40 protein-coding genes and 1 pseudogene are annotated in these 52,405 nt (G+C 34.5%); 6 read left to right on the top strand and 35 right to left on the bottom strand.

Annotated elements, in window-relative coordinates; translation table 11 throughout:
* Nucleotides 1–55: 55 nt before the first annotated feature.
* The 3 genes from RTR43_RS20725 to murB all read left to right on the top strand — a co-directional run bounded on the left by RTR43_RS20725 (nucleotide 56) and on the right by murB (nucleotide 3,086).
* Nucleotides 56–682 carry an FMN-dependent NADH-azoreductase gene (locus RTR43_RS20725; protein WP_312474664.1) on the top strand — a complete coding sequence of 209 codons (627 nt, stop codon included), beginning with the start codon at nucleotides 56–58 and terminating at the stop codon, nucleotides 680–682.
* A 161-nt stretch (nucleotides 683–843) separates the two neighbouring features.
* The gene (locus RTR43_RS20730) at nucleotides 844–1,974 is read left to right on the top strand and encodes an MFS transporter (RefSeq protein ID WP_312474668.1); all 1,131 of its coding nucleotides are present in this window, start codon (nucleotides 844–846) and stop codon (nucleotides 1,972–1,974) included.
* A gap of 206 nt (nucleotides 1,975–2,180) precedes the next feature.
* Nucleotides 2,181–3,086, top strand: a complete 906-nt coding sequence (gene murB / locus RTR43_RS20735) for a UDP-N-acetylmuramate dehydrogenase (protein WP_312474671.1) — start codon at nucleotides 2,181–2,183, stop codon at nucleotides 3,084–3,086.
* A gap of 380 nt (nucleotides 3,087–3,466) precedes the next feature.
* Here murB and RTR43_RS20740 read toward each other — a convergent pair whose 3' ends face one another.
* From RTR43_RS20740 to RTR43_RS20910, 35 genes and pseudogenes are all read right to left on the bottom strand, one after another.
* On the bottom strand, nucleotides 3,467–3,997 hold the full coding sequence (locus tag RTR43_RS20740) for a TetR/AcrR family transcriptional regulator (RefSeq protein WP_312474673.1): 531 nt from the start codon (nucleotides 3,995–3,997) through the stop codon (nucleotides 3,467–3,469).
* Between the two features lie 229 nt (nucleotides 3,998–4,226).
* The gene (locus RTR43_RS20745; protein ID WP_312474771.1) at nucleotides 4,227–4,625 is read right to left on the bottom strand and encodes a DoxX family membrane protein; all 399 of its coding nucleotides are present in this window, start codon (nucleotides 4,623–4,625) and stop codon (nucleotides 4,227–4,229) included.
* 580 nt (nucleotides 4,626–5,205) lie between these two features.
* Nucleotides 5,206–8,850 (bottom strand): discoidin domain-containing protein, encoded by a 3,645-nt coding sequence (locus RTR43_RS20750; protein ID WP_312474676.1) that lies wholly within the window; start codon nucleotides 8,848–8,850, stop codon nucleotides 5,206–5,208.
* 507 nt (nucleotides 8,851–9,357) lie between these two features.
* A complete protein-coding gene (locus RTR43_RS20755; RefSeq protein ID WP_312474679.1) occupies nucleotides 9,358–10,353 on the bottom strand; it encodes an HNH endonuclease in 996 nt (331 codons plus the stop codon).
* Nucleotides 10,354–10,392: 39 nt separating this feature from the next.
* A complete protein-coding gene (locus RTR43_RS20760) occupies nucleotides 10,393–10,716 on the bottom strand; it encodes a nucleoside triphosphate pyrophosphohydrolase (protein ID WP_312474682.1) in 324 nt (107 codons plus the stop codon).
* 460 nt (nucleotides 10,717–11,176) lie between these two features.
* Complete coding sequence (locus RTR43_RS20765; protein WP_312474684.1) at nucleotides 11,177–11,716, bottom strand: VUT family protein; 540 nt, start codon at nucleotides 11,714–11,716, stop codon at nucleotides 11,177–11,179.
* A 33-nt stretch (nucleotides 11,717–11,749) separates the two neighbouring features.
* The gene (queE, locus tag RTR43_RS20770; RefSeq protein WP_312474687.1) at nucleotides 11,750–12,478 is read right to left on the bottom strand and encodes a 7-carboxy-7-deazaguanine synthase QueE; all 729 of its coding nucleotides are present in this window, start codon (nucleotides 12,476–12,478) and stop codon (nucleotides 11,750–11,752) included.
* Nucleotides 12,475–12,951: a 6-carboxytetrahydropterin synthase QueD gene (queD, locus tag RTR43_RS20775; RefSeq protein WP_312474689.1), complete on the bottom strand. Its 477-nt coding sequence runs from the start codon at nucleotides 12,949–12,951 to the stop codon at nucleotides 12,475–12,477. The genes queE and queD overlap by 4 nt, the downstream gene beginning before the upstream one ends.
* Nucleotides 12,952–12,954: 3 nt before the next feature.
* A complete protein-coding gene (gene queC, locus RTR43_RS20780) occupies nucleotides 12,955–13,608 on the bottom strand; it encodes a 7-cyano-7-deazaguanine synthase QueC (RefSeq protein ID WP_312474774.1) in 654 nt (217 codons plus the stop codon).
* A 338-nt stretch (nucleotides 13,609–13,946) separates the two neighbouring features.
* Nucleotides 13,947–16,229, bottom strand: a complete 2,283-nt coding sequence (dpdD, locus tag RTR43_RS20785; RefSeq protein ID WP_312474692.1) for a protein DpdD — start codon at nucleotides 16,227–16,229, stop codon at nucleotides 13,947–13,949.
* Nucleotides 16,226–16,729, bottom strand: a complete 504-nt coding sequence (gene dpdK, locus RTR43_RS20790) for a phospholipase D-like domain-containing protein DpdK (protein WP_312474695.1) — start codon at nucleotides 16,727–16,729, stop codon at nucleotides 16,226–16,228. The genes dpdD and dpdK overlap by 4 nt, the downstream gene beginning before the upstream one ends.
* Nucleotides 16,722–21,227, bottom strand: a complete 4,506-nt coding sequence (dpdJ, locus tag RTR43_RS20795) for a protein DpdJ (protein ID WP_312474698.1) — start codon at nucleotides 21,225–21,227, stop codon at nucleotides 16,722–16,724. Before dpdJ ends, dpdK begins: the two co-directional genes overlap by 8 nt.
* A 27-nt stretch (nucleotides 21,228–21,254) precedes the next feature.
* Nucleotides 21,255–21,911, bottom strand: coding sequence for a hypothetical protein (locus RTR43_RS20800; protein WP_312474702.1), 657 nt, complete (start codon nucleotides 21,909–21,911; stop codon nucleotides 21,255–21,257).
* Nucleotides 21,898–25,056: a hypothetical protein gene (locus RTR43_RS20805; RefSeq protein WP_312474705.1), complete on the bottom strand. Its 3,159-nt coding sequence runs from the start codon at nucleotides 25,054–25,056 to the stop codon at nucleotides 21,898–21,900. Before RTR43_RS20805 ends, RTR43_RS20800 begins: the two co-directional genes overlap by 14 nt.
* Nucleotides 25,057–25,061: 5 nt before the next feature.
* Entirely contained in the window at nucleotides 25,062–25,901 is an 840-nt protein-coding gene (locus RTR43_RS20810; RefSeq protein ID WP_312474707.1) for a hypothetical protein, read from the bottom strand.
* 20 nt (nucleotides 25,902–25,921) lie between these two features.
* Complete coding sequence (gene dpdF / locus RTR43_RS20815; protein ID WP_312474711.1) at nucleotides 25,922–28,486, bottom strand: protein DpdF; 2,565 nt, start codon at nucleotides 28,484–28,486, stop codon at nucleotides 25,922–25,924.
* 2 nt (nucleotides 28,487–28,488) lie between these two features.
* A complete protein-coding gene (locus RTR43_RS20820) occupies nucleotides 28,489–31,803 on the bottom strand; it encodes an SNF2-related protein (RefSeq protein ID WP_312474714.1) in 3,315 nt (1,104 codons plus the stop codon).
* A gap of 863 nt (nucleotides 31,804–32,666) precedes the next feature.
* Nucleotides 32,667–35,402, bottom strand: coding sequence for a hypothetical protein (locus RTR43_RS20825; RefSeq protein ID WP_312474716.1), 2,736 nt, complete (start codon nucleotides 35,400–35,402; stop codon nucleotides 32,667–32,669).
* Entirely contained in the window at nucleotides 35,399–36,142 is a 744-nt protein-coding gene (locus tag RTR43_RS20830) for a hypothetical protein (RefSeq protein WP_312474719.1), read from the bottom strand. The genes RTR43_RS20825 and RTR43_RS20830 overlap by 4 nt, the downstream gene beginning before the upstream one ends.
* Nucleotides 36,142–37,035 carry a queuine tRNA-ribosyltransferase gene (locus RTR43_RS20835; RefSeq protein ID WP_312474722.1) on the bottom strand — a complete coding sequence of 298 codons (894 nt, stop codon included), beginning with the start codon at nucleotides 37,033–37,035 and terminating at the stop codon, nucleotides 36,142–36,144. The genes RTR43_RS20830 and RTR43_RS20835 overlap by 1 nt, the downstream gene beginning before the upstream one ends.
* 115 nt (nucleotides 37,036–37,150) lie before the next feature.
* Nucleotides 37,151–37,948 carry a ParB N-terminal domain-containing protein gene (locus tag RTR43_RS20840; protein ID WP_312474727.1) on the bottom strand — a complete coding sequence of 266 codons (798 nt, stop codon included), beginning with the start codon at nucleotides 37,946–37,948 and terminating at the stop codon, nucleotides 37,151–37,153.
* A gap of 62 nt (nucleotides 37,949–38,010) precedes the next feature.
* Nucleotides 38,011–40,080: a tRNA-guanine transglycosylase DpdA gene (gene dpdA / locus RTR43_RS20845; protein WP_312474729.1), complete on the bottom strand. Its 2,070-nt coding sequence runs from the start codon at nucleotides 40,078–40,080 to the stop codon at nucleotides 38,011–38,013.
* 355 nt (nucleotides 40,081–40,435) lie between these two features.
* Nucleotides 40,436–41,005 carry a competence protein ComK gene (locus RTR43_RS20850; RefSeq protein WP_312474733.1) on the bottom strand — a complete coding sequence of 190 codons (570 nt, stop codon included), beginning with the start codon at nucleotides 41,003–41,005 and terminating at the stop codon, nucleotides 40,436–40,438.
* Nucleotides 41,006–41,175: 170 nt separating this feature from the next.
* Complete coding sequence (locus tag RTR43_RS20855; protein ID WP_312474736.1) at nucleotides 41,176–42,168, bottom strand: DNA sulfur modification protein DndB; 993 nt, start codon at nucleotides 42,166–42,168, stop codon at nucleotides 41,176–41,178.
* 32 nt (nucleotides 42,169–42,200) lie between these two features.
* Nucleotides 42,201–43,298, bottom strand: a complete 1,098-nt coding sequence (locus tag RTR43_RS20860; protein WP_312474739.1) for a DNA sulfur modification protein DndB — start codon at nucleotides 43,296–43,298, stop codon at nucleotides 42,201–42,203.
* 442 nt (nucleotides 43,299–43,740) lie between these two features.
* Nucleotides 43,741–43,926, bottom strand: coding sequence for a hypothetical protein (locus tag RTR43_RS20865; protein WP_312474742.1), 186 nt, complete (start codon nucleotides 43,924–43,926; stop codon nucleotides 43,741–43,743).
* Between the two features lie 183 nt (nucleotides 43,927–44,109).
* On the bottom strand, nucleotides 44,110–44,526 hold the full coding sequence (locus RTR43_RS20870) for a hypothetical protein (RefSeq protein WP_312474744.1): 417 nt from the start codon (nucleotides 44,524–44,526) through the stop codon (nucleotides 44,110–44,112).
* A gap of 69 nt (nucleotides 44,527–44,595) precedes the next feature.
* Nucleotides 44,596–45,576, bottom strand: a complete 981-nt coding sequence (locus tag RTR43_RS20875) for a winged helix-turn-helix domain-containing protein (RefSeq protein WP_312474747.1) — start codon at nucleotides 45,574–45,576, stop codon at nucleotides 44,596–44,598.
* Nucleotides 45,576–45,866: a metal-binding protein gene (locus RTR43_RS20880; RefSeq protein WP_312474749.1), complete on the bottom strand. Its 291-nt coding sequence runs from the start codon at nucleotides 45,864–45,866 to the stop codon at nucleotides 45,576–45,578. Before RTR43_RS20880 ends, RTR43_RS20875 begins: the two co-directional genes overlap by 1 nt.
* A gap of 115 nt (nucleotides 45,867–45,981) precedes the next feature.
* Complete coding sequence (locus tag RTR43_RS20885; RefSeq protein WP_312474752.1) at nucleotides 45,982–46,203, bottom strand: hypothetical protein; 222 nt, start codon at nucleotides 46,201–46,203, stop codon at nucleotides 45,982–45,984.
* Between the two features lie 80 nt (nucleotides 46,204–46,283).
* Complete coding sequence (locus tag RTR43_RS20890) at nucleotides 46,284–46,796, bottom strand: hypothetical protein (RefSeq protein ID WP_312474755.1); 513 nt, start codon at nucleotides 46,794–46,796, stop codon at nucleotides 46,284–46,286.
* Nucleotides 46,797–47,044: 248 nt separating this feature from the next.
* Nucleotides 47,045–47,236, bottom strand: a pseudogene (locus RTR43_RS20895) (thermonuclease family protein); the annotation flags it as partial.
* 324 nt (nucleotides 47,237–47,560) lie between these two features.
* Nucleotides 47,561–48,862: a replicative DNA helicase gene (gene dnaB / locus RTR43_RS20900; RefSeq protein WP_312474758.1), complete on the bottom strand. Its 1,302-nt coding sequence runs from the start codon at nucleotides 48,860–48,862 to the stop codon at nucleotides 47,561–47,563.
* Nucleotides 48,849–49,196 (bottom strand): replicative helicase loader/inhibitor, encoded by a 348-nt coding sequence (locus RTR43_RS20905; RefSeq protein ID WP_312474760.1) that lies wholly within the window; start codon nucleotides 49,194–49,196, stop codon nucleotides 48,849–48,851. The genes dnaB and RTR43_RS20905 overlap by 14 nt, the downstream gene beginning before the upstream one ends.
* Nucleotides 49,189–49,947 carry a conserved phage C-terminal domain-containing protein gene (locus RTR43_RS20910; RefSeq protein ID WP_312474764.1) on the bottom strand — a complete coding sequence of 253 codons (759 nt, stop codon included), beginning with the start codon at nucleotides 49,945–49,947 and terminating at the stop codon, nucleotides 49,189–49,191. The genes RTR43_RS20905 and RTR43_RS20910 overlap by 8 nt, the downstream gene beginning before the upstream one ends.
* 620 nt (nucleotides 49,948–50,567) lie before the next feature.
* On the opposite strand from RTR43_RS20910, the gene RTR43_RS20915 reads away from it, so the two are divergent.
* The 3 genes from RTR43_RS20915 to RTR43_RS20920 all read left to right on the top strand — a co-directional run bounded on the left by RTR43_RS20915 (nucleotide 50,568) and on the right by RTR43_RS20920 (nucleotide 52,138).
* Nucleotides 50,568–51,728 carry a type II asparaginase gene (locus RTR43_RS20915; protein ID WP_312474767.1) on the top strand — a complete coding sequence of 387 codons (1,161 nt, stop codon included), beginning with the start codon at nucleotides 50,568–50,570 and terminating at the stop codon, nucleotides 51,726–51,728.
* A 141-nt stretch (nucleotides 51,729–51,869) separates the two neighbouring features.
* Entirely contained in the window at nucleotides 51,870–51,956 is an 87-nt protein-coding gene (locus RTR43_RS25675) for an aromatic acid exporter family protein (protein WP_396954606.1), read from the top strand.
* A 5-nt stretch (nucleotides 51,957–51,961) separates the two neighbouring features.
* Nucleotides 51,962–52,138, top strand: a complete 177-nt coding sequence (locus RTR43_RS20920; RefSeq protein ID WP_312474779.1) for a hypothetical protein — start codon at nucleotides 51,962–51,964, stop codon at nucleotides 52,136–52,138.
* The last annotated feature ends 267 nt before the right edge of the window (nucleotides 52,139–52,405 follow it).

Consider the following 52,405-nt stretch of genomic DNA (forward strand, 5'->3'; position numbering starts at 1 on the left):
TTTTTAGTGAGTAAATAGATAACAACGTAAGAGTGAGTAACAGGAGGAAACGAGAATGACAACAGTTTTATTCGTAAAAGCAAACAATCGTCCAGCAAATCAAGCGGTTAGTGTGAAATTATATGAGGCTTTTTTAGCGAGCTACGAAGAATCACATCCAAATGATACAGTAGTAGAGCTTGATTTATACAATGAAGAATTGCCATATGTAGGAGTAGATATGATTAACGGTACATTTAAGGCTAGCAGAGGACTTGATTTAACAGCAGTAGAAGCAAAAACAGTAGCTGTTGCTGATAAATATTTAGATCAATTCCTTGCAGCTGATAAAGTTGTATTTGCTTTCCCGTTATGGAATTTAACAATCCCAGCTGTACTACACACATATATTGATTACTTAAACCGCGCGGGCAAAACATTTAAATATACGCCAGAAGGTCCAGTAGGTCTTATTGGAAATAAGAAAATTGCATTATTAAACGCAAGTGGCGGTGTATATTCTAAAGGACCAGCAGCTGAAATAGAAATGGCTGTTAAATATGTAGCAAGTATGTTGAGCTTCTTCGGGGTAAAAGATTTAGAGAAAGTAGTGATTGAAGGTCACAACCAATTCCCTGATAAAGCAGAAGAAATTATTGCCGTCGGGCTTGAAAAAGCTGTTAAAGTAGCAAGTACGTTCTAATTAACAAAACACTTGTCACTCAAAATGGTAGTACCCCACTTTTATAGCGGTGGTACTGCTTTTTTATTCGCTTATTTTGTTACATTTGGACAGTTAGCACCAATTGATTTGAGCTTTACACTCTCTACTTATAAACGATAGAAAGAAGGATTTACATTATAATGGAACGTTTATGGACAAAAAACTATATAATGCTGACAATTACAGCATTATTACTATTTAGTGGTTTTTATTTACTAATGCCGACACTTCCTATGTTTATTAAACAATTAGGTGGAAGTGAATCTCAAGTTGGATTTATTATTGGAGTGTTTACAATATCATCAGTAATTTTTCGTCCTATTATTGGAGGATTAATGGATCGATATGGTCGAAGTATATTTATAATAAGCGGACTACTATTTTTTGCAATAACAATGTACTTTTATGATTGGGTAACAGGAGTTATATTTTTAGTGATATTACGGATCCTCCATGGAATCAGCTGGGCATCTGCTACAACTTCGATTGGAACGGCTGTGACTGATGTTATTCCACCATCTCGTCGTGGAGAAGGAATGGGATGGTATGGACTTGCAATGACTTTAGGCATGGCTTTAGGACCAATATTAGGTCTTTGGGTAGCAAAATCATTTTCATTTCATTATTTATTTCTTCTATGCACAACATTAGCAATTATTGCATTAATACTTTCACTTGGTACAAAAATTCGAACGGTTCAAAATACATCAAAAAAACCAATATCATTTTTTGAAAAAACAGTCTTACCACTAGCTATTGTTACATTTTTTCTAACTATTACTTTTGGTGGCATTACAACATATTTACCCCTCTTCGCAGCAAAAATCCAAGTTAATGTTGGTACTTTTTTCTTAGTTTATGCTGTCACACTTACAGTTATTAGACCGCTTGCAGGGAAGATTTCTGATAAATATGGAGAAGGGGTCATTATTACCCCTGCCCTTATTACACTGATAGTCGCGCTATTAGTCCTAACAATGACAAAAGGGCTTGTAGGACTAGTTATTACAGCAATTTTGTACGGAATTGGATTCGGATCGGCACAACCTGCTCTTCAAGTAGCAATTATACGATTAGCTCCACCAGAAAAAATAGGGGTAGCGAATGCTACATTTTTTACTGCTTTTGATTTAGGGATTGGTTTAGGAGCTATTATTCTTGGATTTGTTTCACAGCTCATGGGATATCAAATGCTATTTGTTGTTTGTGCAATATCTGGATTTATTAGTTTGTTAATTTTTATTTTGTTTGTAAAAAAGACACTAAAATAACCATTTAATTTACGAAAAAAGCTCTTTATTTTGTGTTCCAAAAGTAAAAATCTTCACGAAATAATCGGATTCTTAAAATAAAGTGTTTTATCCATTTTTCGCCTTGAATTTTTACACCATAAGAGGATAAACTGTAAGCTTTTATTTTTAAATTAAACGAAATATATCGGTACTTTTTTATAAAAACATTTTTATAGGAGTTCGTAATGAAAACAATATATAATGATTTAACATCTATATTAAATGCGGAAAACATAAAAACAAATGAGCCATTAAGCAACTATACTTTTACAAAAACTGGTGGAAAAGGTGATTTAATCATAACACCAAAAACGTATCAAGAAGTACAAAATGTATATAAATATTCTTTAAAACATAATATCCCTACAACAATTTTAGGTAATGGTTCAAATCTAATTATTAAAGATGGTGGAATCCGCGGAATCGTATTAATTTTAACTACGATGAATAATATTCATTTATCCAATAATAAAATTAAAGCTCAAAGCGGCGCAGGTATTATTGAAGTTTCCCGCTTTGCACTTAAAAATAGTTTATCCGGATTAGAATTTGCTTGCGGAATACCTGGTTCAATAGGTGGTGCTCTTCATATGAACGCAGGAGCCTATGGAGGAGTAGTATCCGATGTGCTGCAAGAAGCTCTTGTTCTGGATACAAATGGCGACTTTTTAACTTTGTCAAAAAATGAAATGGAATTAGATTATAGAAAAAGCAGCATTGCACAAAACGGTTACTTAGTTCTAGAGGCTACTTTTGGCTTAACTCCGGGAAAATTTAATGAAATAAAAACAAAAATGGACGATCTTACTTTCCTGAGAGAATCAAAACAACCCCTAGAATATCCATCTTGCGGAAGTGTTTTCAAACGTCCTCCAGGATATTTCGCGGGTAAATTGATTCAAGATAGTGGACTACAAGGAAAACAAATAGGAGGAGCACAAGTTTCAAAAAAACATGCCGGTTTTATAGTTAATGTCGGATCAGCTACTTCTACTGATTATCTTAAATTGATATCTTACATTCAAAATACAGTTAACGCAAAATTCGGTGTGGTTCTCGAACCAGAAGTTAAAATATTAGGAGAAGATTAAAGAGTAAGCTGTTTCAATCTAAAGTTGTTTTATTGCCAAAAAGGAAATTTTTACAATTAAATTGAAAATAAAAAAGAGAATTCGGGAGAAGAAATGGAATTTGTTTGTACAGATAACCCGCGACTTTGATTACTATCTAAATCTTGATTCACATTAATATCACAACAAAAAAGAGCTAGAAGACCTAGCTCTTTTTTGTTGTGATTAATAATAAGAAGCTTTTTTGTTTTCTCAGTGACTTTCTTATAATAACATGTGTCTTTAGCTCACAAAGAAAAAAAGCTATTGCCTTTGTTCCATAATCGCCCTTTTAAGTTCAGTTCTTCACAAGTTCACAAATCATTAAGTTGAGGAAAATCTTTCATATAAATTCCTCTCAATTATTTATGATTTTTTTGTCTTACACCATTTATATATATATCCGATATTTGTTCAGCAAGAAATATAGAGCTTTCCTTTCCATTTAATACGTATCGTAAAGTTAAGCTCTCAATCGTTGCTAAAGTAGACTCGGCTAAAATACCAATACTTACTTCCTTCCTGAGATATTCATTTTCCTGCTCCCAAGTCATAATTTGGATTAAAGAATTCAGTATTTCTTTTCTTATTTCTTCAATATAAGGATTCAGAAAATAAACAGCTCGTGTATAATCGGGATTATATGCCATAAATTTGAATATTTCTTCCCATCTTTTACGGGTATTAGTTTGATTATTCGGGTCATTTTTTCCAATTATAAATTGTTGGATTAACTTATTCTTCCAGTTCTCTAAAATCTCCATATAAAGAGCTTCCTTATTCTCAAAGTAAATATAGAAAGTTCTTTGTGAAAAGCCAGCGTTGGCTACAATATCTGATATTTTTGCTTGATGAAAACCAACTCGCGCAAATTCACTAATCGCTGAATTCATAATGCTTTCTCTGCTTTTCACAGCCTTGTTAGGGTCCCGAGCCACTTAATAATCACCTATCTCATGTGTAGAGTATTATTGGATTTATACTTTAGTAACTATCGAGTTACTTGTAATGCACTTTATAACTATGCTTTTCAATACTCTTCAATATTATCCTTAGGTTTTCGGCAATGTCAAGAAAAAAAAGGGGATGTCAACCCATCCCCTAGTATGAACACGTATTTAATTAAGCGACAATCTTTTGAGAACGTTTAGATGAATCCATTTTTTTGAAAAGCAACATATATCTTTCCCGGTAATTTAATACTAAAACCAAATGAACCAAGAACATACTTACTCCTAAAACGGTTAATGAAGGATTCAGCACCAAAATAAAGAAAAGAATATTTATGGTAATTGGTGCTAATAAAGCTAACGCCAAAGGTGCTAAAAGATCAGATAATAACAAAATACTTCCAACTAACTCCGTAATTTTCACAAAGGTCATAAGACCTGAAGACACCTCTGCGTCTATTAAATGCTGTGCCATGCCTGTCATCTTAGGCAAAGGCATAAAACCAAAAAGAAACCCGAGCGCGGAATAAATATAGAAAACAGCGAATAAATAACGAAGAACCAAAGACACCTTTTTCAAAAGTAAAAACTCCTTTTTTAATATAACTTCTTTTCTAAGTAAAAATACAATAAACATTTCCAGAAGACGACACTTTAAAGTGGTTATACTAACTCGTTAGTTAGTAACTCATGAGTTACTAATATTGTACTAAATAAAAAAAATTTTTCAATAGGAGGTCACATGAAAATCATGTCCATTACGTGAACAATTCTTGCAATTGTATGGAGTTGAGATTTAGGGGATTTAAGGAGCTACATTTTAAGTGAAAACCCTCACAATTTCTTCAGCCTTACCAATTTTTTTAATCGTGTTATTCCACAAACTGGCCCTTTAATGGAATAACATACTGGATTTTATTTACAACATCTTCAAGAACATAAAAAGAAAAATTTAGTACAGGAATTTAATCAAACTTTATTATAAATTATTGAACTTTTTTACAAATTATCAATCTTTATTTTAAATCTACAATTACAAGGAAAATGAAAGAATTGTATGAAAAACACAAAATACATAACTAAGCAAATCAAAATCCCCGTTTCCACTAATGGATCCGGGGATTGAACGTAATGAAAGACTGACACTTCAACTATAGTCTATTCCTGTAACTATCCATTCTCGTTTCAAGTGTTCTAATCAAAACATGGAACGTGAATCCGTCAAACTCTTTATCGCTTCCTAAATACGACTCCAGTTCATTCTTTGCAGCAATCAGCTCCATTCTTTCTTTATTTGCTTTTGCACCTTTTGTTGGCTCATTAACCAGTTTTTCTGCCTCTTCCAATAATTTCTCCGCTCCAGCAATGTCCGTTTTACCGTATGCTTCCAACTCATATAAACTATAGCCGTACTTAGTACCATTTACCGTTTTTCTTTCCGTCATGATTACTTTTAAATACTTAGCATCTACATCTTTTAAATGGATTGTATCAATATCACCGGCGCTAACTCCATTTGTAGCTGGATATGAATAAACTTCCTCGAAAGTATTTCCATCCTTTGAAGCAAGCAATGTATATTTCTCTGCCCTGGCTCGTTCCCAAAAAAGCTTCACTGTATCTATGCTGCGAGAATCATCTAGTTCTACCATAATCCATTGATTATCAGCCTCAGCAGCTGAAATATTGTACTGGGAGCCCCATCTAGTTAATAAATCCCCATCCGTTATATTTGCTGCACGTTGAGACTGATTGTATTCCGAAGAGGTGGTTACTTTTTGTTGGTAAGCAACATTTCTTTGACCAGGATCGTAAGATAAAATATTTTTAATGTTATTGCTTGATAGAGCTTTATTCATTACCGTAATGTTGTCGATTTTTCCTTTGATTCCTTGCCCGATTTTTTCCAAAGGCAGGACAAAGGTCGAGGAGTCATTGACCCGGCCGCCCAGCTTATTCGTTTGCTGAGAAGTAGAAACTTGTTTTCCATTAATAAATAAAGTCGTTTTCTTTTTATCGCCAACAAGAACAACATTCTGCCATTCGTTTTCTTTTAGTGAGTAATTGTGGCTAAACGTATAGTTTTCAAATTTTGATAAGCTTCCATCAGACGTTTTCTCATTTCTTTGATAACCCAGCTTACCTGTTTGGTTTAAGTTCAAATAAAAATCTCCATCTTTCCCAGAAAACAAGGTAGCATCGTTAAGAGACCCTTCATCTAGTTTAATATCGAACGAAACCGAATATGGATATCCTATCCCTGACAAAGGAAGTTCAATGAAATTATCCCCATCCAACTGTAGGGATTTCCCATCATAACCATCGACAAGGTTCGGTCGGCCTTTGATTTTTGAATCATATTCATTTCCTGATAAGTCTTTAACTTTGTTATTCTTCATCGATTCAAAATCATATTTAAGGACTACATCTGTTTTGGACTCAACGAATCTCGAAGGGTTAGATGGTGGGATTTTATTTTGAACCGCATTCACCCGTTCCATAAACTGCTCAGAGGTCTGACCAGCTGTTTTTTCTCCGTACCAAGTTTTTTCGGAAACTAACACAACTGCATCTTTCATTCGATTAAAAATATCATAACTTGATAAACCGCCCGAGAATGAAGTCATATCATTCCATACCGCAAATTCTGCACCTTTTGTTTGTGGATGGGCAAATGGCATGGTTGCTCCGCCATTTCCTCTACCGTTGTTATTCAAATCATTTACTTCCCATGAATCATATCTATTTTTTATATCCAAATAATCCGGATACCCTGCATTTCCAACAGGAACAATATACAGATCTCCTCCGCACGTATTGATAATGTCATAGCCTAAACCGTACATTTCCTTTACATCAGACCAGTACGGAGCCCAAATATTCATCGTTGCCTTATTGCTTACCGGGGTATTTCCATTGAAGCCATTTTTTCCAATTGATCCCCAAAGTCTTGTTTCATACCCTTTATTATTAATATAATTAATAAAATGGTCCGTATAGGCTCTCATTTGCTCTGAATATTTCTTATCATACTCATCCGTACCCATATGGAATTTACTACTTTGAATGACCCTATTTTCATCAGTTGGACTATCCCCAAGAAACTCATCAAAAAGGGACTCAATAAATGGATAAACCAATTTTTGTTTTTCCGAGGTGGTAATGTCTAAAGCCCCTTTGGAAAGCATCATGTCCGGATTCACAGCTCTAAAGCTTTCCGCATGGTATGGTGTATCAATTTCTGTGACAACATCTATTCCAACCTTTTTCATATTCTTTTGAAAAGCAATGTACTCTTCCTGTGTATAGTACCCATCCTTTGCATTAATTTCTGGATATTTTTTACTTTCTACCCGAAAAGCTTGATAATTTGCTGCGCCCCAATAATCATTAATGTGCAATTGAATTTCATTTAACTTAAACCATGCCATATATTCTGTCATTTCTTGAACATAGTCTAACGGAATATACATCCTGCCAACATCCAGCATTCCTGAGCGTACTTCATATTTTGGATAGTCTCTTGCTATTCCTTTAGGAATGCTATTTTTATTGTCTGATTGATATAAGATTTGCGTAAGGGAAATCCCTCCATAAAGGATCCCTTTTGTTTTTGGAGCACTCACTATAATTTTATCGGTGATCTCAAGAGTGTACCCTTCCTCACCTAAATGATGTTTCGTATTGTCGATTGTTAAAAAAATATCCCCAACTCTTGCCTTCGAGCCTTTATGAACATTAATCTCTTTTCCTACCATATTTTTAAAATAGGATTGAATACCTCGAGCAGTTTCCATTAAAGTATCCGGGGCAGACGAATCTACCACTAAACTAGCTCCTTTTTCAAGTTCAAAATTACCAGTATAACCCTTCCATTCTCTCAGACCAGGTATAACGTTCGGAACCGGGTTATCACCTTCTTCATGTTGATATTTTCCTTCGACATTAATTGGAATATCATTGGAAGAAATAGCAAAATTCTTACTGTCACTTTTATTGGTTACTTTGTACAAAATGTTTACCTTACTATCACTAATTGGTTGATAGTAATTCAGATTCATATCGATAATCTGTTTATTATCCGATCCAAATAAAGAAACTTCATATCTTGGGTCTGGAGAATCAGGTAAAAAAATTTTTTTACCATCATTAGAAAGTGCAGGCTTCATGTCACTCATATAGTTAACAACGTCTTGTGAATTGTTAAACTGAATATGTTCATAAACTTCCAGCTCCCAGATGGAGACATTTAGTAATTGAGTGACACCAGGAGCAGGTGTGTTTCGCGATTTGTTCGCTTTCACTCGTACATATCTTGCCGTTTCAGATTGAGGTAAATTAATGATTTTTTCTAAGTTTGCTTCTGAAGCATCCGTGTAATGACCGATTGTTTTCCAATCTTCTTCATTTGCTGTATTACTAACTTGAACCTCATAGTCTGGAGAATACGCTTTTTCCCACAATACTTTTATTTGTCTAATTGTCTGTTCTGCTCCTATATCTACATAAATCCATTGAGGTGCATTAGGATTAGTGGTACTTCTTTTATTAGAAGACCATCTCGCATCCGATATTCCATTCTTTGATTTTCCTGAGCGGAGTCCATCTACAGCAAAATCTGCTGCTAATCTCCCGTCATTCACTTCCAATCCAGAAACTTTAACAGGTTTATCTAGTGCTAAATTAGGGTTTTGAACTTCTGCTGATGCATTAGCTGCGGGCTGAAAATATGCCATTAACATACATAAAATGCATAGTAAACTGACATAAAAATTCTTCTTTTTTCCTAACCTCAATTTCATCCCACCTCGAATAATAGTTTTAAAGAGTGACCATTCTTCTGCGATATTGAATAGGAAGACGATAGAAAAAGGACCTTTTTCCTCGGCATACCTCCTTTCTATGGAATGCAAAGCTAAACGGTGATTGATTTTGATTGGTCTAAAGTAGTTAAGAAAACCCATTAAATTATTCAATAAAAAATAACGCAAAAAGGCAGAGTGGTATCAAACTAAAAGAATCGAAATTCTTTCAATTGAACCACTCTGCCTGATCAAATCAGTAACATGTGATAAATATGCAATAACATGTATAGTATAGCACCTATTGTAAACGCATTCAATATGTTCCTTTTATGTTTATAAATAATACATAGGTTCGATATTTTTTGATACTACCCATTCGCTTAATTGTTTCTAGAACTTTTTAGCAGTTTTCCAACCAATTACTCAACATTACTTGATTGAGTTTTACTTTTCTAAAATTCCCATACCAATAGGAACCCCAATTTAGTTTTTTCTTAATCACACTATCATTTTCTTTGGTACCCAAAAATCTGTAAATCCATTTTCAACAGAATAATGATATAGTTCTTTAAGCTTTTTACTTGAATAGACTTGTATATCTTCCCTTTTTCTAAGCTCTGGTAAAGAAATTAAGGTTTCATTTCTGGTAATTAATGTATCTAAAAATATTTCCTTTGCTAATTTATCACTTTTGGATAAATTGCAAGTGCTGCAAGCGATAACTAAATTCCACAGTTGATCAGCCTGGACAAAACTCCATGGAATAAAGTGATCCACATGAGCGGTATCTTTCTTTATGGCTTTACCACAATAAAAGCATTTCCCGCTATAAAATGATGACAGTATTAAGTAAAACTGATCAAGTGAAGATCGCTTAGAGACATTTTCGACTTTCAATAGCAGGTTAGTCGTATCTCCCTTTTCATTAAATTTTTCTAAAAATAACGCAAGGTGATAATTCGTCAAATAATTTAAAACCCGTTGGAATCGCTGCATGAAAGAGTAAAAAGTACTATTAAGTCTTAGCTGTTCCTTCCCATTATCAAAATCATAAATAGTGCAGCCGGTGTCACCGTAAATGGCACCCATGACATTGATCTTGCATCTCTTCTTTACTTTGGTAATGATCTCAACCTGCAATTCATGAGATAGCTTATCAAAAACAAGGGTCTTTGGGATTTGATACTTTGCTTGGACATCAAGAAGTATTTTTTGTACCTCGGCCTTCTTATCTGTCATATTAATTTGGTTTAGGTTATGATGGATAACCAGGTTCCAGTATATTTTGGCAAAGCTCGAAAATAAGGTTGAGTATGGTAATTCCAGCTTATCATTCACATTGTACAAGTTTTCTAGAATCGATTTAATCAAGACAAACTTGTATGTAGTCGAATTTTTTGATTTTGAAGAGAAGATGAAATTAAAATGTGCCCATATTTCTTTATCCATTAAATAGGCTGTTTTCATTTCTCCCACTTGTAATTTATGGCTCATTGGCCCTTCCCCCACTATGTTTAGATGCTAGAATTCTTTTTAATCTTCAACCTCAATTAAATAAATTCTTTCTTTAAAACCGCCACGCGTCTCCAGCTTTCTTTTCCGAACTTCATCAACTTCTGTATACGAAACCCCATGGTACTCTGCTAAAGAATGAATGATTTCTAACAAATCCGCAAGTTCCTCAATTGCCTCATCATTATTCCTGCTATTTATGTACTCATCGAGTTCCTCAAAACTTTTCTTCTGTAGTGATTTGATATATTCATCATGATTTAATATTTTTGTGGAGCATTCCTTACCGGTACTTTCAATGATTTTTGGGATTTTATCACGGACTAGTTTATTATATATAGGCATTATGCATACTCCTTTATTTAATGTTGAGGATTGGTATCTAGATTTTTATTAACCCTGTAATGTTGGCTTCCAACTTTAATAGCTTCACTAAATTTTGGCGAACTCTTTTTTCTTCTCCGCTCTACAAATAGATTGTAAAATATATATAAATGGAACTTCTCCCTCTTTTAACATTGCGTTAATAATGGTGTCACCTTTGCATAGCAGTATACGGTAATCTAATACCTTATTATTGCAATATTGTAACATTTAAAATCAATCTATTACTAAATAATACCATATCCATTTCATACAATGTGTACCCTTTTCCCTGAATAAATTATAATTGATACAAAAAGAAATACCGAGCACTATCCATTTGCTCGGGTGGTGCCTGGCACAGTTTATTTATGGATTAATAATAAAACGGGATTGAAAAAAAATAGCACTTACCATGGCTGGTAAGTACTTAAAAAATGACCTAATTTGATATTGCATCCTTGTTTGATATGTTGTTTACCTGGTTAATTATCAGTGCTGCGATACCTTGGATGATTGTCTTAAAGATTACTTGCCCTATAATTGCCGCTGGGACCGCTTCCCATGGTAAGAAATTTGCTCCCAAAGGACTAAGTCCTATAATAACAAAAATGACTGAATCCAATAATCCACCAACTAATCCACTATAAAAAACTCTCCAACTCATAGGTAAGTTTAATCTTGTGTAAATTTCTGTATCTGTGCTTTCAGCTATTACAAAAGAAAGAGCGGAGGCTAAAACAATGATTAACGTATCACCTAGAAAGTATGAAATTACTGCCGATAATAATAAAGCAATTCCTATAAAATAATAAGTTTTCTTCCTTCCATACCTATTTTGGACCAAGTCTCTAAAAATAAAAGTTGCTCCAATTAAAAATGTTCCCATTGGAACAATAAAAATTCCAATATTCAATGGAGCGAAGGCTGCAGTAACCACATTTGCGGTTACAATTGAAATTAAATATAATAGTATTCTCATTTGTTACATACTCCTTTTCAAAAATGTTCATATTTATACCCCGCGCTTATTCCCCCAAATAAGCGCATGTAATTGAGGTAAAACCTTTACTTTATTCAATTGATGGTCCGCAACCGCACAATTGACTAACCACTCATATTTCAAAAGCAGTTTCTGAATCATTTCATTATTATTGAAATTAGTAATATCATCGTTACCTACCTGGAGATAAAAAGGAATATCCACATAGCGGTTATGGACCAATTTCGCATACTCTAGATCGGCTTCATCGAAGATCACTACTTTTAGACTCACTTGATTTTTAAAATTTTGATCGTTTAGATTTTTAAAAATAGAATCTAATATTTCAAAATTGGTCACCATGTTTGAACTTGGCGGCTTTGGTGAAATGGTCAATTCATCTATGTTTAAGAACCAGTCTTGCCATCTGCTGCCTTGTGTTTCGATGCCAATTTTTATTTCATTTTCTTTTAATAGGTCAATAAACACGTCTAAATTTTTCAGCAGTGCTGGGTTTCCCCCTGAAATCGTCACAAAGGAGAAATTATCACCGCCGATTGTCTTTAATTCTTCCCAAATTTCTTCGGCAGTCATTAACTGAATATCATCTTTTGCACTGCCATCCCAAGTAAAGGCAGAGTCACACCAACTGCAGGAATAATCACAACCGGCTGTTCTGACAAACATTGTTTTTTGACCAATTACCATTCCTTCTCCCTGTATGGTTGGGCCAAAAATCTCTAAAACGGGGATCCGACTCATTCCTCCATCCACTCCCTTCTGGCCTCTGCATAGCTTGTAGGAGTTTCAAAAAGGCGGACAAATTCCACTCTGGCTACATCATATTTATTGATTCGTTCTTCTGTTGCTAATGCATCTTTCATTTTCTCATATATCCACACAACGATGTTTTCCGCTGTTGTATTCATCAATGGAAGGGTTTCATTTAGGTACTGATGATCAAGAACTATTTCTATTTCATTTTTCCAAATGTCTTTAATATCGCCAAAGTCGATCATTAAGCCGCGTTTATCAACAAAACCGCTTAAACCAAAAATAACTTTGTACGTATGACCGTGCAAATTCTTGCACTTCCCTTCATAGCAATGTAAGTGGTGAGATGCATCAAAGGTAAATTCTTTGCTCACTAATACACGTTTAGAATGGTATTTTAAATCATTACGATGAATGTCCTCATCTATTTTCTGAAGTTTATCGACGATTCTAAAACCCATCGCTTAAAACCCCCCATTTAGAAAGTCATCAAGCCCTCTTTTTCTTAAAACACAAGCTGGGCACTCCCCACAGCCATCTGCAATGACACCATTGTAGCAGGTTAATGTTTTTTTTCGTACAAATTCAAACGCTCCTAATTCATCCGCTAGAGCCCATGTTTCTGCTTTATTTAACCACATTAATGGTGTATGAATAACAAAATTATCGTCCATTGATAGATTCAAGGTGACATTAAGTGATTTCACAAAAATATCACGGCAATCTGGGTACCCGCTGAAATCTGTTTCACAAACACCTGTTATTAAATGCTTGGCTCCAACCTGACGCGCTAATACTCCTGCAAAAGTTAGGAATAAAAGGTTACGACCAGGAACAAAAGTCGACGGAAGTTCCCCTTCACCACCATCAGTAACCTCGATATCTGAACGTGTTAACGCATTAGGTGCTAGTTGATTTAATAATGACATATCTAAAATATGATGTTTCACACCAAGTTCATTGGCTATATTTTTGGCACATTCAATTTCTAAACTATGCCTTTGGTTGTAATCGAACGTTACTGCTTCAACCTCTTTAAATTGTTTTAATGCCCAAAATAAACAAGTGGTGCTGTCTTGTCCACCACTAAACACAACAATTGCCTTTTCGTTTTTCAACATTTATAAAGAAACTCCCTTCAAAATAGAAAAAACAGCACCCCAAGATAGAAGTACCGCTTCATCTTAGTTTTTTTAACGAGGGGGGCTAGAACCTCTACCATATTCATGTATTTAACAATTAATATTATTTAATTATATCATTATAACATAAATCAATCATGTGTTCTAAATATTTTTAAAAGAAATGATCATTTGTTTATGAGAAGATTTTTCCATTCCATTGTTTAATTTAATATTCGGCATAAGTAGTACTACCAAACAAGGTTAGGTATTTTATTAACTTTGATAAAACATATTTTAAGAACGGATTGATGAGTATTTATAAACTTCCTTAATCAAGATGTTTCATGGTTTTTATACTGCTCTTGAGAATACTGTTCCAAAGCCTCAATAATCCCTGTTTCCCCGGAACTTCTAGCATATATAAGATTATCTTCTATAAATGGTGCAATCCCAAATGTTAAAGCATGAGACATACAAGCTGTAACTAGTATAATTAAATCAGAGTTACGAGCATAGGACTTTGCTTCAATTGTTAATTTACTATCAGTGCACACCCTAACTTTAACATTAATATTCCTCATTGCAATTCGCTCCGCAGCGCGTTTTGCTGGCTTCTCACGCAATGAGTAAATAGTGATTGACATAGAAGGTAGTAGGTTCAACGGATCACTTACTATTTTTGAGGGTATCTTTGCAGTTAATTCACCAAGCATACTAGAATCTGCAGATATAAATCTACCTAGTTCTATCCATGATTGTATAACAGTTGGTTTAGACATTCGATCAATCAGGGAACCAACCCAATTTGTCCAAACAGGCTGTAATATATCGTCTGCAAGACCATATTCTTTAAAAAGTTCTAATGTTTCTAATACATACGTTGATAATCGCTCAGTTGGTATTATATTAAACCATGTTTCGATTTGATTCCAGTATTGATTTACTTTGGTCATATCTAACAACAATAAACCTTCTGTTAGTCTTAATAAGAAGCCTGTGTTATTTTCGTTTCGATTACCATGAATAAAGAGTATTTCACGCGTATACTCATATAATTCTACAGCTTTTGCTTTAGGGAAATTTTCATCTTGTAAAAGTTCTGATATAAACATTGGCATTGCTGTTTGTAACAAAGTTTTTTGCAAAGGTGAAAGAGATTCTATTCCTATCATTGCTATTATATCTGATAAATTACTAAGAGAAGTTATAGACCAGTTAATATTACCTTGCTGAACGTCCATCGTTGCTAATCCTTCTTCTAGGGAATCGAAATCAGGATCTTTTAAAACCGCTAAAAACCAACTTTTCCAATCTAATTTCTCTTTAATCTCATCATTATCTTTAACAGAAACTCTTTTCCCCTCTCGGCGGTTAAGTAAGTATATCATCCAACCTTTCGTTTGAGGGTCCTTAACTAACTGTTGTTGTTCATGTTCTGGAAGGTTTTTAAATTGTTCTAAAGCAATAGAACAAGTTTCTTCTGTCTCTTCCATAATAGCAATTCCTGAAAGTAAACGAACCTTATCAATTGAAAGTTCACATCCAATAACAAGAATAAAAGCATCCTCATATTCACGATTAATAAAACATTGTTTAGCAAGTTCTAGTTTATCTATAATAGGTACAGGCGGGTTATCTGTATTTGTTTTTACATAAAGTAACAGGAATTCAATAATGTTTCGAGTTATTTCATCGTCTGTTTTTTCTAGATAGCGCATTAACTTATCTACTTGACCTTTATTAGCTGCCTCATAAGCAAATACACGAATTACATTTTCTTCATCCAAGGTCAACTGTGAACGTAATAAAGTTCCAAGTCTATAACGAAATTCTTTAAATGATTCAATTGATAGGTCATACCTACCCAGTATATCTGATTTAGATAATATACGTTGATAAAATGCCCGGATTAAGGTGATATGAACTTGATTTGGGACTCTACCTAATCCAGATAAGATCTCATAATCATCTGAATTCCATATTCTTTCCCATTTACCCTGAGCGCTTAAAAATTGAATAGTCAGAAACTTGTAATTTTCATCATTTAAGTATTTTCCTTGGCGGAGTTCATTTAGAAAATTTTTCGCTTCTTCCCAATTTTGCAATACAATCGCTTGATGAAACCCATTACGTAACGTAAATGCGTTTACTTCTAACTCGTCATAAGAAATACTTGGTCGGCGTTCATCTAGCTTTCTCCATGTCCGGATGTTTTTCCAAATAATCTTTTCATTTTCAATCGTGGAAAAATAACCAAAATAACCTTCCGGAAACAATTCATACCCTATTTCTGATAATTTTTTTTCTGAAGTGAAATATTGTCTTTTTCCATATTCTAGTGAATCACAATGATATGGTAACAAGAAATTATTTAATTCCTGAACATATTTTCTCAATAATGACTCATTATTGGAAAACAAGAACCAAAATGTACCTTTTTTTCTATTTCTAAATGGAAGAACAAATGGTTTATCATTATAAAATCTCTTAATCATTTCCAATAGTTCGTCATTCGGTCCCGCCCACTCTGTTTCTCTAAATGATAATTGAAAAGGATTCGAACCATCTATTTGTAATAGGAGGCGAAGAAATTTAGTTTTTAATGATTCTATCATTGTCTTTCTGCCTCCTCCCATCTGGCACGTGCTGCCATCAAGGCTTGGCTTACTTCAGATCCATCACTCGTAATTCGAACATTTTCCCCATTAATATTAATTCCACGGAACGTAAAATTCATGGAACCATGCAAATATATACGGTTAGTCATTAGACCTTTTTCATGATTGTTGTTTAACTTCTTTATTTCAACATTTTTTAGTAGGCTAATGAATCTTTCGGTCTCCACACGATCAGGATCACATATTACTCGAATTTTAGATCCTTTCCAAGATAATGTATTTAGTATATCTGAAAGATAAATGATTTTTCCCTCAGCGAGTGGAAATAAATCGGTATATTGTCCTAATGCATTATGGATAATTGGCGAATTACTCAAAAATGGCGATATCAAATAAACCTCTTTGCTTGGTAATGCGGCCTCAAGAGAAAAAATAGAAACCAGGCAATCTCTTAATGTTACTGCACTGTTGTGAGAACGAATTGTTCGATTAAGCATGTGTAACCTCCCTTATCTGAATATCAAATAACCAATTGCTTCCACTGCTATGAACACCGGAAATATAAGGGTAATAAAATTCGTACTCAAAATCAATCGGGTTTTGGATAACGTCAATTAACCTCCGTTGACATTCTTCCATTTTCTCGAATGAAGTTATGACACAAACTTGGTTTCCTTCTTTTAATACATTAATTAACCTGTCAGTCCAATTATCATCCTGTGAATTAACCATTACCTTTGTTGGCGTGAGAACTGATTTTAGAAGAAGACGTGAAGGCTTTGCAAAAGACTGATATGGACTATATAAGTTTAAGCATTCAGGACAAGAATCGTTACAGTCACTCCACAACAGGGTTTCCACTATTAATAAACGTTGTTTTTCACCATATTTGCCGCCAGGATATAGATTTTCAAGAATATCATCAATACGTTCTTGAAAGTTATCCAACCGTAAACATGCAACCGTAAATACGCGTATATCAATTTTACACCCTAATCTTTTTTCTTCATTCTTCCACAATTCTTGTAAATCCTTCATCAATACGTCAGTTATTTTATTGCTATTATTATTGAGTAATTTGGTTGTAAGGCTTACAATTAATTCGCGTTTCGGAGTAATTCCGTGCTCGCTTAATTGCTTTCGAAGTAATTCAAGTTGTTGTTTTTGTTCATCTAGATTTGTGATCCTACGAATAAGAGTAATTGTTTCATAGAACGCGGAATCATCAAAATGATTTACAATAGCAGTCAATGCTTTTGAAATGTTGCTCCTAGGACATGCATTAATTGCATTAATAAATAAATCCTCAAACAACCTAGGTTCATTCTTGATTGCTGATGAAATACTAGAGATAATTCCCATACCACCAGAGTCTGCTTCTGAAATCCATATTTGATTATCCAAAATATCAAAATTAAGGTCTTCTGTATTGGTGTCAGGTAACAGTTGTTCAATTGAACGTCCAATGCATGATGCAATTGTTGTTTGAAGTCGTTTTTTTATCCATGGATAGTATTCTTTTTCTTCAGTTATATCAGTATAAAGCAATTCGAGACATGAAATAAAGCGTTCCATTATCACATCATTGTCTAGATGGGATAATAGTCTTTTATATAGTTTTGCTTCTTCACCATTATCGCTCTCCTCTATTTTTACTGCTGTTGAATGAAAAATTACATTAAGAGCCCGTAAAGAAATTTCCTTAACGTGTTCCTTGTATCTGTCAACGGCCTCTTCTAAACTACACCGTTTACTTATTGAAGTAGCAACTGTAGAAGATAAACATATTTGGCAGAGCCATTCAACTTCAAAAATAGATAATTGACTCAATAATACTGTATCGTTCTGAAGTGTATCAAGATAGAAAATGGGTCTTAACTCTGACAAAAGCGTATCCCATTCTGGACGAAATTTAATTTGTTCTAAATCAATTTGCTTCAATTTAAATACAATAGCATCTGCATCAACTTGGAAGCCTATTGCAGCCTGTGTTTGCGGCAAGCTATGATTAAATCTATATATTTTTCGTTCAGAATTACCATTTTTATATTTTAGTTCGACATTGACATTAGTGGCATAACGAGTGAATGTTACCGATTGAAATTCATTGGATGAAAATAAGTCTATCCTGGAAAATATCGATGTTAAAGCAGAGTTGGGCAATAACGAAATTTTAGAACCTACTTCTTTATCTGCTACATTATTTGGTAATATTTCAACATTCCATTCCAATGTTCCTGTTGTCCTGTCACTTAACTCATAAGGTATTTGTGATAAGTTATATTTTAGAGGCAAATAAACTGAAACCCTTTCATCAACTTGACCTACATGTTTAATCAAAGTTCCAATGATAATGTCATCATTTATATTAATTGTATCTTTATCTAGAAATACTGGTAACCATTGTGCCTCTTTTATTCGTTCCGCCTTTGCATATCTCTTTGATACATTCCCGGGAGCAAACTCCTTTATTCCTTGTTGTAAAGCTTGATAATGAACTCGTTTTCGATCATTGTTAATTAATAATTCTAGCTCATTTACTTCTAATGATGAAAATAAGTTTCTTGGAACATACCCTTGTAATGGTGATGTAGAAAGTTCATTAATTCCCTCAGTCCTTGCCCAATCCATCGATAAATGATTTAACAAAGTAGGAAGTAAATCTAACATAATAGAACGAGGAGGGGTCCATAACAATCGATTAATAGCGTTCCTATCTAACTGTAAAGCAGATTCCATAAAATTAATAAACTCCTGATCATTACCACTTAAAAGATGTATGATTAAATTCGTAATAAATTGTCGTTCAGTCTGATAATTTTTGTAATGTGGTGACAGTACATTCCAAATAGGTGTTGTTTGTCCATTCAATTTCAATTGAAAACTGAACCAATCCATAAGTGCAAACCCAACTTGAATCCTCTGAATATATACATTTCTTACAGGTAATGCTAAGTCAGGTAATATGGGACTAAATAGTTGTTCAGGGAAATCATACACATACCGATCCCTACCATATGAGGATGTAACTACTATTGTCCATGGGCGCATACCTCTTTTGCGACCAGCACGACCTTTTCGCTGTAAGAAGGAAGCTAAATTCCTTGGAGCCTTGTGTTGAATTACAGCACCAACACTGGAGTCATTATAACCCACTTCCAAAGTACTAGTTGCCACTACAAATTTTGCTTTTGAATCAACGCCTTTATATTGTGAGGAGGTAATATCAATTTTCATTGGATTTTGTAGAGCTAATGGGTCAATTTTTTTTGCTAGTTCCCAAATTTGACCAGCATTAAATTGGTGATTTTTTGTTTTTTCAAGGTTTGGAGCTTCCTCTCTAATAACTTCCCAATCACGATATTGACTTAAAACATGATTTTCTTCCGCATCCTTTTCGATATGGTACCACCGATTAATTACGTCAAGTTTATCCGTGAAACCGAAAATCTTGGAACCATATGCCCCCCTTGACACTGAATTATTAACGGGGTCCAACATCCTACCTAGTAACATAGCTGTTTGTACAGACGTTGATAGTAAAGCAGTACTAGAAAACGGGTCCCCACGTAATACAAGATTATATTCGATACCCTCATCTGTCATATCTTCAGAAATTGGAGTTATATATCTACAGTTACTTTCTGGAATTCCTACCAATTGTGAAAAGAAATGCTGTGGATTAGGTAATGTTGCTGACAATCCAACGAACTTGATTCCTGTAAAAGAGATCGCATATTTTTTTACTAGCGCTTTCCACCTTTTTAAGACATAAGAGACATGAGCACCATTTATACCATTGTAAATATGTACTTCATCTAGCAAAACAAATAATGGTGGTTTTTTATCTGTTCTAATTCCAAAAATATGTTGATCAAATCCACTCGATAATTTTCGATTCAACATTTCGGTAGTAGTAAAAAGGATGTCCGGTTGGTTTCTTACCATCCGTCTTCTTGTCAAGATTATATTTCGATAGTCAATAATGACATCACAATCATATTTGGTACAATAGAGTTTTTCATATTTATCAGCATTTGTTGCTATAGCTTTTTCCAAGTCTGAATTTTTCCAGATTAAATCTGACCCACAATTTGGACAAACTATTGATGGACAAATGTACCCATCTTGTTTCTTTTCCCATTTTCGACTTTCGTGGGAACGTACTTCTTCTGCTTTGTTTGGAGTATCTCCGTAATAACAGCCAATAGTAATAGGACGAATTGAATTTGATTCAAATAAATTGTTTAACTTTAACACTTCACCCATCGCTTCACTATACTGATCTTTCAGCAATTCAGTCCGAGGATAAATGGCTAGCATCCGTGTCCATGTACGTGGGTCATCTTTAATTGACTGGGATATTTCGCCAAATGCAGGCAAATAAAAAGACTTCGTTTTACCTGATCCAGTTCCAGCGCCAATAATCGTACCAACATCAGTTGTCATTTTCTTATCTTTTAACAGATGTAATAAGGATTCAACCTGAAAACCTGAGAGTTGTAATTTACCGTGTTCTAATAAAACATCAAGAGCTGAAATAATAAAGGGTGCTAACCGTTCACTTTTTATTATTTCCCTAATTTGGATCCAATTTTGATCACGCTTTGGGTAATTACGATATTGCAAATTTGTTTTTACATTACTTACTAAATTAGGCGCGCTTAACCAATCCGTAAATTTAAAACGTTGTTTAAGCAAATATAAAAGTCGAACTGTCTCAGCATATCTAGAGCGATATCCCGCTTTCCCTTTAAATAACAACTTTCTATCAACTAGATTTTGGATTATATCAATTGATGTAAAACATTGTTCTTTTAATTTAAACCATAGTTCGTTTATCAATTGGGTTGGTGGTGAATCAACAATCTGTTCTATTTTGAGTACTGCATCAAAAGATCCCCCTGTGATCCCCCAAGACAACAAGCTGTTTTCTTCCAATTCTAATTGAGACAGTATTTCTTCTGCCAAAATATCTAAATCTGTACGTTCCATTACTGAAGCCTCACTTAAATTATAAGTTTATTTATATGAGATCTTTAAATTGCTTGAAAAGTTGTTCTCATTTAACCATTGGATTACTTCTGGTGTAACATCCATTATGGTTGCCTTATTATTTGCAACTAAATCTAGAAATTTTTGGACGTCAGTTGTTGTGTTTAGATTAGTTAACTTCTCTTTTGCATTAATAAGGTACTTAGTAAACTGCCTTAGGTTACTTTCAGAGATGGGCCATTTTTCACTTAGGCTTTCTAAACCACGAATAATATAATTTATATTATCATCAGAGCCTGCAACTTTTTTAATAGAGTTCAATCCTCGGATTACATCTTGGCTTTTTGAAGATGCAAATTTAGTCCATTTTTCCTGCCATTCAAGATTAAATTTATTTATCTCTCTGGTTAGATAATTTACTTTAACTTGTTTAGGGTTGTTCTCAAATGTTTCAAGTAAATCATTGATTTTTTCGATTACTGAGGACATATCAGGTTTTATAAAATAATCAGGATGAGTTGCCACAAGACTATTTATGGAATTAATAAACTCAATATAGACACTTGTTTGTTCCGCTAGTTTTTGGTAAAAGTCTTGATAATCGAGAAGTCTATTTACTCTCTCATCAACTAATTTTACTTGAACTATTAGCTCACGAGTCGATCTAACCTTATCCAATAACATTTGGTGACACCTCCTTATGGATGTCTACAATACTACTTTGTAAATTCTTCAAGTAGTTTAGTGTGTCCTCAATAACTTGTTCAGTTTGACTTTCTTTTAACTTTTGAACTAACTTTTTGTGTTTTTCTTCAAATCTGACATACTTATTAGCTAATAATCGCTCCATATTTTCAAACAGTTTGATATAATCCACGACTCGTTCAGAAGGTATTGTGATTAAGCCTAAAAACAACTGCTCATTCTCCCATTCATTCACCTGTCTTAATGTATTTAAGTAGAAAAGAAGTTGTTCGTGATTTAACTCGCGTTTTTGTAAACTTATGAAATCTTCACTAATGAAACCTTCATTAATACTTTTAAAATAAACCAACAAGTCACGCACTTCACTAAATAACGTACCAACTGAATCATCATTACCAATATATTTCGTAATAAGGTCTATTCTTTGTTGAATTAAATTGCATTCACCTTTGATAGCAAGTGGTAGAAAATTTATTAAAAACTCTAGCAGCTGTAAAGAGGTATATCGAGTTGATTCTCTATATAATGTATTATCAGGTAATGTCATCTTCCCAATATCCCAATTTTGCCTTTTAAGAAGCTTGATTTCTTTTAAAACTTTCACAACATCAATAAAATGAACCTCTGTTTTATCTGTGATTTTCCCTTGAACTCGATTATAATGGCTTTTTAACAAATCATAATTTGTTTGAACCAATAGCTTAGTTTTTGAATTGTTAAGTCGCTTTTGCATTGAAACCCAGTCAGAAGACCTATGTTCCTCAACAGGAATGTTTGGTTGGTTGAATAATGCTTCATAGATTTTTAATGAGGACGTGTCACTTCTGTTAAGGTTTCCAGACAATACCGATAAATGATAACTCGCGGTAAGTATCCATTTTGAATACTCCCATTTCTCATGATTACTAACTTCTTTTGGAAATTTTATAAAATTGATTACATTGTCTTTTTTTTCATGAAGCCAATTATAAAAACTAGGTAAATAATCAATGGCACCTTCAAAATTCCATGATTTATTACCCAGGTGTCTCCAAGCAGCCATCGACAAAAAGGCATAGTAGGTAGTAGAAGATTTTTCTATGGTAAAGATTTCATTTCCTTGTGTTGTAACCGTTTGATCTTCTATATGAATCTTCCTACTTTGAAAGTTGTCGCTCACTAAACGAGACGACACATCCTCTGCTTCCCAGTCAATAAATTCGATAAAGGCATTGTAAATGTCATCCCTGAAATGTGAATAACTTTTTAACTTTCTAGTTTCGTTTATCCACTGATCCAATTCTAAAACAACCCTGTCGAATGCATCTTGGCCAGGATTTGTAGTTATTTGTGGGATTGGCGGCACTATTGGATCAGGATTTATTGGTCGATTACCACCATTAGAGTTTCCGTCATTAGTGATATTAGTATTAGGTCCTTTTGACTCTATGACTCGATTTAGATCTGGAATAAACGGTAAACCAAAGACATCAAATGCATTTTTTGGTAAGCCTCCAACTATAATTTCATTATTATTTTGAATTGTATCGACATTCCCATTTCCCCATACCCTAAGGAATGAAGTTAGTCGTTCGCTATGAAGTGGGGCTTTATTTTCAATTGTGCGTTTAGCCAGCACATCTTTGAAATTAGGTAAATTTGCAAACTCACTAGTTAGTTCTGTAATCTTAGGTGGGAACTCGTCATTTACAAAGTACAACTGCAATAAATGTGTTAAAACGTATTTCAAAAACCTCCTTGGTGTTTTAATTTCCATTGCATTATAAAAATTCCCTAAAGCTGTTTCGTTAAAAGGAAAAAGTGTCACCGTTCTATTATCTTGCAAACGAAAGTTAGACCATTCAAAGTCTTTGTAGTCTGAAGAAATCGGAAGTATTCCATCTTCTGCTCCGTTTTCTACCCATTTAGCAAGTTCACCTTGTTTTACATAAATAGCGTTAATATATCTTGCAGCCATTTCAGAAATTTGGTTACCGTCAAATAGGGCGGCTTTGTCAATTAAGACGCGACTTGTTACCCGCTCTTTTAAATTGTCAGGAATCGTAGTCTTATAATAATCATTTGTAATACCCACAAAAGACAGAAGTCGACAAAATTCCTCATTATAATCGGTACCTTTATGCTCTGTTACAAGGACTTCAACGAGTGCACGATCAATCCCTGTAAATGAAGTAATATCCTCAATAAATAACGTTAAGTTTTTATTGTTTGCTCTTAGTTCTTTTCGAAGTTGTTGAAAAACATCTTTTAAGTCTGAACCTCTTAGGTTGGCACAACGTTGGACAACAGTTTCTAAAAAAAGATTTAAATAATTAGCAAGATCCATTCTAAGTTGTGCTGCATTTTCATTATCAAAAAGCATTTCTGCCAATCGCATAGAACGTCTCGATGCATCTGATTGTCTAAAAGTTTGAAGTACATCCACAGTCACGATAAAATCATCTCCCTCAAAGCGTGGGGAAATATCGTCAAGTCGTTGATTAGAACTTTCAGCTGCTAATCTCATTTTTATTCTGTCAATTGGTCCCATTTTTCTGAACATGAATTCTTGTATAGATGGTTCAACAAGGAATGCATATAAATTTTTCTTCACCTTACTTGGTATAGTTTCTGATTCTTCATCGCCAAGGACAGCAATCGCAAATTGGTGTATAATATTTTGTTTTAAATCATTTTCTTTTAAGTGCTCATTCGCTAATATTAGCTTTTTAATTTTATCAACTGAATCACTTTCTTCAAATACCCCAGAATTAATAATTTGCTCCAAAGCACCTCTTAAAGTACTCTGAGAACGAGAGATAAATAGAACTGCTTCTTCATCTGGGTTCACTTCATTTTCATAACGTTCCTTTACCCAGCGGATAAAGTGGGATTTTCCTGTACCATTATCCCCTTGAACAATAATAAATTGATGATCGTTCCGACGTTTTAATACCTGTTTGTGGAAGAATGTCTCTTCATCCATTTCGGATTTCCCAGTCTCCTTAATTCCACTTGTAACATGTATTAATTTTTTAAATGGTGTATGTGTAGCAAGAAAATTAACCCTATCAATATTCGTGGCATCAGTACGAATTACTTCTGCAAGTCTATTTAAATATAGTTCTTTATTAGGATTACTCAATATTATCACCGCCTAATATTTATTTCCGATACTTCCATAATAATTTCATGGGTTTTGCATTTCGTCAGGAACCACGTATCTAAAGCATCTGATTGGTAATGTAATTCAATAATTTTATGATCGTGTAGAGCCCTCAGACCTGAAGACAAACCAAGTGATAATTGATGATATGGTAATTCTCCAGCACCCTTACTACGATTAAATAATTCTCCACCATCTAATTCGATCGATGTAGTAGAAAGCCAATTCATAAAATCAGCAAATGGAATAAACTTTCCCCTTGGCAGGTCTTTACTTTCTGAGAGTAGATCTTCTAATCGTACCTTTGTGTTTGGAATGACGATACCTCCATGTTGAAAACCATAACCAAGAAAGCAAGCCCATGTCTTCCATGCATTAACGTTGGTATCATTAAATTTATTCGGTGAATCGCTTTCAAATAGCATTTCATTATTAAACTCATCTGTAAGCTTTTTACTGGATTCTCCAAAAACCTTTTCCCCACGCATTAAATACCAACTTGTAAATCTATAAAACATTAACTCCGTTTTTGATAAGGCTAACCTTGAAACTAGTCGTCGAAATGAGTCTGGTGTTTCAACATCCTTTTTATTAACTAATAGATTTACTTTGTCTGTTACCGGATCCTCTTCAATTAGACGACCCTCTTTAGCTAAACTAAATACATTTGAAAATTGAGATTTACTATTATTTAAGTGATTGGGTTGAAGCAAATCAGATAACTGTTGTTTAGATAAGGACTTATATGCTACAAGTTGACATAGTGCTAAAACCCTGTTAGGCATCATCGTGTTAGCAAGACGTGGAATAAATGGCATGCACATTACCATCCTTTACTGATATATTAAAACCAATCCTCTTCCTCTTCGGAAGTAACGAGTAACTGCTCTATGTTACATAGGGATCCATCAATTAGTTCTTGTAATTGTTTTTGCTCGGAGACTATAAAAAAATTTTTCTTTGCAATGTGAATTACCCTATTATTATCACTCTGTTGTTGATAATTTGTAGACCACCGATATACCCAATCTCCTAGTATTTCATTATCTGGATAAATAATGGCAACTAGTCCAGATAAACTATACATCTTTGGCTCTTGTTCAATTTCCTCAATCTCTAATATTGAATAACTAATTGGAGTTTCGGTTGGCATATTCTTAATAAATTTTTCTCTTGGAACACCCATTAAATTAGGAATTATCACGGTTTGTACTCTCGAATTAATAACCCCATTAATAATTTCAATAATGAACTCTGAGGATAACACCTTATTGGTGTAAACAAATAAATCTTTATAACCACCTAAATATTGCTTTAAAGCCCCTTCTATTGGGAGCAATGAGCCTCTTGTATTTAATGTAACTTCTGTTATTGTTGGGTATTGGAATGGCTCAGTATGATTTTCATGACACGCTGGACATCCGCCACAAGTGTCGTTGGAATAAGGATACGTCTCTTGGAAATAATTGCTAAAGCATTCATGGTCTGCCTCTGTAACCATAATCTTCATTTTGTAAAATTCATAGGTAAAACGATCTCGCTCATTCTTTCTTAGTGGCTCTATCTTTTGGTTTAGTAAATCTCTATCACTAAGTGTATCTACATCAATCATCTTTACAAGTAATTGACGCCTCTGATCCACTTCAAGCTTCCTAATATCCAAGATATCAAGTAATCCATAACGATATAAAAATAGTATCGTTGTTTCATTCCAACTCGCGTTATTCCCACCGGTCTCTTGGTTTCGCAAATGATGAGGTCGGGTGTTGGTATCTACCCAGAATGAATCTCCCGTAAATTCTTTAGCGGAACGGCGAATTCTTTCCCATCGTTCCACCATATTATCAACAGTTAAAACTGCACTGTTATTCATTTGAACAAGCTCGTCTTCTTTTGTTGCGCTTAATAAACTAATAGACGCATATCCATCTCGTCCCCCACGACCAACTTCCTGATAGAATCGGTTAATACTCTCAGGAATACAACAATGAATGACTGTCCTGACATCACTTTTATCTACACCCATACCAAATGCAGAGGTAGCAACAATCATATCAAGAGAGTTAGAATTCCATTTTTCAAGGATGCGTTCTCGTTCATCACTATTTGTTTCACCTGTAAAGCAAATAACGGAAGAATATCCTGATTCCCGAATAGCTTTTTCCCAGTCTCTAGCACTTTCTTTACTAGAAACATATAAAATAAGAGGCTTTGGCAATAAAGGTATGACCTCAAGAATACGATTTTTTCTTTCAACTTGATTTGTGGGTCGATCTAAAAAAAATATAGGTTCGTAACGTAAGGCATCGCTCCGGAACTCTATTAATTTATTGTCTTCAGAAAATAATTTTTTTAGAGTTTGTGTTGCCGCATCAGTAATTGTAGCAGAGAGTAAAATTGTTTTAAGTTGTCCATTACTAGCCTCCAAAATCTTTTTTCGGAAGACGGACAATAATTGAAAGTCAGTTCTAAATGCACTTCCCCAATCTACTACAATATGTGCTTCATCAATAACTAGCCGCTTAATACGATTTTCCTTTGCAGCATTAAGAATAATCGGAAAAAGAGCACCATTAATTATTGCCTCAGGAGAGGTATATAGAAGAGGAATTGTCCCATTTCTAACTCCCTCAAAGATAATATTTTTCTTTTCTTCAGAAATACCTCCGAAATAAGCCTGCGGTCGGTGTTCCTCTCCACGAGCATCTCTAAAGTATTCTCTAGATGCGCGATTTTGGTCAATTGCAAGTGCTACTGTAGGTACAACAACAATGGTTGTACCTGCACTAAGTACAGCACCATGAATACGTCCTCCTTTTGTCTCAAAAAAGGAAGGAAGTTGTCCTATTAGGCTTTTTCCACCGCCAGTAGGTAGGCATGCAAGGAGAGTTTCACCAGGTTGCATAGTCATACTGACTCGTACCAAAGATTTTTGTTCTTTAGATGCATACTCAGCATATCCTGTTGTCTGAAGAAGTAATCCATCACCCAATCGTCGTTCTGTTTTACGTCTTTTCACCAGATCGTATACATTCGAAATTTGATTTGCATGTTTTAACCAAACGGGAAATGAATATTTGCAGTTTATTTCACCAGCATAATCTATACTAAATCCAAAATCTTCTTTTAAATCCAAAAACTTTTCCAGATAATCTTCATGCAAAAGAAAACCCTCATGATACATCAAAATAATTTGACGTAAATGTCCTGCTGCATCACGCCATGTACCCAACAAATCTTTATTTTCAAAAGATAATAAGCAACGAGATAACCTTAGATTACTAAAAGTCCTTGAAGTTTCTTTTGGGTCCATCTTATTTTTCAGCAATTCCAGAATTGAATTGTATCCCTCTAAGGGAGTTATTTTTTTCAATAACATTTCACTAGTTATTTGAAAAGCATTTTTCATGGTTAATCCACCAACCATCCGAAAGCTACAGACTCTAAAGTTATTTTGGGACTCACTAGACCTTTAAATAAAGAGTCGTAGATATTTGATAGTATTGTAATTTCTTCCACGTCATTAATATCTGTTTTATTAAAAAAGATATTCGCGGCTCTTCTACCATCTAATCGTCGTTGAAAATCAATTTCAGCTTGTTTTACATTAATCATTTTTGATAGCCTTTGTTGTACATCTTGGTAACTTTTTTCATATGCACGCTTTACATTTGAAATCCATTCATCCTGAGGAAATTGTTCCTTAAATTGCATAATTCTTTGGTTGCTTCTTTTTCCTAAGTGCTCGCCTCTATTACTACTACTATTGTAAGAAAAAAGAATATTTCTAATTTTTTCTTCATCCATCGACTGATCCAATTCATCGTAACCTTGTATTGATTGATACTGTTCAAGTGGAACATAACCTTGTGCCAATACAAGATTTTCTATTTCATGGTTGTTCGATAATAATTCACTAGGGTCTATTGTAACGGACCAAGTTAATATGAATCCTTTCCAATTTACACCTGTATTTTTTCGATAATATGCACAACATCTACCTAGGTCTGATGTACTAGCATTGTTAACAATTGAATCGAAAAAAGGCTCTCCTGGGGAAAAAAAGATAAGATCTTCGCGCTCTACCGCTTTTCTACGATTAAAGGATCCTCGAATCTCACCTGTTCGTTTAGATCGTTTATGTGCTTCCTGCATATTGAAAGGTGGAATCAGTAATGTATTTCTCATGGATTTTAAACTCACACCTTCTGGCCTAAATATTGTTACCTGTCCTTGTTCTCCGCTTTTTCCATTTAACCCAGCAAGATGAGCCCACGACATCATTGTATTGGCAAGTATTTCGCCATTATTTCCATCAAATTTGTTAATTAAATTAGTTAGTTGATCTTGAACATTTTCATCAAGTTGGCGTGCCATATCATAATAACGTTCAACATCAACTCTTTTACGCATAGCTTCCAAAGAAGTTTGCATGGTTTCTAGAACATTAGATAACCCATGACGAATATCTGTTGTTAATGCCTGATCTATCTGTTCATTAATATCTCCGAGTGCAATTTCTAGTCCGCTCAATGATTCAGTAAAAATGTTGAGTCCCTCATTCCAAAGGCGATACAAATCAGTTTCTACTGTTTCTTCAGATACAAATACAATTGATACTACTTCTTTTTCCCTACCAATTCTGTCTAGACGACCAATTCGTTGTTCCAACATCGAAGGTGACCACGGTAAATCAATATGAATTACCTCATCAGCCATTTGGAAATTCCGCCCTTCTCCTCCGAGTTCATCACATATCATAAACTTACAAGTAGGGTCTTTTTGAAAATCGTCAACGGACTGCTGAAGTTCCTTATCACGCATTCCAATATGGAAAGCACGTACTGCATTTGCACCAAATTTTTTAGATAATACCGTTTTCACTTCAGTTAAGGTTTCTTTCCAGGAAGTAAAAATTACAGTTTTATTACTCAATGACTCAGAAACATAATCAATTACTTTCATTAACCGTCCTTTTATTTTATCAGGTTCATCATAAAGTTCCTCAAATCTGGTTAATTCAAGTGAATTAGCACTTTTCCATTGTGAAACAGTATTAGCTAATTCATTTAGTAACTTCTCTTCATTCTTGATTACTTTTGTAGTCTCAATTATTGTAATACCGTTTCGGGTTTTTACAGGTGTGGCTGTTTCACTCACATATCCCGTTATAATTTGTTTTCTATTATTAAGAACAGACATTAAAGCAAAGGGGGAACTAAAAATTGCTGAAAGCAGCAATTTTTTATAGTTCACATTATCAGCACTAAATTTACTTAAATAATCTAATAGCATCTCATAAGTTTCATATTCATGGAACAATTCATCTGAACCTTTCATTTCGTAACTTACTAATTCTGATTTACGTTTTGCTATTTTTTCACCTAACTCTTTACGTCTATGTCTAATAATCTTGCGTTCTATTTGATAGTGCTCTGCTATATATGCTAACACCAGACGCACATCAGCTAATCCCTCATCATCATTGGTAGAGTCAATATTTTTTATTAGATCATCTAAAATTGGGTCATTTAAATGGTTAGCAACATCTTCTAATTCTTCAACAAAAAATTCTTTATCATCATGATAGTCCGCCAAGTCACGAACTAATCCATGAATCTTCCCACTTAAATATGCTTGCTTTTCTATTAAGGCACTAAACTCTATTTCGTCTATTTTTGAATACTTTTCAGGTTCCAACAACCTTAATAGGTTTAAATACTCGGTTCTACGCGATTGTATTGGTGTAGCACTTAACAATAACAAATGTTGCACGCGTTTGCTCAACTTTTGAATGATGTTATATTCAAAGGTTAAGTTCAACAACCGATGTGTTTCGTCTATGATACACATATCCCAATTTGAACGAAGAATACGTATCCCTTCAGGTGTATTAACCTTTTCTAATGGAAATATTATTTGATCTGGAGGGTTCAAATCTCCTTCATCCCATACAGGAATTTCCTCCCAAAATTTATAATAAAGTTCATTCTTCCATTGATAAACTAGAGATTCTGGTGCGATTATTATTACTTTCATGTTTCCAAGTCGGTGCTCTAAGCCTTTTTTAATTACAAATGCTTGTATGGTTTTCCCAAGGCCTACTTCATCAGCTAACATAAACCGACAAGGGTTCTCTGCAATGGCTCTAACAATTGTATCAACCTGGTGTGGCAACAAAAACACACGTGAACCCACCAATGTTTCAAAACCAAAAGTAGCATTAGTTAACGTATGCAATGCTCCTGTGACGACCTGACGATTATGGTGCCAAATCGGATTATGAAACTCATAATTTTCTATTTGGTGTATTGGATTACTATCACTTGCAGAAAACGGCGCTAAAAGTTGTTGCTCTCCAAACATTTCAATATAGCTCACTCCATTTTCCATAAATTTCACATAATATTGGTAATATTCATTTTCATTTGAGTTTGCTTTACTAATAATTGTTCCCTTTTTTTTTGAATTAATTTTAACTTCAGTATTTTGGTAAACTTCGCAATGTTCCACTCTATTAGTTTGGAATACTTGTATGTCACTTATATCATATAGAGTTGTTATCTTTAGTTGTGGATTTATTTCGTGAAATTTAACCTTTACCTCATCAAGTAACTGGTTAATTTCAATTACTTGCCCTAATGCAAATCTACGCGGTAATTCTGGATACTCATTATCAATAGGGCAACGAACGTACATACCTTTTTTTAAATTAAAATTATTCATTTACTTCCCACCTAATTAGAAGAATAGTTTTGAATATTAATTCTGAAATCATATTAATAAAGCATTAATATAATGAAATTTGGAAAGCTAAAATAAAATTTTAATAAATATCTAATCATACTTTCTATTATACTTCGACTTCCTATTATTATATAATTATTTTGTTAAAAAATTGTAAGTTCATAGCAACATTTGTTATAATTTGTATGGTAAGTACCTTTTCAAATATTGAATAACCTCTATGTCAATAATTCTGGATAGGAGTTTTATAGTTGACATTTCAGTGTAAACGCTATTTTTATTATTGGTACTTCATTTCTCAGAGGTTCCTTTATATTAATCTATGGCCAAAACTCGAGGAAAACCCTTATTGAATATTGCTATGACTTAGTGCCACTTATGCCAAAGTTGAGAGCCACTAGTCTAGCGGGACAGCCACCAATAAAAATGGTTCTGCAATTATACAGTGGTACCAGATTGTTACTTTACATGGAGCCTCTGCGGGCATGGATTCCCATCCAGGAAGCCAGCATTCATGGGGCTAGCTTAGTGCTTAGTCAACAAGGCTATCATGCCCTCCTCTCCATGTAAAGAACAGGTATAGTCCGTTAACATATCATAGGGGGGCTCTCATCATGGCAGACATGTCACTATTTTTTGTCCGAAGTGTCACTGAAATATGGCAGAGTTGTCACTTTCGCATGGCTGTATGTACCTTATTGTCCTATATATAGTATACTTAGTGCTTCTTAAAAGGCTCAAAGATTGAAGAGTGCCTCAATCCCGTCTACTCGACTTACACGTTTAATCAAAGAATTTTATGAAAAAAAATAAGAAAGCCAGTCCTTAACTAGCTTTCTTTACTATTTCCTTATATAAACATTCAAATGAATATGATCAAAAAATTCTGGATTCACCGCTTCTATATCCCGCAGAATGCCTTTCCATTGTTTCCTTGGAAGCTGTGTTTCGCCATTTTCCAAAAGCTTTATAATATATTTTCTTACTTGGCCTCGTAATTTCAATTTATCTCTCAAGTATTCATCCATCTTCGTTAGATTAACAATATCCATTCTAACAACTTCATCATCTTCGATTAATGGAAAGAACTTATTGATATTATTTAAATAGCTTTGCTCGTTCTGAAATTGTGTGATCACATTTCGATTTTCTTCCTTAGAAAGGAAATTAACAATATCATCTATATACTTGATATCATCAAGTATAAGGTTTTCTTTTTGTAAGATATTGTTTATTGGTTCTATTTTTTGAACAAGGTCCCCAGGGATTAATCGAGTAAATCTTTTTAGGGATATAATTTCGTTTGCCTTATCAATAACTAAGGGTTTTATAGAATCCAAGTAATTTTTAACAGCTTTTTGCAGGTCAACAATAAAGTTCCCCAGTGGGTAGTTCTTAATTTGGAATTTATTCAATGCCTTCGAAGGGGTAAACGATAGAAATTTCTGGTCAAAATTCTTGTCTTCAATCATGTTATCTATTTTGTTATAATCCACGATATTGTCCCTTAAGGCAAACCAATCAAGAAAAAATTCCTCAGCAATTTCCAGCCACTCTTTTTGTATCGGATTAACAATCGAAGATGTCCAATCACTTTGTCCGATTCTGTGTATTTTTGACATTAGGTTTTTAAAATAATATGCAAAATCTTCAATCGGATAGCCTAAATATTTTTCTAGTTCTGACACCCATTGCCTTTTTAGTCTCTCTGTTTGGAATATCCATTCCGATACATTTATGTCATTAGAAATTTTTGCAAACATATCTCCTCTATCTTGCATTTTCAATTGTTGGAAATTCGAAATTTGTAGAAGATTTATATTTTTATCAATCACAATCTGCATTTTGTTATTTTCTTTAAATGATATAGGGTATTTATATCTATTTACTATTTCACATCTTTGAATCACAGCGCTTGACTTAATAGCTCTTGAAGTATTTTCTCTTACGATAGATGATCCTTTAACAATTTCGTGAATAATGGTTGCTACACCAGACCTAAGGGGTTCCAAGAGCTGGTCTTTTACTTTATGTCCTTCAATCCAGTCCCGTATGTGAGGATTAACCACATTTCTCGCTTCAGAAATATCTTCGTTTATTTCTTCCTTATTATACGATCCAAGCTTTCTCACACTAACGGTAATATCAGGACAATCAAATTTAAAGTGTTTTAAAAAGGAATATGCAATAGTATACTCTTTGTCATTTGGGGATGAGTACATTTCAGATAAAAGTTTAATCGTTTTATCTTCATGTTCAACAAAAACCTCTCTATTTAATAAGTTTATGATTTTTTTTGCAGCTTTTGACTCACCCTTAATCAAAAATTGTAATATTTCCCTTGAGTGAAGAATCAAATATCTGAGTGTGCCCTTACCATTTGGAATTCCATCAAATATTCTGTTAATGAGAGGGATATTAAAAGGTAAGATGTTTAAATCAGTATCTGAATCAATAAATAACCTTTTACATGAATTTGCATGTGGGCATTTCCCAGTACATGTATAACCATTTGCTTCTTTTAAGGCTAATATATAGTTCAACAAGTATTGTTGGGCTTGCTTTTTTTCCAACGTAAAGAAATTGGATCCAGACTCGTCCGAAAGCCAAAGTTTTTTTACCCGATCATCAATTGTATCTAAATTCTTTATTCTATTCTTTAATTCTAAAGTAAAATCTTCCCCCTGTTCTACACCAGGAGTCAAACCAATTACCACATCCCAGTTTCCTTCTTCTAATGTAAGAAAATAATCAAGTAGATCTGCAGCATATAAATTTATTGATTGTACTAAATCATCTATAAGCAGTACAGGCCGTATTTTTAGCTCTAATAATAATTTGGTTAATTGTTTAAAGATAGTTTTCATATCCGTACCTTGAAAAAGATATTGATCTAACTTCTTAAGTAGCGAATCCCGAAACTTATTATAATGGATGTCAATTTTAATTGTTGTGCTATTGAGAAGTAATTCAAATTCTTCCTTTGTGATTATCTCCAGTGGCTTACTAATTTTCCCTTTTAGAATTTGCTTTGTAAATTCTAAAATATTTTTTTCTATTACAGGCCTAAGTAACAATGTGGCTGGTACAATATCATCGTCACTTTCAAATAGTTCCGACATTGTTGACCATACCATTTGATTGATAATTGTAATAGGCTTACTAAGTAATAAATCCCATTTATACTCATCAATAATTAAATCTCCTAATTCAAGTCCTATCGATTCATAACATTTTTTAACTAAAACTTGTGGATTTAGTTCATTTCTTGAAATCCTTATAATTGGCCTAGGATTATTTGAAAGACTCCATTGATCTCTTATCCAGCAGAGCAGTTCCGATTTCCCAGATCCAGTTGACCCAAAAATAACGAAAATACGATTTCCAAAGGTATGGTGCTCTTCTATTTCTTCAAGTAAATCATTTTCTGAAACACTTTCGGTGAGCTTATTCCTATAATACCGATTCAGTGTCTGAGGAAAATGAGTCTTTCTAAAGAAGTCTTTTGAATAACTGTATCTTTCATCAGCAGTGCCATATAAATAGTTTACGCTTTTTGTTGAAATACAAGGAATCAAGTAGATTCACCTCCTAATTTTACCCAGTTCCATTGTTTCTTTTCTCCATAGGATAAGTACGGTAAATCTTGTTTTTTTGTTAATTCAGCAATATTTACTCCGTTAAGATTGAAGATTGAATATAAGATTCCATGAAATACCGTTCCATTATATATACAAGGTATAAAAGAATTTATCTTCTTTTCAAAGAAGATTTGTAACGGACCTTCCCAAGTTCCACTTTCTTGAACGATACTCTTCATTAATTTTGAATGCGGTAGAGCATAAAAACCCCCATATACCCGATAACCTAATCCAAAGTACTCCATCATTCTTTTCCAAGCATTCACTTTTTCTTGACTAATTGCTAAATTCTCAAATATGAGATTAGCCTCATAGTATAAATCTTTAATATAAAGTTGATTTGGTACTACAAACAATTGGTAATACATTGTTGAAAAAATATAATTTGGATCTGTTGGATTATTTGTTTCATCAGCAATTTCTTTGATTCGCGAAAGGTAATGTATCTCCTTAATCCTATCTTTGTGCATCGGCCAAATATTCTTCAAGTTATCTATTTGAATATATTTTAGATTCAGTAGAAAATTCAAGGCAGCATCCACTAAAGAAGAAATATCCCCTTGAGGTTGATACTGATATTTAGTTACTAACTCTACCTTGGAAATACCAGGATACTTTTGAATGGATTGAAGGATTGCACCAATTTCAGGACCATAACAAATTTGAAATAAAGACACTATACCACTCCTTCATTACATTTGATTTCATCAATCGTCTTTGATAAATGGTAATAATTATGAATAGATCTTAACTTCATAAAATGACGATGTGATATGTTTATGATATCTTCGGGTTTTATTTTGCAAATAGGACAAGAACATTCTAAAGGTTTAATAATTCGTTCTTGTACCTTCTTTACATTTGAATCAGAAATAAGATATGTCCGGAAGGGATTACTATAAAATATTTGGTGAAATGCTGCTACCATTGTTGGTCTACTTGAATCGAAAGAGGCAATTTTAAGCTTTGCCATTTCTTTAATTTGTTGAATTCCAGTTACACCAAAAATATGTAATTTATGAGAACCCACTATTTCAGTAACTGACTTCATATAATGAATTTGCTCTAATGGACTACGTGCTAACATAGAACCTAATCCAAAACTATTGAATCCCAATTTTCTTAATTCATGAATACAATAGATTGTACTCGGAATATCAAATCCTTGAATTACCCCCATTAATTCTACATTTTCAGGGAGATTACTTTTACTAATTAAATCTACATATTCATATGCATTGAATAATGTCTTTTCAACGGAACAAAACTTTTCTGAAAGTGTATTTTTGTTGAGGAGTGGCTCATCTAGGTGGACAAGTTTTATAGGAATATCTCGTGGAGCGGAATCAATGATGAATTTCTGTATGTCTAATATATCCCTCAGCTTAAATTTTTCAGGATTTTTAGAGTAGAAAAGCGCACCTGAATCAATAATTAATTTCTTTGGTTTTCTTTGGAATTTTTTTACTCCATACTTATTGTCTGGTATTGCCGATATTAACATGCAACACTCTTCATAATAGTCGCAAAATATTGCATCACTATGTGACCAACTTATATAAAAATCCATTATAGCCTCCCTTTTAAATTATACGTGATTATACGTGATATTTATTTAAATTATAGCATTTTTCTTCACTTTAAGTAAAGTTATAAAAATAAAAAGCCTCTTGATATTAGAGACTTTATAAATATAATTGCCATTTTTCATATACTTTCTCTAAATTCTCCTTCGTTGGATAAAACCTCCTGCTAGTTTTGAACACTTCGTCCCAAATTGGATTTTTTTTATCAAAAAAGTCACCTCTCCAATTATTCACACAAACATCCAGTTCTAGTTTAGGAATATCTTGATATTTATAAACATTCTTTTGGTGATTTTCTACAAAAAATTTAAAAATTAAATACCAAGATATGGAAGAATTACAAATGGATGCTCTTTTAAGTTCTTGGATTTCTTTAACACTATATACTTTATAAAATTCATAACTGTTTAGTACTTTTTCTATGTATTCCATAAAATCCTCTATTATGTTTTCAGTTTCTTCTAAGGTGTAATAACCAAAAACTAATGATACTATCGTTTCTAACGTTTTAAGATTCATTATTTTTGTTGAGTTATTGCTAATTTTGGCACTTTTAATTTCAATGAAATTTTTAAATAGATCAACTTCCAGTAAAGTATTAATAACTATTATTACTGGGGAACTATTTGAAATTAACACTGGAAACTCATCATCTAATTCTGATTTTGGTAGGACTGTCATTAGATAGCCATCTTTAATAGAAATATTATATATATTATTTTCTTCTTTTATCACTGTGATATCATCAGTATGAATTTGAATCAATTCATTAATTGATTGGTGCGCAGAAATTTTCAAATTCCAACTTTTCATTTCTCTTAGCGTAGCAGTACTTAAATACAATTCAGTTTTTTTTCTACTTAACTTTTTGGCATGGCCTATCTTAATGCTATTCATATTATTGCTCCTTTGAATAAAAAATTTTTTAAGCCTGCATTTATAAAAAAGGGGTTGAAGAATTATATCTTCAACCCCTCCTGTTTATTTTCTTTAAATTGTTGGTAAAATACATGGGTATTATGGAAACCCCTTCTTCGATTACGATTATTACCCCTGAAGATGATTACCTCTATGCCGACTTCCTTACAAATTTCACAACCACACTTTTTCCATGGTGTGTCTTCAAGCACTTTCCGATAAAGTTTCTCATTGTTATTTCTTTTTTCAAAATTCATTAAATTATCATATTCGAGAATTGTTTCAAGAGTCTCCTCAATACCTAATTGTCCCTTATCAAACAATCTTAGAGCTTCAAGTGATTTTTGCTCTAATTTTTTAAATAGCTCTAAAGATCCGACACCCTTAACTAACAATTTCTTTATTTTCGAACTTCTTTCAGTTGCCTGTGGAACTCTGATGGCAGCATATTTAGCTCCGTCCATTGTAAAATAGTTATTTTTTGCGCTCAACCATGCTTGGCGCAGGAAACTCGTAGAATCAAAAGAAGTAACGCCAAGTTGATTAAAAGTATTTATTGACTCTAAACGAGCAGCTCCGAATAAATGTACTTCCATATATTCTGGTAATAATGGAGCAATATTTTTCAAAACATCATAGATCACCTCATTGGGTGAAAAAGCCAAACCACCTAGCGAAATATGCTGATACCCCATGTCAATTAGGTTTTTGACTGATTGAACATATGTTGGTACATCCCAACCTTGGGCTATTCCAGAAGGCTTAAATGTGTAACTACCTTCATTATGCAATTTAATAAATCTTTCAGCATTTGATTCTGTAATAGATAAACGTCTTATTCTCTCATCCATTTCGGAATGTTCTGGGAGAATTAAATGGTCAATAGAAACGCCAATATCAAAACCAAGCATCTCATAATTGTCTAATATTTCCTTTGTTCCAAATGGAGGCTCAAAATAGTTTCTATAACTATAAGCACCGCAATCTCCAAGAATCGGAAAATCCGATGGATACCTAACAAAGTTATGGATCCCTCCTGCATCAATTACTTTTTGGAACTTTTTATTTTTTTGACTGTCTATTGTTTTCTTTGAATCAATGTTCATCATCGATACCAGTAGACCATCATAGTTTGGGATATTATATATTTCATGTGAATAAACGTCATTCAAATAAGGATCACGATTTTCTGTATGAGTGTCTTCAATGAAGTTAAAATTTGGATCAACCCGATCATCATTTTCTGGCATGTAATAGCGTAACGGAAAATTTTTATAATTTTTTGCAACAATATCTGATTTTCTGAAGATGTCAATTTTTTTCTCTTGCAATGAAGGTATGTCCTTTCCTGATGATTCAGTTTTAACCTGGTAGTCCAGAGGAAACAAGTGCATTTGTTCAATGATATTTTTTTTCATTCGATATTTTTCTAAAATTTTTAAGACATCATTAGGATTTTTATAAATTCGATCAAATAAATTTTTATCATTCACCATTTCTTGTGCAATCAATTTAAATAAGAAGCCTTTTAGTTCAATATTCCCAGAACCAAACTCCTTGGTATCATCTTGCGTAATTTCTAGTCTATGATATGGTTCTGCGTTTGGGATTACCTTCCTACTAGATTTACTGGCAAGAAAAATTAGTTTTTGACCTTGAATAGTCCTTTCTAAAGGAAGTTGAATCGATTTTAAATATTGATCCCCTAGTAAGAAAAACACTAAATCATAATCTTTAATTTTCTCTGAAACCTTAAAATTAATGTTTAAAAAGTCGGACCACTCGATTACTTCTTTTGCTTTCATGTCGTTGAAAGTAACTTCATAAGGGACTATTTCATCTGCTTCATCAATTAAACCATAACCTGCAGAAACAATACTTACGTCTATTATTTCCTCACCATATTGCTCACGAAGTAATTCTACACCTTCCATAAGCCGTTTATGCTGCTTGCCAGTATATAACTTTCCAGCAGTGGTTTTATATTCATGAAGATTTTCTTCTTTATTTTTTAAACTTTCTTTATCTCTAAAATCACTTAATAAAAGTTGATTTTCAGGCTTAAATAGCTTTTCCCCAGTACATGAGGTTATAACCAATGTTCTAACCATAGTTACCCCTCCAATAAATAGAATCTATTTGATTCAATAATAAAAGACAATAGGATTAGATTATATCTTAAATTAGGTAAGTTTCCAATAGACAATGAATGTAATTAATTTTTCACACACTGAATAATCCCTTAGATAATAGACAGATTAATGTACTTTCCATATCTGTCCGATCCCCGATGCCCGATCCTAGAGGTAAGGAAATCCCTCCATAGAACTTGAATATAGGAAAAATTTTTTGAAAAGAAATACTCCAATCCGAAAAAGTTTAAAACCATTTGCGGTTTGGAGTGTTTGTAGCTATTTACAATTTTGTTAATAATCTCTTAACTTCATCATGTCTACATTACTACGTTCATTCTTTCTCTCTATTTCTATCTCTGCACTTATACCGACCCTTTTCCTCAACAATCATAAACCCTTTCTTTGATTCGACCATAAAACTCATAAAATTTTTTGTGTTAGTAGTGATCTTATCTTTTAGGTCTTCTGCTGTCAGACGTTTATCACGAAATGCCGATTCCTTCATGACAATTTCAATCGTATGCCCATAACTTAGAAATATTTTTGTGAATTTGACTCCTAGCGGCTGTGTCCCCTTCACATGATTAAGCGCAAACCAGATGCAGGTTTCCTTTTTGTATGACTTTGTTGGAAACAGCCAAATATCTAATGATGCATCAATTTTAATTGGGTACATTCTTCTGTTTTCGCCTAACAGCTGAGTTGAGCTATTGAGTGCTCCCTTAAAGTTAGAGCCATAGCTTATAAGTGTTTTGTCAATTAGTTGGACTGGTGACATCATTACTGTAAACTCATCGTCTTCATCTATTACATGCGTAAATAATTCGCCGTTTTCGTTAAATATTCCGTAAAACAACACAGTTTTTTCGTTAATTAAATAGTCATACTTTAAGCTCATCATTATTCTCTCTTTCTTAATGGTTGATGGTTCTTTCAATTTACATCTTTAATTTTTTTCTGAAAAAGGGTATACTATCGTAGTTGGTAAACCCAACACCTGAAAATCCATGGGCGTTGTCTGCCATGACTTAGACGCCTATGGGTTTTTTATATTAATTTTTCACATGTCCCTCACCCCCTTTGCTCCTCTAGCCACGCGACTAGTTTTTCTATATTGCTTTTGTCATTTGCTAAATAGTAATAGCCGGCTCTTGATGATCCCTGGAAGTGTTTCCATACCGGATTATGACGTTTCCAATCTACCTGTCTTAACTGATCCATACGGTATACCAGTTCTTGCTTCCGCACTTCAAATGGATGCTTTTCCAAGCCTTTATTGACATAATAGGCAATTCCGAAAAGTAATGGGAAATTGGCGAGCATGGATTCCTCAAAATCACCAATTCGCTCAGGTGGATACTGCTGAAACAATTCATTGAACCAAATAGTAATTAGTTTGATATAGTCATTGTCTTCGAGATGTGCTTCATAGCGATCATCTACCGCTCGATGAATCATTTTTCCAGTTAGAAAAATAGCCACAATTTGCCGCAGCTGAGATAATGAAAGCAATTTCTTATTTGTCGGCCTAACAATCGCCCTTTTCTCAATCTCTACACCGGCGATCTTAAGCTGTTTATTGTTCTTCAAAATGGAATTGGTGATTTTATTTAACTCTTTTCTAGAGTCGAAGGCAATTCTCTTTGATAATGCCACCTTTTTCCCCTTTGTATTAAGGTCTATAAATAGTTGATCACCCTCTTCTTTAGTTAGACCCTCAAATATTTGCACTACAACCTCTGTTTTTTGAACAAAATGAAGCAATTTGTATCCTATTTTCATGTATTCATCATTGTCAATCTTTACTGCACGGCTACCCATTTCTTCGATTTGGCAAAATGCTTTTAAGCGTTGGTTCCCATCAATAATCGTCAATTCTAAAGGCTTGTCAGTACCTAAACTGTTAACTGCCGCAACGATTGGCGGAAAGTAAATCTGTTCTGTTAAAACGTTTTCAAGAATATATTTTTTAATCGCTCTGACATGCAGTTTGTTAACCTCTCGTAATTTCACTTGCCCGTCTTGGATTAATGTTGTCAGCTCATAAATTGTGTATGTTGCCATCGATTGCCGCTTGGAAAATACGTTGTTAACGATCAAGTAGTCCCAATCCTTTCCTTATCGATAATAGCCTTAAATTTCCATGCTGTTCTTTGAATGGAAGTCGTTGATGAATGATGCTTTATTCTTCCTGTCGTAGGGTCGTAAAGATGTGAAAAGAGCGGGTCATCATGTTTCCACGTGCAGTATTTTTTTAAACTGCTAAGGTGCTTGATTGCTTCATGATGGGAAATGGAGTAATTCTTAGTGAGATGAAAAGCAGTATAGGCTAAAGCAACTTGAATTCCTGTCAGCCCAGTAACAAATTTACGGCGATTTGCCATTTGTTTAGGGAATAACTGCTGCCATGATTCAAAGAAAGATTGTGAAATAGCAATCACCTCATCTGGGTGATAATCTCCAAAATTAGGCTCGCCCTTTTTGACTGATAAATTGCCTTCAAACAAGGCCAGCAAGCATTTTTTCATGATCGTTAGTGAAGTTATTGCGGAATTATAGTTAGTAAGACGTGATAGTTCTTGTTCGATTTCATATTCTGATTGCAGTCGTTTCGCTATCTTTCTTGTTAATTCTGTATACTTATCGCGATGATCATATTGCATGATTAGTCCAATATGCGCTTCTTTTCGTTCTGTATTGATATCAGTGAAAAGCTGCCTCTCTTCTTGCTGTGTTAAATCCAAATACACCTGCATGGCTACTGGATATTCTTTCAACTTGTCAATATAGACTTGTATGTTGTTTGCTTCTTTATCATTTCCTGTTTCTTCTGCTGTTTCCTTTTGCGATTTTAAATGGCTTAATGCTGACGACATGGCAGAACTTCGATGCTGGCCGTCGAGTATGTAAAGCATTGTGCCTGGTTCTAAGGCCCAGCCTAGTTCTGTTTCTATAAATGCCCCCCTCGCAGAAAAAATAAATGGTGAAAAATAAAAATCCTTTCCTCTTAATGATTTTAAAATAAATTCTCTTATTTCCGACCTTCTCTGTGGGTCTAATTTACGCTGAACTTCGGGATCTACTTCAAAAAGCGCTTCCAAAGTTGAAAAACGTAGTTGGGTTGCTAATACTTTTTTTCCAAACTGATTATAGCCAATTCCTTCAATAATAGTTTTAAAGTCATGATTCGACAATTATTATCACCCCTCACGACAATATTATATTGATATTAAACTACAAAAGTAAATTGGAATTTTCCTATGTTCGTTTGGTGAACTTAACACATGATGTTGTTCTTTTGTGCTGCTTTTAGCAGAACCTTGACAAATTTCATAATTATATTAAAATATTTACCTTCTCTTTGAATAAGCTATTTTTTCCTACAATAATTCTAAAATTATCTCAGTGAACAGTAATATTATCAAATTAGAACACTACCAATAATTATTATTTTAATTGTGACAGTTTGTTCACTGTTTTTTCGAAATATAGTTACTATTTGCTTTGTGACTTACTAAAACGTTTTTAAGAAACAAAAAAAGTAGTGGCATTGAATTAAATGCCACTACTTTTCTACCCGTAATATTAGTTATAAAAGCTAGACAACTCTGAAAGATTAGTAATTAAGAGAGTTTTCTAATATATTTGTGTTCTCATCCAACTAACGAGTCCACTATAATCCTTCTCTTCGACAAAACGGTTTGCGATTTCTTTCATGACTCCGTCTCGCTTAAATGTTTTTTTCTTCAGTTCACGGATTTCATTTCCGTGTTTTTTCAGAATTGCTGCCACTTGAACAGTGTCTTGATAAAGTTTATTCATATCGCAACGTTCTTCACCTTCATTTTCTGCTATTATTGTAGAGCCCGAACGGTTACCATAGCGAACGTTCCATTTATAATGAAGTGTGCATGCGCTTAAAAATTTTTCTTGGATAACTTCGAACCAAGCACCTTGGAAAACGCCGGAAAGTTGGAAGTTGGGTGCATAACGATGATGGCCATTTCAACCAGCTAATGTAGTGATTCCAGCTAGGTTCAAGGTTTTCACCAGCATTGCCACCTGTGGATCCAAGTCCAATGCGTTAACTTTAATCCCAAACCTTCTTTGCGCAAATGATCTCCAGCGGAAATGGTACCCTTCCATGTGTACTGGGAATTCGCGACCCGGTACATTCATGATCCTTTTCATCAACGCTTTCGGTAGGCGGTTCACAACTACTTGACATTTATTATAAGCAGGCCAAAAGGTTGGAATGTTTAGCTGGTACAGTAATTCGCGAACTTTTTCAATGTCTTTTGTTGTATTTTCTTCCGTAAGCACAATTACATCTTTTTTTACATCTACAAACAACCCTCTGATTTGTAACGCCTCTGCCACACGTTCTGTTCCATTCATCATTTCTAATTTCATTAAGTTCATCTAAATCATCCTCTCGTTTAATTTGTGACTTAAGTATAATAAAAAGCCGGTTACGAATTAGTAACCGGCCTAACGGAGGACAATCGATGGGATGTCAGCTCTCCATTCGTACCCATCTGTTGTCGTAATAAGAACTGAAGTAGCGATATCATCTCTTCCCATTGCCTGTGACAGTTTTTTGCGGAGGCTGACCATATAGCGCTTCACTGCTGAAGATCCGACTTGTCGATCGATCCAGACGGACGATTCAATTTGAACTTTCGGACAGGATGTCATTGCATGATCGATTAAGAATCCGAGAATTTCTGCCTCTTTACGTTCCAAACGAATGTCATCTTGACACCCACGGAAAAATTTCTCTTCTTTCGTTAAATCTAATACGACACATTTACCATCCATTGCATCATCAATCACTTTTGTATAATGGTCCTTTGTAACAAACTTCCTTTTTTCATTCGTTTCTTTTAATAAAATCGGTTCTCTACGATTCTCTTTCATTCGATCGATATATAACTCAATGAACCATTCATAATCATTGGTTGAATCCAGCAGTTTTGCTTCTTTTATTAACGAATAAGCTTTTTCGACATATCCGAGCCTTTTGTACCCTAGTGCCATATTGCAAAGCAGTTTGATACGCTTGCTGCCAGTAAGCCCTTTTGCTAAAGCTTCATTCCCATAAAATAGAACCGCTTCCCATTTTCTATCTTCCTTCGCCAAAATAAAGGACAAATGATAAAACGCGTCGGGTTTTTTTGAAGCATGAATGGTCGCCATCCGTAATGTTTTATATGCAGCATGATAGTTCCCTTTTCTAATTTTCTCATCCCGACCCACTTCTAAATACAGATCAGACAACGTAATCGCGTATCGCGGTTCTTTCTTATCTACTTGAATAAATTGACTGTACAGGTTCACTCCCTCTTCTAACCAAGCAATCCGCTTTTCCCCTTCATCTAGCCCCTCTCGATTGAGCCAATTATCCTCCCAGTCTAGCAACTCATCTACCGTCATTTCTTCTTTTCTCTCCTGTCTCCTGTCAAAAAGCATTATTGCTTTTTCCAAATGGCATACTTTTCAGGCATGCACACCCCACATGGTCTAAATCCTGCAGAAATTGCTGTTTGCTCATCAGCAAAAAATCCTCTATGTTTTATATATCCACACTTATTTATGGCACCAAATGCTACAGGACAATCGATTCTTCTGTTAATTTCACTTTGGCGATGCCCGCCAAAAGTACCTAGAATTTCACTCTCATACGGTTGCTTATCAGCCCTCATTAGAGTATATACTTTGTGAAGTTCCTTTTTTTCGAAACTTTCATCTATCCCATTCACATCAATAATTCACCTGCCATTTTCAAATCTTTTGAATTCTAACGAGAAAATTAGAATTAGTTATCTAATCTAAAATTTCTTAAACTCACTCTAAATCCACCAATTTAGCAATGACTTACAAATTCAAACTCGGCATACCTTTCCTTAAATATATTTTCAGTTGCTTTACTGTGTCCGCTTTTAACCAGCCTCCATCTCTTTTTAAAGTGCCAATTCCTTTATATGATGTTTCACTCATTTTATCTGTGTAAATACATTTATGATGAATAGTAAATTTCTTCGTGGGTATATCAATATTGATCCAGATTTGGGCTTTCTTTGTAAACAAGAAATCCATTTGTGCCACCTCTTTTTTCAGAAATGTACATTCTTTTTCTTACAACCACCATTATGGTGTTTCGGGGAATTGTCATTATCTTATCTCTGATTCCCTTTTATCCAATTTGCAAAAAAGCCCCAATCCCTAATAGTTCCGTCATTATTTAGTATTTCAAGATAAACACCGTCACCCTTTCCCACCTGCCAAATTGCTTTAGCTGAAATAACTTTTTCTGAAATACCGCTTTTCATTATGTAATCAAAAAAGACGGTTTTACCAGGTCCATAGGTTTCAGCAACAAAGGCTACTAAGTAAATATCGATACAACTTGCTCCAAATTCATTTGGGCTTCCACTAAGAATATGTTGTTTAATTAAGTTTTTTCTTTGTTCATGGTATGTGAATAAGATTGCAAGTTTAAATTTGACTATTTGGTAAGCTTGATAACTTCTCTTTTCCCATTGTTTTAACTGGACGTAATCGCCTTGAACTGAGACCAATTTGTTCAGCATATTTTTTAAATTACAAACTGTGGGGATGATGTTGTGATGAATGCTGCGTCCTCGCAAAATGCTTGGTAATTTAATAGGTTCTTGAAGAGTATGTTTCATCTTTTTGACTCCAATAAATATTATTTTTATTTATTGTAATTCGACAAAATCTGGAATAACTCCTCCCATGAAACAACTTCTACTTCATAAACCATGATAAAAACGAAACTGGGCTTCGCTATTTTCTGTTACCCTCTCATTTACACACCCATTAAATCCCCAAAATGTCACATAGTCCTTCGGGCCCCAAAATCTTCAGTTTACTCCTCTTTGCTAGATGTCTATTCGTTCGATATAGTTCGAGATACCTATAAGGTGGATCCCATAATATATGCCACCCGAGCGAATCCTTCTTTTAGAAGCATATCTTGAACAGATACCCCATCTAGGTAAACATAGGCAAGTAGCCTACCGTAAGCATCCCTTGTGTTTCCCTCTTCAAACTCCATCGATAGACTGCCTCCATTCACCAACTCGTTATTCCTATGTAGATCTTCCTTTGCAAACGGATGGACTCACATCCTCGGCTTTCTCGTTCAGGGGTATCGATTAATAAATAGCGAATCCTTTCCACTTTTCCATATACACATGCCTTAATCGTATCCCCATCAATCGTTTCAACCAAGGTGATTGGGCACTTGAGCAAGTGCCATATTAGCTTCCTCTCCAGCAAAAGCATTGCTTTTTTGAACTTCATTCTTAATTGAATAGCCCACTGATATATACTCTTAGATCATTTCCTGTGGTTGATAGGTTAATAGTGTTGTAGCAACGATGAAAGCCGCTCCTACCACTTTTTTCACTAGGGCCATTCCTCCCTCGTTTTACACCTCCAAATTGAAAAACTGTCCATATTGCTTGTTAAATCCAAGTTCGACTGTTCCAGTAGGACCATTCCGATGCTTGGCAAGGATAATTTCCATCCTGTCTTTTTGCTGAGAATCGTTTGTATAGTAATCATCCCGATATAGAAAAGAGATCAAATCTGCATCCTGCTCAATTTGACCACTTTCCCTCAAGTCTGACAGGATGGGCCGTTTGTCCTGACGGCTTTCAACCCCGCGACTCAGCTGCGAAAGGGCAATGACGACCACGTTTAGTTCTCTCGCCATCGTTTTTAGTTCTCTGCTTATTTCACTAATCTCTGCTTGGCGGTTATGTTTGCATTTCGGATCACCCGCAATCAGCTGCAGATAATCAATCACCACCAGGATTCTTTTTTCACCATCGTATTCCCTTCGGATCTTCCGAAGCTTTGACCATATATAGGGGACATCCATCCCTGCCCGGTCAAATATATGTAGATTGACCTTTGATAACGTTCCGATACTGTCCGTAAAATGATGCCAATCTTCTTCCTGGAACTCCTTTTTTGGGTTCTTCATTTTGAGACTGTCGATGTTTCCCGTAAAACCAGCCATTCGTTTCAGCAGCTGTTTTTTTGCCATTTCCAAGGAAAATACGACACTGACATCTTGAAAAGACGCATGTAGAGCCAAATTCAAAGCTAATGCTGTTTTCCCCATACTTGGACGCGCTCCAATGATCACTAAATCTGATTCTTGAAACCCTCCAGTAAGCCGGTCCAAATGGGCAAACCCGGAAGGAATCCCGACAATATCACCAAGATCTTTTTCACAGTCCTCGAATAAATCCACTAACGATGGCGTAATGTCACCGTTATCCTCATCGACTTGATCCTCCTCCACAGCCATTAAGCCGTGAATCCCATCGCTTAAGGTCTTACTAATTTCTGTCTCTTTTGCCTGCTCGATAATTTTTCCGGCAATCTGAATCGCCTTTCGTTTTTGGGCATATTCCCTGACCAATTTTTCATAAAAATGAAAGTTGGCAGTTGTTGGTACACTGCCTGCTAATTGGGTAATATAGCTGACCCCTCCCAACAATTTAATGTTCTGAATCCCGAGTTCCTCCACAATCGTAATGACATCAATGGGCTTTCCTTTTTCATCCAAGCTGCGGATGGCCGAATAAATGAGCCTAAGTTTCCAGGAGTATAGCTGTTCCGAACGAATCGAGCATTCTTTCACCAATGCTTCTTCTAAAAAGAACGCCCCTACCAATGCCTCTTCTGCTTCAAGATTAAATGGTTCATGCTCTTTCATTTCTCGCCCCCCTGTCAATTCCCAATATCGCTCTCATTTTCGCTAGCTCTCTTTGAATTACCCATTCACTCGCTGGTTCCAGCCTCGGGGTTCGTTTCTTTGTCTCTTCCGAATTTGGAACCGTCTTCGAATTGGTTGCCTTTGGGATCAGATCGGACAATTTTGGCGGAAAGGATGAGTCCTTTACAAAGGTCAACAGGTTTCCTTGGATTTCTTCAAACGTGTACTCCTTTAACACTTCGTGCCACAAGTTCACTTTCTCCTGATTCACAACAAACTGATCATAAAAAACCGCAATCCTCTTTAATAATTCAAACGTCTCCCGCTTAATCATCTAAATCAAAATCCTCCTCGTTCAAGGTTTTCGTGAAGGACTTCTGGTTGAGGTAGGCTTCAAATTTGGTGCCAAATAACGTTGCCGGCCTTAGGTATTTGCTCATACGAGGGTTATTTTGCCATTCAGCTGTCTTTAAATCGATGACCTTTATAAAATCGTCCACCGAAAACCCTTCTCGCATTCTTGCCCTGATCAATTCTTGAGTTTTGTGGGTACTTGGTTTGTAGTCGGTCTTTGTCTTTGCGTTTAGGTAGTTGATGATCTCGACAACAGGAGTTTTTTTCTCTGTAGGTATCTCTGAAGAAATCTCTGGTATTGCTTGGTTCAAACTGGTCTGTTCTGCAACTTCATTTGAACTGTTAACTGGCTCAGTTTGATTAGGCGGGAAGTCAAATTGACCTGTTGGCAGCTCAGTTTGACATTCCTCTAGTTCCTCTAGTTTTAGATAATCAATCGTATACCACTTGGTTTGATCCAGTTTTACCACATTCCAATTACCTGAAATCAAGTAACCTTGGCGTTCAAGTGAATGAATGGTCCGCTTAATCGTACTCACCGACCAAAACGGCAGCTGCTTCTGCCAATCCAAATATGTATTATAGACCCATCGTTTTCCTTCATAATTATGCTTGCTGATCGTTAGCCAGAAATGAACCTGCTGAAGGACTACTGCTTCATTTAAGCCAATTTTCACCGCCAAAGACGGTACAATGATCACTGGATTTTCTTTAATTAACATCCTGCTCATCCAAACATCTCCTTTTTTTCTTTTGTTTGATTGGCTAGTCCCCTCCATTGGGTCAGCCGCTTCTCACTTTTCATATATAGAAAAAAGCTCTAAAAGGTCAGGTGAATTTAAAATTTTTTCAAAAAAAGAAAGCTATCCATAAGAAGGAATAGCTTAAAATGTTATGTGTAATAGATTCCATGATTGATTATCCTAAAGGCAATTTTATATAAAGTTCTCAATTAACCGTGTTTTATTAGATCCATACATTAGGATCTAAATATTAGAGCTACATTTATTAGTATGAATCATCATTCAACTACACACTTCTCCCCTTAAAGCTCTTCATGCACATAAAATCGTCGATATTGTGACAATTCTATTAAGCCTATGTTTTCCAGTAGTTTTATGTAGGCAAGACATTACACTAACTTTGGAAAAAAATTCTTTATTTTTAATGTGAAGATTTGTATCGCTTTTTAAACTGAATAATGATGAAAGGAGTAATCATTTTTTGAAAAAAGTTTTCTGAGCGGAACAGATTTTTCACTTTGAAATATAAAAATCACTCTTATAGAAGAAAAACTATTCTCATACTTCTATTTGATGTGCAAAATTTATTCCAAAGGAGATTTTATTAAATGAGGAAAACAATCAAAAACAGATTTTTTCTAATTGCACTTTCATTATTGTTACTGATCGGCTTAACTGCCTGTTCATCTCCTCAATCCAAAAGTGAAACTATCGAGAAAGCTCCGAAAACTGAAATGAAAAGTGAAACTGTCAAGAAAACTCCGCAAAAGATTACGAATGAAGAATTACCCAATGTTTCAATTATTGCTACTGGTGGAACAATCGCAGGTGTCGCCGCATCTGATACTCAAACAACTGGTTATAAAGCAGGAGAGGTTGCTATAGAAACTTTATTAGATGCTGTTCCAGAGGTGAAAGAAATAGCCAATATAACGGGAACACAACTTGTAAATATTGATAGTTCTGCAATGACCAATGAAATTTTATTAAAGCTGGCAAAAGAAGTAAATAAACAATTGGCAAGTGATAGCGTTGATGGAATTGTTATTACTCATGGGACAGACACGATTGAAGAAACAGCCTATTTTCTTAACCTAGTAGTCAAGAGTGAAAAACCAGTTGTTCTTGTTGGAGCGATGAGACCGTCAACAGCGATAAGTGCTGATGGTCCACTTAATCTATACAATGCTGTAGCTATTGCTGCAAGTCCTGATTCAAAAGGGCATGGTGTCATGATTGAATTAAACGAAAAAATTGGTTCCGCTCGTGATACTACGAAATTGAATACAACCGCTGTTAATTCTTTTGATTCATTTGAATATGGTGATATTGGGAATGTTCAAGGTAGTAAACCTTATTTCTATAACAAGCCTTCTCGTATACATACGAGCGAAAGTAAGTTTGATATTAGTAATGTAACAGAACTTCCGAAGGTAGAAATTTTATATGGGCATGGAAATGATAGTAGAGTATTGGTTGATGCTGCTGTTAAGGGAGGAGCAAAAGGGATTATACACGCAGGTACTGGAAACGGAAGCGTCTTTCCTGAAACACAAGAAGGACTCGTTGATGCCCAGAAAAAAGGCGTTGTGATTGTCCGTGCATCACGTGTAGCTACTGGAATGGTAACACATGAAGCAACTGATGAAACAAATAAATTCGTAACATCTGATTCCTTAAACCCAGCAAAAGCACGTATTTTGTTAATGTTAGCTTTGTCAGAAACTTCTGATCCTGTAAAAATACAAAGCTACTTTGATAATTACTAAATTTTCGAAAAAATCAACTCCCGAACTAATTGAACCTGAATTATTCATAATGAATATTCAAAGTAAAGTCCTGTATTAACTAGATGGTTTCGGCATTTTTATATATAATATGGAAAGATTCAGAATGATTAAAGGTATGATATGTTCCCGTTAAAAATCGTTTATCGAACCGTCAAGACTGCCATCGGAGCCGCTGCAGCGATTAGTATTGCGCAATTTTTCGGATAACATCCATTGACCTGCTTATCACACAACGATATATGATAGGGGCCTTTCTTGAAGAATTAAGCGAAGCCATTCACCCAGGAGACACGGCACTCAATTATTTAAAAAGCTTGGGTGATTTGCAAAATCAATTTAAGGATGAACCTCTCCCGACATCAAGGGAGGAATTTGAGGCAAGACCCTAGTTATTTCAGCTCCTGAAAGAAACGGAACAATATTTACTGATCAAGAAATCATTAAAGTGGATTAATCCCCTCAAGGGTCACATTCCATGAGAAATGCTCCTTCATAAAAAGGAGCGTTTTATTTTGTACGCCCGTAAGATTAGAATTTGCCCAAAAATGGAATCCGCAAAACATATTCTTTATTAGCATCTTCCCTAAAAATCGCATCTTTTCAAAAGACAATTTTTAAAAAGTTCCAATTTGATAAAGCATCATATGTTATGATAA

This window comes from Neobacillus sp., assembly GCF_031988165.1.
Lineage (GTDB): Bacteria > Bacillota > Bacilli > Bacillales > Cytobacillaceae > Neobacillus > Neobacillus rhizosphaerae.

Excerpts from the sequence above, each read along its gene's own strand:
- RTR43_RS20725 (WP_312474664.1), top strand. The coding sequence starts at position 56 with ATGACAACAGTTTTATTCGTAAAAGCAAACAATCGTCCAGCAAATCAA.
- RTR43_RS20730 (WP_312474668.1), top strand. The coding sequence starts at position 844 with ATGGAACGTTTATGGACAAAAAACTATATAATGCTGACAATTACAGCA.
- murB (WP_312474671.1), top strand. The coding sequence starts at position 2,181 with ATGAAAACAATATATAATGATTTAACATCTATATTAAATGCGGAAAAC.
- RTR43_RS20740 (WP_312474673.1), bottom strand. The coding sequence starts at position 3,997 with ATGAATTCAGCGATTAGTGAATTTGCGCGAGTTGGTTTTCATCAAGCA.
- RTR43_RS20755 (WP_312474679.1), bottom strand. The coding sequence starts at position 10,353 with ATGAGCCATAAATTACAAGTGGGAGAAATGAAAACAGCCTATTTAATG.
- RTR43_RS20760 (WP_312474682.1), bottom strand. The coding sequence starts at position 10,716 with ATGCCTATATATAATAAACTAGTCCGTGATAAAATCCCAAAAATCATT.
- RTR43_RS20765 (WP_312474684.1), bottom strand. The coding sequence starts at position 11,716 with ATGAGAATACTATTATATTTAATTTCAATTGTAACCGCAAATGTGGTT.
- queE (WP_312474687.1), bottom strand. The coding sequence starts at position 12,478 with ATGAGTCGGATCCCCGTTTTAGAGATTTTTGGCCCAACCATACAGGGA.
- queD (WP_312474689.1), bottom strand. The coding sequence starts at position 12,951 with ATGGGTTTTAGAATCGTCGATAAACTTCAGAAAATAGATGAGGACATT.
- dpdD (WP_312474692.1), bottom strand. The coding sequence starts at position 16,229 with ATGATAGAATCATTAAAAACTAAATTTCTTCGCCTCCTATTACAAATA.
- dpdK (WP_312474695.1), bottom strand. The coding sequence starts at position 16,729 with ATGCTTAATCGAACAATTCGTTCTCACAACAGTGCAGTAACATTAAGA.
- dpdJ (WP_312474698.1), bottom strand. The coding sequence starts at position 21,227 with ATGGAACGTACAGATTTAGATATTTTGGCAGAAGAAATACTGTCTCAA.
- RTR43_RS20800 (WP_312474702.1), bottom strand. The coding sequence starts at position 21,911 with ATGTTATTGGATAAGGTTAGATCGACTCGTGAGCTAATAGTTCAAGTA.
- RTR43_RS20810 (WP_312474707.1), bottom strand. The coding sequence starts at position 25,901 with ATGTGCATGCCATTTATTCCACGTCTTGCTAACACGATGATGCCTAAC.
- dpdF (WP_312474711.1), bottom strand. The coding sequence starts at position 28,486 with ATGAAAAATGCTTTTCAAATAACTAGTGAAATGTTATTGAAAAAAATA.
- RTR43_RS20820 (WP_312474714.1), bottom strand. The coding sequence starts at position 31,803 with ATGAATAATTTTAATTTAAAAAAAGGTATGTACGTTCGTTGCCCTATT.
- RTR43_RS20835 (WP_312474722.1), bottom strand. The coding sequence starts at position 37,035 with ATGGATTTTTATATAAGTTGGTCACATAGTGATGCAATATTTTGCGAC.
- RTR43_RS20840 (WP_312474727.1), bottom strand. The coding sequence starts at position 37,948 with ATGAATAGCATTAAGATAGGCCATGCCAAAAAGTTAAGTAGAAAAAAA.
- dpdA (WP_312474729.1), bottom strand. The coding sequence starts at position 40,080 with ATGGTTAGAACATTGGTTATAACCTCATGTACTGGGGAAAAGCTATTT.
- RTR43_RS20850 (WP_312474733.1), bottom strand. The coding sequence starts at position 41,005 with ATGATGAGCTTAAAGTATGACTATTTAATTAACGAAAAAACTGTGTTG.
- RTR43_RS20855 (WP_312474736.1), bottom strand. The coding sequence starts at position 42,168 with ATGGCAACATACACAATTTATGAGCTGACAACATTAATCCAAGACGGG.
- RTR43_RS20865 (WP_312474742.1), bottom strand. The coding sequence starts at position 43,926 with ATGAATAAACTTTATCAAGACACTGTTCAAGTGGCAGCAATTCTGAAA.
- RTR43_RS20870 (WP_312474744.1), bottom strand. The coding sequence starts at position 44,526 with ATGAACTTAATGAAATTAGAAATGATGAATGGAACAGAACGTGTGGCA.
- RTR43_RS20875 (WP_312474747.1), bottom strand. The coding sequence starts at position 45,576 with ATGCTTTTTGACAGGAGACAGGAGAGAAAAGAAGAAATGACGGTAGAT.
- RTR43_RS20885 (WP_312474752.1), bottom strand. The coding sequence starts at position 46,203 with ATGGATTTCTTGTTTACAAAGAAAGCCCAAATCTGGATCAATATTGAT.
- RTR43_RS20890 (WP_312474755.1), bottom strand. The coding sequence starts at position 46,796 with ATGAAACATACTCTTCAAGAACCTATTAAATTACCAAGCATTTTGCGA.
- dnaB (WP_312474758.1), bottom strand. The coding sequence starts at position 48,862 with ATGAAAGAGCATGAACCATTTAATCTTGAAGCAGAAGAGGCATTGGTA.
- RTR43_RS20905 (WP_312474760.1), bottom strand. The coding sequence starts at position 49,196 with ATGATTAAGCGGGAGACGTTTGAATTATTAAAGAGGATTGCGGTTTTT.
- RTR43_RS20910 (WP_312474764.1), bottom strand. The coding sequence starts at position 49,947 with ATGAGCAGGATGTTAATTAAAGAAAATCCAGTGATCATTGTACCGTCT.
- RTR43_RS20915 (WP_312474767.1), top strand. The coding sequence starts at position 50,568 with ATGAGGAAAACAATCAAAAACAGATTTTTTCTAATTGCACTTTCATTA.
- RTR43_RS25675 (WP_396954606.1), top strand. The coding sequence starts at position 51,870 with ATGTTCCCGTTAAAAATCGTTTATCGAACCGTCAAGACTGCCATCGGA.